At 70.5% G+C, this 55,219-nt stretch carries 52 protein-coding genes and 1 pseudogene (1 of these 53 cut by a window edge); 27 read left to right on the forward strand and 26 right to left on the reverse strand.

The features are described 5' to 3' along the window. The first annotated feature begins 171 nt into the window (after positions 1-171). Positions 172-1,425: an MFS transporter gene (locus D9599_RS18340; protein ID WP_198382738.1), complete on the forward strand. Its 1,254-nt coding sequence runs from the start codon at positions 172-174 to the stop codon at positions 1,423-1,425. Positions 1,426-1,721: 296 nt separating this feature from the next. On the opposite strand, the gene D9599_RS18345 is transcribed toward D9599_RS18340, so the two are convergent. Further along, positions 1,722-3,044 carry a family 1 glycosylhydrolase gene (locus D9599_RS18345; RefSeq protein ID WP_198382739.1) on the reverse strand — a complete coding sequence of 441 codons (1,323 nt, stop codon included), beginning with the start codon at positions 3,042-3,044 and terminating at the stop codon, positions 1,722-1,724. A 397-nt stretch (positions 3,045-3,441) separates the two neighbouring features. Between D9599_RS18345 and ctaD the strand changes: the two genes are divergently transcribed. Further along, positions 3,442-5,073: a cytochrome c oxidase subunit I gene (ctaD, locus tag D9599_RS18350; RefSeq protein WP_198382740.1), complete on the forward strand. Its 1,632-nt coding sequence runs from the start codon at positions 3,442-3,444 to the stop codon at positions 5,071-5,073. A gap of 51 nt (positions 5,074-5,124) precedes the next feature. Here ctaD and D9599_RS18355 read toward each other — a convergent pair whose 3' ends face one another. Beyond that, positions 5,125-6,291 carry an MFS transporter gene (locus D9599_RS18355; RefSeq protein WP_198382741.1) on the reverse strand — a complete coding sequence of 389 codons (1,167 nt, stop codon included), beginning with the start codon at positions 6,289-6,291 and terminating at the stop codon, positions 5,125-5,127. 213 nt (positions 6,292-6,504) lie between these two features. Between D9599_RS18355 and D9599_RS18360 the strand changes: the two genes are divergently transcribed. The 10 genes from D9599_RS18360 to D9599_RS18405 all read left to right on the forward strand — a co-directional run bounded on the left by D9599_RS18360 (position 6,505) and on the right by D9599_RS18405 (position 15,314). Then, entirely contained in the window at positions 6,505-7,233 is a 729-nt protein-coding gene (locus tag D9599_RS18360) for a sulfite exporter TauE/SafE family protein (protein WP_198382742.1), read from the forward strand. Between the two features lie 61 nt (positions 7,234-7,294). Then, the gene (gene ccoN / locus D9599_RS18365; protein ID WP_198382743.1) at positions 7,295-8,791 is read left to right on the forward strand and encodes a cytochrome-c oxidase, cbb3-type subunit I; all 1,497 of its coding nucleotides are present in this window, start codon (positions 7,295-7,297) and stop codon (positions 8,789-8,791) included. A 15-nt stretch (positions 8,792-8,806) separates the two neighbouring features. Further along, positions 8,807-9,541, forward strand: coding sequence for a cytochrome-c oxidase, cbb3-type subunit II (gene ccoO / locus D9599_RS18370; protein ID WP_198382744.1), 735 nt, complete (start codon positions 8,807-8,809; stop codon positions 9,539-9,541). Positions 9,542-9,554: 13 nt separating this feature from the next. Further along, entirely contained in the window at positions 9,555-9,707 is a 153-nt protein-coding gene (locus tag D9599_RS18375) for a cbb3-type cytochrome c oxidase subunit 3 (RefSeq protein ID WP_084698579.1), read from the forward strand. An 11-nt stretch (positions 9,708-9,718) separates the two neighbouring features. Beyond that, complete coding sequence (gene ccoP / locus D9599_RS18380; RefSeq protein ID WP_232480661.1) at positions 9,719-10,618, forward strand: cytochrome-c oxidase, cbb3-type subunit III; 900 nt, start codon at positions 9,719-9,721, stop codon at positions 10,616-10,618. Continuing rightward, positions 10,615-12,120: a cytochrome c oxidase accessory protein CcoG gene (ccoG, locus tag D9599_RS18385; RefSeq protein ID WP_198382745.1), complete on the forward strand. Its 1,506-nt coding sequence runs from the start codon at positions 10,615-10,617 to the stop codon at positions 12,118-12,120. Before ccoP ends, ccoG begins: the two co-directional genes overlap by 4 nt. Then, positions 12,117-12,596 (forward strand): FixH family protein, encoded by a 480-nt coding sequence (locus D9599_RS18390; RefSeq protein WP_198382746.1) that lies wholly within the window; start codon positions 12,117-12,119, stop codon positions 12,594-12,596. The genes ccoG and D9599_RS18390 overlap by 4 nt, the downstream gene beginning before the upstream one ends. Then, entirely contained in the window at positions 12,593-14,962 is a 2,370-nt protein-coding gene (locus D9599_RS18395; RefSeq protein ID WP_198382747.1) for a heavy metal translocating P-type ATPase, read from the forward strand. The genes D9599_RS18390 and D9599_RS18395 overlap by 4 nt, the downstream gene beginning before the upstream one ends. Continuing rightward, positions 14,959-15,111: a cbb3-type cytochrome oxidase assembly protein CcoS gene (gene ccoS, locus D9599_RS18400; protein WP_198382748.1), complete on the forward strand. Its 153-nt coding sequence runs from the start codon at positions 14,959-14,961 to the stop codon at positions 15,109-15,111. The genes D9599_RS18395 and ccoS overlap by 4 nt, the downstream gene beginning before the upstream one ends. After that, the gene (locus D9599_RS18405) at positions 15,111-15,314 is read left to right on the forward strand and encodes a hypothetical protein (protein WP_198382749.1); all 204 of its coding nucleotides are present in this window, start codon (positions 15,111-15,113) and stop codon (positions 15,312-15,314) included. Before ccoS ends, D9599_RS18405 begins: the two co-directional genes overlap by 1 nt. 97 nt (positions 15,315-15,411) lie before the next feature. Here the strand turns inward: D9599_RS18405 and D9599_RS18410 are convergent, their stop codons facing one another. Both D9599_RS18410 and D9599_RS18415 read right to left on the reverse strand, forming a co-directional pair. Next, positions 15,412-15,987 (reverse strand): PEP-CTERM sorting domain-containing protein, encoded by a 576-nt coding sequence (locus D9599_RS18410; RefSeq protein WP_198382750.1) that lies wholly within the window; start codon positions 15,985-15,987, stop codon positions 15,412-15,414. Positions 15,988-16,227: 240 nt separating this feature from the next. After that, on the reverse strand, positions 16,228-16,791 hold the full coding sequence (locus tag D9599_RS18415; protein WP_198382751.1) for a hypothetical protein: 564 nt from the start codon (positions 16,789-16,791) through the stop codon (positions 16,228-16,230). A gap of 172 nt (positions 16,792-16,963) precedes the next feature. On the opposite strand from D9599_RS18415, the gene D9599_RS18420 reads away from it, so the two are divergent. Beyond that, positions 16,964-17,332 (forward strand): hypothetical protein, encoded by a 369-nt coding sequence (locus D9599_RS18420; RefSeq protein WP_198382752.1) that lies wholly within the window; start codon positions 16,964-16,966, stop codon positions 17,330-17,332. 7 nt (positions 17,333-17,339) lie between these two features. Here D9599_RS18420 and D9599_RS18425 read toward each other — a convergent pair whose 3' ends face one another. The 5 genes from D9599_RS18425 to D9599_RS18445 all read right to left on the reverse strand — a co-directional run bounded on the left by D9599_RS18425 (position 17,340) and on the right by D9599_RS18445 (position 22,378). Then, positions 17,340-18,653 carry an O-acetylhomoserine aminocarboxypropyltransferase/cysteine synthase family protein gene (locus D9599_RS18425; RefSeq protein WP_198382753.1) on the reverse strand — a complete coding sequence of 438 codons (1,314 nt, stop codon included), beginning with the start codon at positions 18,651-18,653 and terminating at the stop codon, positions 17,340-17,342. 77 nt (positions 18,654-18,730) lie between these two features. Then, positions 18,731-19,729, reverse strand: a complete 999-nt coding sequence (locus D9599_RS18430; RefSeq protein WP_198382754.1) for a tripartite tricarboxylate transporter substrate binding protein — start codon at positions 19,727-19,729, stop codon at positions 18,731-18,733. A gap of 53 nt (positions 19,730-19,782) precedes the next feature. Further along, positions 19,783-20,688, reverse strand: a complete 906-nt coding sequence (locus D9599_RS18435) for a hypothetical protein (protein WP_198382755.1) — start codon at positions 20,686-20,688, stop codon at positions 19,783-19,785. Between the two features lie 212 nt (positions 20,689-20,900). Beyond that, positions 20,901-21,323, reverse strand: coding sequence for a hypothetical protein (locus tag D9599_RS18440; protein ID WP_198382756.1), 423 nt, complete (start codon positions 21,321-21,323; stop codon positions 20,901-20,903). An 11-nt stretch (positions 21,324-21,334) separates the two neighbouring features. Further along, positions 21,335-22,378 carry an MBL fold metallo-hydrolase gene (locus tag D9599_RS18445; protein ID WP_198382757.1) on the reverse strand — a complete coding sequence of 348 codons (1,044 nt, stop codon included), beginning with the start codon at positions 22,376-22,378 and terminating at the stop codon, positions 21,335-21,337. Positions 22,379-22,537: 159 nt separating this feature from the next. Between D9599_RS18445 and D9599_RS18450 the strand changes: the two genes are divergently transcribed. Continuing rightward, positions 22,538-23,737: an MFS transporter gene (locus tag D9599_RS18450; protein ID WP_198382758.1), complete on the forward strand. Its 1,200-nt coding sequence runs from the start codon at positions 22,538-22,540 to the stop codon at positions 23,735-23,737. A 42-nt stretch (positions 23,738-23,779) separates the two neighbouring features. On the opposite strand, the gene D9599_RS18455 is transcribed toward D9599_RS18450, so the two are convergent. Together D9599_RS18455 and D9599_RS18460 are read right to left on the reverse strand one after the other, a co-directional pair. Continuing rightward, positions 23,780-25,036 (reverse strand): ABC transporter substrate-binding protein, encoded by a 1,257-nt coding sequence (locus D9599_RS18455; RefSeq protein WP_198382759.1) that lies wholly within the window; start codon positions 25,034-25,036, stop codon positions 23,780-23,782. A gap of 58 nt (positions 25,037-25,094) precedes the next feature. Beyond that, positions 25,095-26,732, reverse strand: a complete 1,638-nt coding sequence (locus D9599_RS18460) for a long-chain fatty acid--CoA ligase (RefSeq protein WP_198382760.1) — start codon at positions 26,730-26,732, stop codon at positions 25,095-25,097. 225 nt (positions 26,733-26,957) lie between these two features. Here D9599_RS18460 and D9599_RS18465 point away from each other — a divergent pair, with 225 nt between their 5' ends. Beyond that, complete coding sequence (locus D9599_RS18465) at positions 26,958-27,461, forward strand: hypothetical protein (protein ID WP_198382761.1); 504 nt, start codon at positions 26,958-26,960, stop codon at positions 27,459-27,461. A 158-nt stretch (positions 27,462-27,619) separates the two neighbouring features. Here the strand turns inward: D9599_RS18465 and D9599_RS18470 are convergent, their stop codons facing one another. From D9599_RS18470 to D9599_RS18485, 4 genes are all read right to left on the reverse strand, one after another. After that, on the reverse strand, positions 27,620-28,159 hold the full coding sequence (locus tag D9599_RS18470; protein WP_198382762.1) for a DUF4142 domain-containing protein: 540 nt from the start codon (positions 28,157-28,159) through the stop codon (positions 27,620-27,622). A 58-nt stretch (positions 28,160-28,217) separates the two neighbouring features. After that, complete coding sequence (locus tag D9599_RS18475; RefSeq protein ID WP_198382763.1) at positions 28,218-28,727, reverse strand: ferritin-like domain-containing protein; 510 nt, start codon at positions 28,725-28,727, stop codon at positions 28,218-28,220. A gap of 52 nt (positions 28,728-28,779) precedes the next feature. Further along, entirely contained in the window at positions 28,780-29,280 is a 501-nt protein-coding gene (locus D9599_RS18480; protein WP_198382764.1) for a ferritin-like domain-containing protein, read from the reverse strand. 145 nt (positions 29,281-29,425) lie between these two features. Further along, entirely contained in the window at positions 29,426-30,535 is a 1,110-nt protein-coding gene (locus D9599_RS18485; RefSeq protein ID WP_198382765.1) for a M20 family metallopeptidase, read from the reverse strand. 59 nt (positions 30,536-30,594) lie between these two features. Here D9599_RS18485 and D9599_RS18490 point away from each other — a divergent pair, with 59 nt between their 5' ends. Further along, entirely contained in the window at positions 30,595-31,740 is a 1,146-nt protein-coding gene (locus D9599_RS18490) for a pyridoxal-phosphate dependent enzyme (RefSeq protein ID WP_198382835.1), read from the forward strand. 224 nt (positions 31,741-31,964) lie between these two features. Beyond that, positions 31,965-33,287: a C4-dicarboxylate transporter DctA gene (gene dctA, locus D9599_RS18495; protein ID WP_198382766.1), complete on the forward strand. Its 1,323-nt coding sequence runs from the start codon at positions 31,965-31,967 to the stop codon at positions 33,285-33,287. 334 nt (positions 33,288-33,621) lie between these two features. On the opposite strand, the gene D9599_RS18500 is transcribed toward dctA, so the two are convergent. The 5 genes from D9599_RS18500 to D9599_RS18520 form a co-directional block, all read right to left on the reverse strand. After that, a complete protein-coding gene (locus D9599_RS18500) occupies positions 33,622-34,266 on the reverse strand; it encodes a trimeric intracellular cation channel family protein (protein WP_232480662.1) in 645 nt (214 codons plus the stop codon). Between the two features lie 7 nt (positions 34,267-34,273). Beyond that, the gene (locus tag D9599_RS18505; protein WP_198382767.1) at positions 34,274-35,512 is read right to left on the reverse strand and encodes an MFS transporter; all 1,239 of its coding nucleotides are present in this window, start codon (positions 35,510-35,512) and stop codon (positions 34,274-34,276) included. Between the two features lie 56 nt (positions 35,513-35,568). Further along, on the reverse strand, positions 35,569-36,450 hold the full coding sequence (locus D9599_RS18510) for a LysR substrate-binding domain-containing protein (RefSeq protein WP_198382768.1): 882 nt from the start codon (positions 36,448-36,450) through the stop codon (positions 35,569-35,571). A gap of 73 nt (positions 36,451-36,523) precedes the next feature. Beyond that, positions 36,524-37,345 (reverse strand): DUF2076 family protein, encoded by an 822-nt coding sequence (locus D9599_RS18515; RefSeq protein WP_198382769.1) that lies wholly within the window; start codon positions 37,343-37,345, stop codon positions 36,524-36,526. Between the two features lie 82 nt (positions 37,346-37,427). Further along, positions 37,428-37,871 carry a CoA-binding protein gene (locus D9599_RS18520; RefSeq protein WP_198382770.1) on the reverse strand — a complete coding sequence of 148 codons (444 nt, stop codon included), beginning with the start codon at positions 37,869-37,871 and terminating at the stop codon, positions 37,428-37,430. A 132-nt stretch (positions 37,872-38,003) separates the two neighbouring features. Here D9599_RS18520 and D9599_RS18525 point away from each other — a divergent pair, with 132 nt between their 5' ends. Both D9599_RS18525 and D9599_RS18530 read left to right on the forward strand, forming a co-directional pair. Further along, positions 38,004-39,677 (forward strand): glycoside hydrolase, encoded by a 1,674-nt coding sequence (locus D9599_RS18525; protein WP_198382771.1) that lies wholly within the window; start codon positions 38,004-38,006, stop codon positions 39,675-39,677. Positions 39,678-39,799: 122 nt separating this feature from the next. Further along, positions 39,800-40,303 (forward strand): ferritin-like domain-containing protein, encoded by a 504-nt coding sequence (locus D9599_RS18530; RefSeq protein ID WP_198382772.1) that lies wholly within the window; start codon positions 39,800-39,802, stop codon positions 40,301-40,303. Between the two features lie 87 nt (positions 40,304-40,390). Here D9599_RS18530 and D9599_RS31445 read toward each other — a convergent pair whose 3' ends face one another. Together D9599_RS31445 and D9599_RS31450 are read right to left on the reverse strand one after the other, a co-directional pair. Continuing rightward, a complete protein-coding gene (locus D9599_RS31445; protein ID WP_309228654.1) occupies positions 40,391-40,708 on the reverse strand; it encodes a DUF167 family protein in 318 nt (105 codons plus the stop codon). After that, entirely contained in the window at positions 40,705-41,088 is a 384-nt protein-coding gene (locus tag D9599_RS31450) for a hypothetical protein (protein WP_232480663.1), read from the reverse strand. The genes D9599_RS31445 and D9599_RS31450 overlap by 4 nt, the downstream gene beginning before the upstream one ends. A gap of 131 nt (positions 41,089-41,219) precedes the next feature. Here D9599_RS31450 and D9599_RS18540 point away from each other — a divergent pair. The 5 genes and pseudogenes from D9599_RS18540 (at position 41,220) to D9599_RS18560 (ending at position 49,126) form a co-directional block, all read left to right on the forward strand. After that, positions 41,220-42,061, forward strand: a pseudogene (locus D9599_RS18540) (S49 family peptidase). 468 nt (positions 42,062-42,529) lie between these two features. Further along, on the forward strand, positions 42,530-43,363 hold the full coding sequence (locus D9599_RS18545) for a glycine--tRNA ligase subunit alpha (protein WP_232480669.1): 834 nt from the start codon (positions 42,530-42,532) through the stop codon (positions 43,361-43,363). Continuing rightward, a complete protein-coding gene (gene glyS / locus D9599_RS18550; RefSeq protein ID WP_198382775.1) occupies positions 43,363-45,615 on the forward strand; it encodes a glycine--tRNA ligase subunit beta in 2,253 nt (750 codons plus the stop codon). The genes D9599_RS18545 and glyS overlap by 1 nt, the downstream gene beginning before the upstream one ends. Before the next feature lie 11 nt (positions 45,616-45,626). Continuing rightward, positions 45,627-48,311, forward strand: coding sequence for a pyruvate, phosphate dikinase (gene ppdK, locus D9599_RS18555; protein WP_198382776.1), 2,685 nt, complete (start codon positions 45,627-45,629; stop codon positions 48,309-48,311). 62 nt (positions 48,312-48,373) lie between these two features. Continuing rightward, positions 48,374-49,126, forward strand: a complete 753-nt coding sequence (locus D9599_RS18560; protein WP_198382777.1) for a creatininase family protein — start codon at positions 48,374-48,376, stop codon at positions 49,124-49,126. A gap of 297 nt (positions 49,127-49,423) precedes the next feature. On the opposite strand, the gene D9599_RS18565 is transcribed toward D9599_RS18560, so the two are convergent. The 4 genes from D9599_RS18565 to D9599_RS18580 all read right to left on the reverse strand — a co-directional run bounded on the left by D9599_RS18565 (position 49,424) and on the right by D9599_RS18580 (position 52,887). Further along, positions 49,424-50,254: an exodeoxyribonuclease III gene (locus tag D9599_RS18565; RefSeq protein ID WP_198382778.1), complete on the reverse strand. Its 831-nt coding sequence runs from the start codon at positions 50,252-50,254 to the stop codon at positions 49,424-49,426. Continuing rightward, the gene (locus D9599_RS18570) at positions 50,254-50,937 is read right to left on the reverse strand and encodes a fumarylacetoacetate hydrolase family protein (RefSeq protein WP_198382779.1); all 684 of its coding nucleotides are present in this window, start codon (positions 50,935-50,937) and stop codon (positions 50,254-50,256) included. Before D9599_RS18570 ends, D9599_RS18565 begins: the two co-directional genes overlap by 1 nt. Before the next feature lie 329 nt (positions 50,938-51,266). After that, on the reverse strand, positions 51,267-52,073 hold the full coding sequence (locus D9599_RS18575; RefSeq protein WP_198382780.1) for a gamma-glutamyl-gamma-aminobutyrate hydrolase family protein: 807 nt from the start codon (positions 52,071-52,073) through the stop codon (positions 51,267-51,269). A gap of 175 nt (positions 52,074-52,248) precedes the next feature. After that, a complete protein-coding gene (locus D9599_RS18580) occupies positions 52,249-52,887 on the reverse strand; it encodes an outer membrane lipoprotein carrier protein LolA (RefSeq protein ID WP_198382781.1) in 639 nt (212 codons plus the stop codon). 141 nt (positions 52,888-53,028) lie between these two features. Between D9599_RS18580 and D9599_RS18585 the strand changes: the two genes are divergently transcribed. The 3 genes from D9599_RS18585 to coxB all read left to right on the forward strand — a co-directional run. Then, entirely contained in the window at positions 53,029-53,682 is a 654-nt protein-coding gene (locus tag D9599_RS18585; protein WP_198382782.1) for a hypothetical protein, read from the forward strand. Positions 53,683-53,770: 88 nt separating this feature from the next. Next, positions 53,771-54,109: a metalloregulator ArsR/SmtB family transcription factor gene (locus tag D9599_RS18590; RefSeq protein WP_198382783.1), complete on the forward strand. Its 339-nt coding sequence runs from the start codon at positions 53,771-53,773 to the stop codon at positions 54,107-54,109. A 250-nt stretch (positions 54,110-54,359) separates the two neighbouring features. Continuing rightward, positions 54,360-55,219 carry the 5' portion of a cytochrome c oxidase subunit II gene (gene coxB / locus D9599_RS18595; RefSeq protein WP_198382784.1) on the forward strand. It continues 46 nt past the right edge of the window, so only the first 860 of its 906 coding nucleotides appear in the window; it begins with the start codon at positions 54,360-54,362; the stop codon falls past the right edge of the window.

Below are 55,219 nucleotides of genomic sequence, written 5' to 3' on the forward strand. Positions count from 1 at the left end.
GCGGTGTTCAACGGCACACCGACGTAAACTCGTTCTACGCTGCGCGCCGGCGATCGTGCCGGGGGAGGGCGGCGTGAGCCAGTTTGCGCGAGGTTTCGATCTTACAACCACCCGAAGGCATCGTGGCCGCGCCGGTTCGGGCCGGGGCACGACCTCACCGGTGAGCCGCGGATGAGCGATGCCGCGATTTCCCCGCCCCCCAATCCCAGGGCCGAGCGGGCTCTCGACTTCCTCAGTTTCGCGCTCTCCGATGTCCGCTACGGGCTCGGCGCCTATCTTGCCGTTTACCTCCTTACCGAGCACGCCTGGGACGAGGCCAGCATCGGTCTCGCCCTCTCCTTTGGCGGCATGGTCGGGCTGGTCTCGCAGACGCCGCTTGGCATTCTCGTAGACGCCATCCGCGCCAAGCGCGCCCTGCTGGGCTGCGCCGTGGTGGTGGTCACGGCCACCTCCCTCGTCATTCCGCTCGCGCCGCATTTCTGGGCCGTGGCGGCGGCCGGCGTGATCGGGGCGCTGGCCGGCACGACCATGAGCCCCACGCTGGCGGCCATGTCGCTGGGCATCGTGGGGCCGGCACGCTTCGCGCACCGAGCCGGGCGGAACGAGGCCCTGTTCCATTTTGGTAACGCGGCGATCAACCTCGTGATCCTTCTCACCGCACCTTTCGTCGGCACCGCGATCGTCTTCGTGATGATGGTGGTGACCGCCGCCGCCAGCCTCTGGGCGGTCACGCGCGTGCCGGCGAACGCCATCGACTACGAGCTCGCGCGCGGGCTGCTACCGGACCGGCAGGGGCACGGTCACCGCCCCTCTCCCTGGAGCACCCTCTTGGCTAGCCGGCCGCTGATGATCTTCGCCCTCACCGGCGCGCTCTTTCACATGGCCAACGGGCCCATGCTGGCCCTCGTGGCGCAGCGGCTGGCGCTCAGCCATCCTGGGCAGGGAATCATGTTCACCGCCGCCTGCGCGATCGCCGCCCAGACCATCATGGTGCCCGCGGCAGCCCTGGCCGGGGCGCGGGCGGATGCCTGGGGGCGCAAGCCCCTCTTCCTCGTCGCCTTCGTCGCCCTGGCCCTACGAGGGTCCCTCTATACCCTGTCGGATCACCCGGCCTGGCTGATCGGGGTGCAACTGCTCGACGGCGTGGGCGCCGGGCTGATCGGGGCACTGTTTCCCGTGATCGTCGCCGACCTCACCACTGGTAGCGGCCACTTCAACGCGGCACAGGGCGCGGTGGGAACGGTGCACGCGATCGGCGGAATCCTCAGCGGCACCCTCGTCGGGTTCCTCGTCGTCAACGCGGGATACCACGCGGCCTTCCTCGCCCTCTCCTCGATCGCAGCGGCCGGCGGCCTGATTTTCCTCATCGCCATGCCGGAAACACGGGTGGGCAGCACCGTGCCCATGGTGCTTCAGGCGAAGTAGGAGCTCCCGTTCGGGACCGGAGGCGGCTCCCGTGGCCCTGAAGAGGGCTCCGCCCTCTCCAGACCTCACCTGCCAAGGGCCTGAGGCCCTTGGATCCCCGTCCGGCTGTCGCGGATGCGGTGATTGGGGGCCGGTTCTTTCGTCGTGCCCTTGTTAGGCGCACCGGCCGCTAAACTGTTCTAAGAAATCAAAGAGAAAGATGATGGTAAGGGGCCCGGGGAGAGGAAGAATTCCTTCTTCCTCTCCCCGGCTTCACCCGCCCAGGCCACCCGGAAGCTGAAACCCGCTACGGCGCTTCAGGCCGCGGGCCTGGCCTCCTCGCCCCAGAGTTCCGGCTTCACCACGAAGCGGTCCGGGCGCCGCCACCAGCCGGGCTTCTGGGCCAGCGGCCCGGAGAAGCGGCCGTCGGTGGCGAGGGCGCGCACGACGCCCGCGAGGGGGGTGGGGCGTGGCGGGCTGAAGCGGGCGTCGAAGACCCCGGGCTCGTAGGCGCCGTCGCTGCGGCGGAGGAGGGACACCCAGTCCATCGCTCCGAAGAGCGACCAGGGGGTGACCGCGAGGATGTCCACGCCTTCACCACGGAGGGAGACGGCCGCGTTCCAGGTCTCGAGCAGCCAGCGCGCGCTCTCGTCGGGGTCCTCGCAGCCGAGATGGGCCTCGGTCACGGCGATGGGCAAGCGGTAGCGTTCCCAGGCCTCGCGAAGCCGCGGCTCGAAGCCGAGCTCGGAGCGCGGCACGGGCACGCGCACCGCCTCGGTATCCACATAGCGACGGCCCCCGCCGCCTTCGCCAGCCAGACTGGGGTGGTAGAGGCCCACCCGGTGGTCGAGGAAGCGGTCACTCGTCACGTAGTGGTTAATGCCGAGGACATCGGGGACGCAGGGCTCGGCGACGAGCTCCTCGAGGTGCTCGGGGAGGACCCCCGCGGCGATCAGGGCGGGGTAGAGGGGGTGATCCCGGTCCACCCGCCCGCAGAGCAGGTCGAGGCTGAGCCAGCGCCGCGTGTTCTCGTGCTCAGCCTGATCCAGCAGGGGCTCGGTGGCAAAGACCTTGCCGAGATCCTCGGTTTGCACGAGCCGCGCCTCCGGCTGCACCTTACGGATCGCCCGCATGGCCAGCGCGGTGCCCCGGCACTCGTTCATGAGCGCGGTGAGGAAGCTGCGCTCGTCGCTCTCGTGCGGGTGCCAATGGGCGTAGAGGGCGGAGAAGCGGGCCGTGGTCAGTGGCTCGTTCACCGGCGTCCAGTCCATGACCCAGGGGTAACGGGCGGCGGCCAGCGCGGCATAGGCTGCCAGCTTCTCGGGGAACCTGGGATCGAGCAGATCGGTATAGGCGGGGCCGGAGCCATGGTGGATGAGCCCTGCGATGGGCGCGATCCCCAGGGATTGCAGCCGCGCCAGCCGGGCATCCGACCAGGACCAGTCGCAGTCCAGAAGGCTCTTCGGCGCCACCCGTTCCCATAGCACGGGGTAGCGCAGGCGCCGGACGCCGAGGGAGGCGACCTGGTCCAGGTCCGTCGCCCGGTGGTGATGCCCCGTTTCACGGAGCTGATCGCGCCATTGGCCGTTCACGCGCAGGACGGTGCATTCGATGCCGCCCCAGATTTCCGGCAGCGTCATCAGCCGTACCCGCCTCCGTGGGGCCGAAGATGTGTCTGCTGCGGGCGGTCTGTCCGCGTGGCACGGCGAGTGGCCGCGTGTGACATGCCGCACAAGCGGCCGAGTGTTTCGCGAATCATGCGAGGATCCTCCATGAGCCTTGCCCTGTCTTCCCGCAGCAGCGGCACATCGACGCTTAAGCGCGTTAATCCGTCGCTTCATCATCTTCACGATTTCACGAGATAAAATGCCGAATGCCCATTTCCCCGAAGCCGCGGCGTGGGAAAGCGAGAGGGATGTTCAACTAGGTTAGCGCGTGCCTGACAGCCCTCCCTCAGCTTCGCTCGAGGGGTGCACCAGGCTGTGCCCCAGACCGGGAGCGCCCGGCCAAGTGCTATCGCAGGGCGGGGCTGAACCTATGGCGATCACGACGCAGGGCGGCGGGGCGGGTGCCGGCGCCCATGGGCATGGCGCGCCCGATCACGCGCATGACCACGGGCCGCCGGGCTTCATCGCCCGATGGTTCTTCTCGACGAACCATAAGGATATCGGCACGCTCTACTTCGTCTTTGCCCTTATCTCGGCCACCGTCGCCATCGCCGTTTCCATCCTCATGCGAACGGAGTTGGCCGAGCCCGGGCTACAGGTCTTCTCGGGCGGACAGAGCTGGAACACGACGGTGTCGGTCCACGGGCTGACGATGATCTTCTTCGTGGTCATGCCGGTTCTGATCGGCGGCTTCGGGAACTGGTTCGTGCCGATCCTGATCGGGGCGCCGGACATGGCCTTCCCGCGGCTGAACAACATCTCCTTCTGGCTGGTGGTCCCGGCGGTCGCGCTGCTCTACGGCAGCATGTTCGTCGGGCAGGGCGCCGGCGCGGGGTGGACGCTCTACCCGCCGCTGGCGGACGACACCTACCAGTCGGGTCCCGCGATGGACATGCAGCTCTTTGCCCTGCACCTCTCGGGCATCAGCTCGCTGCTCAGCGCGATGAACTTCATCGCGACCATCTTCAACATGCGCGCCCCCGGCATGACGCTGCACAAGATGCCGCTCTTCGTCTGGGCGCAGCTGGTCACGGCTTTCCTGCTGCTGCTCGCCCTGCCGGTGCTAGCCGGCGCGATCACCATGCAGATCACCGACCGCAATTTCGGCACCGCCTTCTTCAAGCCCGAGGGCGGCGGCGATCCCGTGCTGTTCCAGCACCTCTTCTGGTTCTTCGGCCATCCGGAGGTCTACATCGTCATCCTGCCGGCCTTCGGCATCATCAGCCACGTCGTCGCGACCTTCAGCCGCAAGCCGCTCTTCGGTTATCTCGGTATGGTCTACGCGCTGGTGGCGATCGGGGTGGTGGGCTTCGTGGTCTGGGCGCACCACATGTTCACCTCGGGCATCTCGGTGGACACGCGCGCCTATTTCTCGGCGGCCACGATGATCATCGCGGTGCCCACGGGCATCAAGATCTTCTCCTGGATCGCGACAATGTGGGGCGGGTCGATCCAGTTCAAGACGCCGATGCTCTTCGCGATCGGCTTCATCTTCGTCTTCACCGTCGGCGGCGTCACGGGCGTGAAGATCGCCAATCCCGGCGTGGACGTGATCCTGCACAACACCTACTACATCGTCGCCCATTTCCACTACGTCATGGGCATCGCGGCGGGCTTCGCGATCTTCGCCGGTTTCTACTACTGGATCGGCAAGATGAGCGGTCACCAGTATCCCGAATTCCTGGGCCAGATTCATTTCTGGACCTTCTTCGTCGGCGTGAACCTGACCTTCTTCCCCATGCACTTCCTGGGCGCCCAAGGCATGCCGCGCCGCTACCCGGACTATCCGGATGCCTTCCAGCACTGGCACTACGTGGCGACGGCCGGCTCCTACATCACCGGCCTGTCCTTCCTGATCTTCCTCGTGCTGGTGGCGCAGACGCTGCTCCGGGGGCAGCGGGCCGGCGCCAATCCCTGGGGTGAGGGTGCGACGACGCTGGAGTGGCAGGTTCCCTCGCCGCCGCCCTTCCACACCTTCGAGAAGCTTCCGGTCATCCACTGAGACAGAGGAAGGAGCCGGGGGATACGTCCCCCGGTCGTCATGCTCCGGCCATCACGCCCCGGCCGGAACCCCGAGGGCTGGCGCCGCCGCCGGCGCCTGGCCGCGGACGAAGTAGTAGATCGCGAGCACCCCAAGCGCCCCGGGCAGCACCGCGAGTGAGGGCACGGCGGTTGCCCAGGCGACCAGCGCCGCCAGCATGCAGCCGGTCGTCGCGCCCATGTCCCAGCCCGCCTCGGCCGCGAAGTGGAAGCGGTAGGCGGCGCCCGAGTCCTTCGCCCGGTCGTAGATCACGCTCATCAGCACGGGCACGTAGAGGCCGGCCACGGCCGCGCCGGTCGCATTGGCGATGGCCGCGGCGGCCGGGGACCAGCTGGCGCAGGCGCGGAAGGCGAAGCCGAGGGTCAGCGCCGTGCAGACGAGGACGAGGTAGCGCTCGCGCTGCCCACGGTCGATCCCGCGGCCGCAGGCGATGCCGGCCACCGCGCCAACCAGCCCGGCCGCCGCATTGGCCAGCCCGAACGCCTCATAATGTGAGCCGAGCGAGGTGAAGAGCACCATCGGCCAGGCGAGCGTCAGGCCGGAGGACATCCAGCCATCCGCCGCGAAGGTCGCGATGCCCCTGACATCGATCCCGCGCATCGAGTCCCGCATCCCGGGCACCGGCCCGGCCGGGATCTGGCCCATGCGCAGCAGCGGCAGGACGGAAAGCAGGGTGAGGCCGCCCGCGATGCCAAAATCCACCGCTGCCCCGAAGTGCTCCAGCATCAGGCCGCCCGCGACCGGCCCGACGATGCCGATGAGCGAGCCGAGCGCAGTACGGAGGCCGATCTCGTGCCCGCGCTGGGCGCCGCCGGTCACGACGGCGGCCGCGGCGTGGTAGAGCGGCCAGTAAAGGGACTCGGCCATGGAGGCGAGCAGCAGCCAGGCCGCGAGCCAGGCCGGTTCTTCCGCCCGCATGAGGGGCAGGAAGCCCGAGGCGCAGAGCGCGGCGCCCGTCATCATGGCCCGGCGGTAGCCGAGGCGCCGCACCACCTCGAGCGAGATCAGGCGAAGCCCGAAGCGCGCCGTCAGCAGGGCGGCATAAGCGAGTAAGGCGACCGGCAGGCTGAAGCCTAGCTTCATGAGGTAGGCGCCGACGAAGCCTCCCGCGAGGGCGACGGAGAGCTGGAAAAGGGCATAGTGAAGGGTAAGCAGCCGAAAGGGGCTGGGGCGGGGCACGGCCGGAAATCCTTATGGAAAGCACCGCCCCCGATGCGTCCGGCGCCAATATGTCCGGTGGCTGGGCGGTGGCGAAAGCATACTCACGAAATCGTGAGGGTCAAGATCGAACGATAATCGTTTCGTTTTGCGGCACAGGTTTCGCCGCTCACGGCGCGCACGGTCCTTGCGCTGGATCAAGGCCGGGCTCTCCGCCTCATGCCATGAGCGCGCATGCTCGCCGACTGCCTGCATGGGCTGACCGCCCTCGCCCCGCACGACATGGTGGCCCTGATGGGCGCGATGCTGCTCGCCGGGCTGGCGGGCAGCGTGACCCATTGTGCGGGGATGTGCGGGCCCTTCGTCATCGCGCAGGCCGCCGAGGGTTCCGGCGGCGGCCGGCTGGCCCGGCTCGCCGGGGCGGCACTCCTGCCCTACCACGCGGGCAGGGCTGTCGGTTACGCGGGGCTGGGCGCGGTCTCCGGCGGCGCGGCCGGGTTGGTCTCCCTTCTGGCCTGGCGCGGGCTGCTGGCGATCCCCCTGCTGGCGGCGGCAATCGTCATGCTCGGCCAGGCGGCGGCGCGGCTGCCGGCCCTCGCCCGCTTCCGGCCGCACCTGCCGGCTCTGCCCTTCCGCCTGCCGGCGGGCCTCGGGGGCCTGCTCGGCGGGCCACCGGGGATGCGACGGGGCTTCCTTCTCGGGCTCATGCTGTCGGCCATTCCCTGCGGCCTGCTCTACGGGGCGCTGGCCGCCGCCATGGCGGCCGGAAGCGCTGCCGCGGGAGCACTGGCCATGCTCGCCTTCGTCCTCGGCACCGTGCCTACCCTCATCGGGGTCGGGCTGCTCGGGCGCTTCTTCGGGCGGCGCTTCGGCCCTGCCTTGCGCACCGCCTCCGCCATGGTGCTCCTCGTTAACGCCTGTGTCCTGGCGGTTCTCGCGGCCAGGGCCGCGGGCTTAGCTTGATCTGAATCAAGGTTCCGCAACCCGGCCTGTGGGACGAGGGCTCCATCAAGAGGAGCCCCCCATGCCAGAGGGTCTGACCACTCAAACCCTGCTCTATTCCGGCGCCGCGACCAGGCCGCGCGCGCAGCCCGACTATGTCGAGGCGCCGCTGCGGGCCTTTGCCATCGCCACCATCTTCTGGGGAATCGCGGGCTTCCTGGTGGGCGTGCTGATCGCCGCCCAGCTCGCCTATCCCGCGCTGAACTTCGGGCTTGAATACACGAGCTTCGGCCGCGTGCGTCCGCTGCACACCTCCGCCGTGATCTTCGCCTTCGGCGGCAACGCGCTCTTCCTCACCAGCCTCTACGTCGTGCAGCGGACCTGCCGCGCGCGGCTCTTCGGCGGCGAGGAGACGGCCTGGTTCCTCTTCTGGGGCTACCAGTTCTTCATCGTCATCGCGGCCACCGGCTACCTGCTGGGCATCACCCAGGGAAAGGAATACGCCGAGCCCGAGTGGTACGCCGACCTCTGGCTGACGGTGCTCTGGGTCTCCTACCTCGTCGTCTACGGCGGCACGATCCTGCGGCGCGAGGAGCCGCACATCTACGTCGCCAACTGGTTCTTCCTCGCCTTCATCATCACCGTCGCGGTGCTGCACCTCGGCAACAACGTGTCCATCCCTGTCAGCCTCTTCGGCGCCAAGTCCTACGGCGCGGCCTCGGGCGTGCAGGACGCGATGATCCAGTGGTGGTACGGCCACAACGCGGTGGGCTTCTTCCTGACCGCCGGCTTCCTCGGGATGATGTACTATTTCATCCCCAAGCAGGCCGAGCGGCCGGTCTATTCCTACCGCCTGTCCATCGTGCATTTCTGGGCGCTGACCTTCCTCTACATCTGGGCCGGCCCACACCACCTGCACCACACGGCCCTGCCGGACTGGGCGCAGACGCTCGGCATGGTCTTCAGCATCATGCTGTGGATGCCCTCCTGGGGCGGCATGATCAACGGGCTGATGACCCTCTCGGGCGCCTGGGACAAGCTGCGCACCGACCCGGGCCTGCGCTTCTCCGTCGCCTCCCTCGGCTTCTACGGCATCGCGACCTTCGAGGGCCCGGTGATGAGCATCCGCGCCGTGAACTCGCTCTCGCACTACACCGACTGGACCATTGGCCACGTCCACTCCGGCGCGCTGGGCTGGAACGGCTTCATCACCTTCGGCGTGCTCTACTGGCTCGTGCCGCGCCTCTGGGGCCGCACGCAGCTCTGGTCCACGCGGATGGCAAGCTGGCACTTCTGGATCGCGACGCTTGGCATCCTTCTCTACATCACCTCGATGTGGGTCTCGGGCATCATGCAGGGCCTGATGTGGCGCGCCTACGACCACCTCGGCTTCCTGCAGTACGCCTTCGTCGAGACCGTCGCGGCGCTGCACCCGTACTACGTCATCCGTGCCCTGGGCGGTGTCCTCTATCTCACCGGCGCCCTGCTCATGGCCTACAACTTGTGGCGCACGGTGCGCATGCCGGTGGCGGAGGCGAATGCCGACCGCACCGTCGACGCCCTGCCCGCCGCGGCCTGAGGGAAAGCACCCATCATGTTCGGCATCAAGTTCAACCACGGCCATATCGAGCGGAACCTCATCCTGCTCGGCGTGCTGACCCTCATCACCATCTCGATCGGCGGCCTCGTGCAGGTCATCCCGCTGTTTGCCGTCGAGAGCACCATCGAGCGCGTGGGCGGCATCCGCCCCTACACGCCGCTGGAGCAGGCGGGACGCGACATCTACGTGCGCGAGGGCTGCTACACCTGCCACAGCCAGATGGTCCGCCCCTTCCGCGACGAGCGGGAGCGCTACGGCCACTACTCGCTCGCGGCCGAGAGCATGTTCGACCACCCCTTCCAATGGGGCAGCAAGCGCACCGGGCCCGACCTCGCCCGCGTCGGCGGCCGCTACTCCGACGACTGGCACGTGCTGCACCTGCGCAACCCACGCCACGTCGTGCCCGAGAGCATCATGCCGGCCTATGCCTTCCTCGACCGACCGCTGAACTACGGCGACATCGGCCAGCGGCTCGCAACGCTGCGCACGGCCGGCGTGCCCTACACCGACGAGATGGTTGCGAATGCCCGCGCCGACCTCGAGGCGCAGGCGCGGCCGGCGGAGGACGCGAGCGCCTTCTCCGCCCGCTACGGCCGCGCGCGGCCGATGGACCCGGACGGCAACGCGAAGTCGATCACCGAGATGGATGCGCTCGTCGCCTACCTGCAGATGCTTGGCACTCTCGTGGACTTCTCCGAGGTCACGCCCGAGCGGCTGCGGCAGCAGTAAGGAGGGATCCGTCATGACCATCGAACAGATCCACAGCCTGCTGCTGACCACCTGGATCGTCTGGTTCTTCGCCCTCTTCACCGGGATCGTCTTCTGGGCCATGCGTCCGGCCCGGCGGGAGAAGTTTGAGCGCGCGCGGCTCATCCCGTTGCGCGAAGCCGAGTAGGAGCGCGCGCCATGTCCGATACCATGCACGACGCCCTGCACGCCGCGCCGCACCGCGACGAGCACACGGGCACCACCACCACCGGACACGAGTGGGACGGCATCCGCGAGCTGAACACGCCGCTGCCGCGCTGGTGGCTCTACACCTTCTATGCCTGCATCGCTTTCGCGGCGCTCTGGGTGGTGCTCTATCCTGCCCTGCCCTTCACCGGCATGGGGCTGCTCGGCTACACGGCGCGCGGGGCGGCGGACGCGGACCGCGCGGCCCAGGCCACTGCCGCCGAGCCGATGCTGGCCCGCCTGCGCGCCACCAGCCCGGAGGGGATCCTCGCCGACCCGGACCTGCGCGGCTACGCCGTCTCCGGCGGGCGCGTTGCCTTCGCCAATACCTGCGCGGGCTGCCACGGCGCGGGAGGGCAGGGGAACCCCGGCTTCCCGAACCTGGCCGATGACGAGTGGCTCTGGGGCGGCAGCCTGGTGGCGGTCGAGCAGACCATCCGGCACGGCATCCGCGCGCCGGACGACGAGGAGACCCGCACCTCCATGATGCCGCGCTTCGTGGCGGACGGGCTGCTCACCGCGCCCCAGGCGAACGACGTGGCCGAGCACGTGCTCTCGCTGACCGACCGCGCGACCGACAAGGCCGCCGCCGCCCGCGGCGCCGCCGTCTTCGCCGAGAACTGCGCGAGCTGCCACGGCGAGCGCGCCGAGGGCAACCGCGAGATGGGCGCGCCGCGCCTGAGTGACCAGGTCTGGCTCTACGGCGGCGACAAGGCGACGATCCTGCGCACCGTCTCCTACGGCCGCGGCGGCGCCATGCCCGCCTGGGAGCGCCGGCTGGACCCCGCCACCATCCGCATGCTGACCGTCTACGTGCAGAGCCTCGGCGGCACGGAGCCCGCGGCGCAATGAGCAAGATGCAGAAGCCCGCGGCCTTCTCGCCCGACGACCGGAACCAGCCGCTCTACGCCGATCGCGTGCGGGTCTACCCGCAGGCGGTCACGGGGAAGGTCCGTCGCGCGAAGTGGGCCGTGCTCGGCTTCTGCCTCGGCCTCTACTACCTCCTGCCCTGGATGCGCTGGGACCGCGGCCCTGGCCAGCCGGACCAGGCCGTGCTCGTCGATATGGACAAGGGCCGGCTCTTCTTCTTCCCGATCGAGGTCTGGCCGCAGGAGGTCTACTACCTCACGGGCCTGCTGCTGCTCGGCGCGCTCGGGATCTTCGCGGCCACCTCCCTCTTCGGCCGCGTCTGGTGCGGCTTCGCCTGCCCGCAGACGGTCTGGACCGACCTCTACATGCTCGTCGAGCGCTGGATCGAGGGCGACCGCAACGCCCGCATGCGCCGCGACGCGAAGCCGCGCTGGAGCGCGGGAGACTGGGGCCTGAAGCTCGCGAAGCACGCCGCCTGGATCCTGATCGCGGCGGCGACCGGCGGCGCCTGGGTGATGTACTTCACCGACGCGCCGACCCTCCTGCGCGACCTGCTGCACTTCGACGTCTCGCCCTCCATCCTCGGCTTCGCGGGGCTCTTCACCCTCTCCACCTATCTCCTCGCCGGCTGGGCGCGGGAGCAGGTCTGCACCTATATGTGCCCCTGGCCCCGCTTCCAGTCCGCGATGCTCGACGACGACAGCCTCGCCGTCTCCTACCGCGCCTGGCGCGGCGAGCCGCGGGGCAAGGCGCGCGACACCTCCGCCGGCGACTGCATCGACTGCCGCGCCTGCGTGAATGTCTGCCCCACCGGCGTCGATATCCGCGAGGGCCTGCAGATGGCCTGCATCAATTGCGGCCTCTGTATCGACGCCTGCGACGGCATCATGACGAAGCTCGGCCGGCCGACGGCGCTGGTCGCTTTCGAGACGGTCGGCAATCTCGCGGCCGCGACGGCGGCCACCGCGGCCATCCCGCCCGGCCCCGCCCGCTGCGCACCTGGCATGGCCGCACGCCGCCCCGCGCGCCTGCTGCGCCCGCGCACCTGGTTCTACGCTGCCGCCATGAGTGTCATCGGCGCGGTGATGATCGGCGCCTTTGCCGGGCGCACGGATGTGGGCATCGAGGCGCTGCGCGACCGTGCCCCGCTCTTCGTGCGCCTTGCCGATGGCAGCGTGCGGAACAGCTACACCCTGAAGATCTCCGACCGCCGTGCCAGCGTGGAGCGGCTTGCGATCGGCGTCGAGGGGCTGCCCGGGGGCGCCTCCTGGGGGGTGCTGAACGGCGGGGAGCCCGATGCCGCCGGCCGCCCGACGATCGAGACCCGCGCGGACGGCGTCGCCGAGGCGCGCCTCTTCATCACCACCGCGCCGCAGGGCCGGCCGGAGGAGGAGAGCACTCCCATCCGCATCCGCCTTCTCCAGCCCGGCAGCGATACCGAGCGCGCTGCGGTTGGCACCGTCTTCCTGAGGCCTCGTTCATGAACGCCATCGCTGCACACCCCCCAGCGCGGGGCCGCTGGATTCCCTGGGTCTTCGTCGCCGGCTTCCTGGTGGTGATCGGCGTCAACGCCGTGCTCATCACGGCCGCCGTCGGTACCTTCACGGGCACGACGACCACGGGTGCCTATGACCGCGGCCTCGGCTACGGCGCGGTGCTCGACGAGGCCGCGCGCCAGAAGGCGCTCGGCTGGAAGGCGGAGATCGCCCGGGCCGGCGGCGCGGTCGTCCTCACGGTGCGCCTGCCCGACGGCTCGCCGCTGCCGGCCGATGCCTCCGTCACCGGTACTCTCCAGCGGCCGCTCGACCGCACCGCTCTCCCGCTCGGCTTCCAGCCCTCCGCCCCCGGCACCTGGCGTGCCGCGGCCGAGGTGCCGGCGCCCGGTGCCTGGGAGGCGGTGCTGACCGTCACCCGCGGCGCCGACCGGCTGGAACGTCGCCAGAGGCTCGTGATCCCATGACCGCCCTTCCGGCCCGCCTCGACGCCGCCGAGCCGCGCCTGAGCGCCGGTGCCTGCGCGCATTGCGGCGTGCCGGTCACGCCGGGCGCGGGGCGCTTCTGCTGCGCCGGCTGCGAGGGGGCGGCCGCCCTCATCTCCGGCCTCGGCTTCGGCGCCTTCTATCGCAAGCGGGAGTCTGCGGCCGGAGGCATCCGCCCCACCGCGCTGCCGCCCGTGGACTTCGCCGCCCGCGCCGTCCCGTCGCGCGGCGGGGCGGAGCACAGCCTGGACCTGATGGTGGCGGGCCTGACCTGCGGCGCCTGCGTCTGGCTGGTCGAGCAGGCCCTGGCCGCTGATACGGACGTGCTGCGCGCCCGCGCCAGCCTCGCCACGCGCCGCCTGACCGTCACCTGGCGCGGCCCCGCGGAGCGGGCGGAGGCCCTGGCTTCCCTCGTGGCGCGCCTCGGCTTCCAGGTGGCCCCCTGGTCCGCCGCCTGCCTTCGCGCCACCGAGGACGAGGAAGGGAAGGCGCTGCTCCGGGCGCTCGGCATCGCTGCCTTCGGCGCCTCCAACGTGATGATGCTCTCCGTCGCCGTTTGGGTCGGCAGCGACATGGGGGAGGGCACGCGCGGGCTGATGCACTGGCTGGCCGCGCTGATCGCGCTGCCGGTCGTGCTTGTGGCCGGCATGCCCTTCTACCGCTCCGCCGTCGGTGCGATCCGGGCGGGGCGGGTGAACATGGACCTCGCGGTCTCGCTCGGCGTGCTCGCGACCACGGCGATGAGCCTCTCCGAGGCCGTCCGCAACGGTCCCTATACCTGGTTCGACGGGGCGACGGCGCTGCTGGCCCTGCTGCTCGGCGGCCGCGTGCTCGACCGCGCCGCCCGCCGCCGCGCCCGCCAGGCCTGCGCCGAACTGCTGGCGCTGCAATCCGCCGAGGTGACCCGCCTGGAGGCGGACGGCACCGCTCACCGCCTGGGCGCCGAGGCCGTGCGCCCCGGTGACCGGCTGCTCGTCGCCCCCGGCGAGCGCCTCGCCCTCGACGGCGTGCTGGAGGAAGGCGAGGCCCTGCTCGACACCGCCGCCACCTCTGGCGAGAGCCTACCCCGCCGCTTCGCCGCCGGCGCCGCCATGCCGGCCGGCGCCGTGAACCTCGGCGCCGCGCTCGTGCAGCGCGTGACCGCCGGGGCAGCGGAGGGGTCACTGGCCGCCGTCGCGCGCCTGCTGGAACGGGCCGAGCAGGCGAGGGGCCGCTACGTCTCCGTCGCCGACCGTGCGGCGCGGCTCTACGTGCCCGTCGTCCATATGGTGGCGGCCGCGACCTTCCTCGGCTGGTGGCTGGGCGTGGGCGTCTCCTGGCAGGCGGCGCTCGTGCCGGCCGTTGCCTCGCTCATCGTGACCTGCCCCTGCGGCCTCGCGATCGCCGTGCCGGCGGTGCAGGTGGTCGCCGTCGGCGCCCTGTTCCGCCGCGGGGTGCTGGTGGGATCGCCGACAGCGCTGGAGCGGCTGGCGGCCTGCGACGTGGCCGTGCTCGACAAGACCGGCACCCTCACCACTGGCAGGCCGGAGCTGCTGCCCGATCCCGCCCGGCCGGAGGGCGCGCTGGAGGCCGCCGCGGCCCTCGCCGCCAGCAGCCGCCACCCGCTCTCCCGCGCGCTCGTCGCCGCTTGCCCTGTGCCCGTCCACGCGGCCGAGGCCGTGGAGGAGATCCCCGGCGCCGGGCTGCTGCACGGCGAGGAGCGGCTGGGCAGCGCTTCCTTCTGCGGCGCCGGGGAGAGCATGGAGCAGGAGGGCCCCACCCTCTGGTACCGCGCGGGCCCGCAAGCCGCGCCCGTCGCCTTCCGCTTCGCCGATCCGCTCCGGCCCGACGCGGCGGAGGCCGTGGAGGCGCTGCGGCGTCTGGGGCTGGAGGTCGAGCTTCTCTCCGGCGATGCGCCCGCGGCCGTGGCCCGGGCGGCCGCCTCCCTCGGCATCGCCAAGTGGCGTGCAGCGGCGACACCTACCGACAAGGCAGCGCGGATCGAGGCGCTGCGCGCCGCCGGCCGGCGCCCGCTGATGCTCGGCGACGGAATCAATGACGCGGCCGCTCTGGCCTTGGCCCATGCCTCCGCCACGCCAGCGGGCGGGACGGACCTCGCTCAGGCCGCCGCCGACCTCGTGCTGCGGGCGGAGGGGCTATCGGCCCTGCCGGCCGCGGTGCGAACGGCACGGCGGGCGCAGCGGGCCGCGCGGCAGAACATCGCCTTCAGCCTCGCCTATAACATCGTCGCGGTGCCGATGGCCGTGCTCGGCTTCGTCACCCCTCTGATCGCGTCGCTGGTGATGGCCTCGTCATCGCTCGCGGTGATCCTCAACGCGCTCCGCGTGGGGCGGGAGGCTTCGGAATGAACGCGCTTGCCCTTCTCGTGCCGCTGGCCCTCGGCCTCGGCACGCTGGCCCTGCTCTTCTTCGGCTGGACGCTGGGGAACGGGCAGTACGACGACCCCGAGGGAGCGGCCAGCCGCATCCTCTTCGACGATACGAAGGAGAATTCCTGATGCCCGCCACCGGCTTCAGCACCAGCCACGCGCTCTTCATGATCCTCTCGGCCGCGCTCGCGCTGCTCGGCGTCATCGCCGCCTCCCAGGCGGCCGATACCGGCTTTGCGGTCTTCGGCGCGGCACTGATGGCCTTCGGCCTCGGCTTCGGCTTCTGGATGCTCAAGCGGGGCCTGGACGCCTGGGAGAAGGCGCGGCACTGACCCGGTCCGGAAACGGCGCGGGGGCCCGGGCCGATGCCCGAGCCCCCGCTCGTCGCTTTCCTTCCCAGGACTGCCCGGCAAGCCGGGCAGGCGAGCCTCAGCCGCGCTGGCGGCGGATCAGCCCGAGGCCCAGCAGGCCCATCCCGAAGAGCGCCAGGCTGGCCGGCTCCGGCACCGGGGCGGGCGTGGCCACGACCGGGGAGAAGGCGAAGATGAGGTCGTTGTAGTCGTAGTCGCCATCGCGCATGTCCTCGAAGCCGACATAGGTCACGTTGTTCGGCAGCTGGGCGATCGCCGCCGAGGCGGCCGCCGAGAGGGGACCGACGCCGAAGCTGGAGAAGTCGGTCGAGTAGTTGGCGTAGTAGATGCCGTTGTCGGCCACGCCCGTCGCGAAGGTGGTGCCCCGCGTCAGGTTGTTCAGCTGGAAGCTGACAATCCCGCTGGCCGCCCCGACATTCACCGACGTCCCGATGGCGGCCGTCTGGTTGTTGAAGATGATGCCCGAGGCGCCGGCGCGCGAGAGCGTGCTCGTGTCCGCCGCGTCACGGTAGACGAAGACGGCCGTGATCTGACCCATCGAGCTGAGATCGCCCGGGCTCACGGTGATCGGCGCGGCCTGGGCGGCGGTCGCGGCACCTAAGGATAAGATCGCAGCGAGAACGAGGTTCTTCATGTTGGGCCAACTCCTGTGAAGTTAGCCTTATCGAGCGATAAGCGTGCCAGTTCAGCAGCGAGTTGTTTTCCCTGCCTAACTTCATTCTTAGTCGGAAACGGGAATAAAGTCCGTCAAAAAAACTGACAGATGTTGGGAAAAAGCATCAAAGGCCAGAATTCCCAGGCTCTGCCGCTGGCGCGCGCCTCGTCGCAGCTTCCGCCTGGCGGCGCAACCCCTGGGCGAGGAGCGGCACTGCCTTCAGTGCCGGCCGCGATGCGAAAACCCGCCCCGCCCGCCGCCGAAGGGGGTTCCCCGGAACCCGCCATGCGGCGGCACGGGCCGGCCATAAAAGCCGCGATAGCGGCCGGAGAAGCGGTGATAGCCGTAGCCGGAGAACGGGTAGAGGTAGCCCCAGGGGTAATCCCAGGCATAGGCGCCATAGAAGTAGGATGGATAGACTGGCGCGTAGCTGAAGGCCGGGGGCGCGTAGGCGGGTGCCACGACGTTGCCGCGCGCGGCCATGCACTGCAGATAGGCCTCTGCGGGAAGAACCGGTGCGGCGGGCGGGCTGGTCCCGAACCCGGCCGGTGCGCCCGCCGCGTTCCCGGGCGGTGTCGCCGGGGTGGTTGCCGCGATGCCTAACAAGGTGCCGCCAGGCTGGGCTTGGCAGGCCGCATCGTCCACCTGAAGAGCCTCCGCCGTTTTTCCGGCGCCCGGATAAGCCACGAGCGGCGCCGCGGGCGGCTGCGGCGCCGGCGGCACGGCCACACAAGCGGAGAGGGCGAGCGCCGCGAGGGGAAGGAGGGGACGAAGGGGGATCATGGAGCATCGGCCGAGTCAGGTGAGACAGGAACGCACGGACCCCGCTTGATGTCTGCCAAGGCGCCGTAACGAAGCACAACAGGGGCGCCACGACCGCCGGGGACGGCCGTTAACCTCTCCGACGCCCTGCGCGTGCAGTCTGGCCGGGAGCACTTCGCACGGAAAATCCGGCATGGAAAAGCGGCTGATCAATCCTGCGCCCCGCAGCGACCGGCTGGCCCTGTTCAAGGCCCGCAACCCTCACCTATCGGACATCCAGCGCGTGCCGGCCATCGACGGCCGGGCGGCGGATCGCGAATGGCTCCGCGTGAGCGGGATCATGTCGCCCGACCTCTCCTATCCCGACGGCGCACCACGCGGCCCGAGGCGGAGTTTCGACAGGGCCTTTCTGTCCACCTCCCCGCACCTGCTTGGAAAGCCGATGGTGGGGGAGCTGGCGCGGGCGCCCTCCGCCGGCTCATCCCGAAGCACCGAGCGGAGGACGCCGCGATCCGCGCGGCTGGAGCGGATGCGAAACAGCTGGGTGCCGAACGCCGCCTGAGCGCCCGCTATTCTGCCGCGAGAGGCCGCGCCTCCGTGCCGGCGGCGTCGAGCGCCTGGGAGAGATCCGCAAGGATGTCCTCCGGGTGCTCCAGACCGATCGAGAGCCGGACGTAGCCCGGTGATACGCCGGTCGAGAGCTGGTCCTCGGCCGAGAGCTGGGAGTGGGTCGTGCTGGCGGGATGAATCGCGAGGCTGCGCGCGTCGCCGATATTCGCGACGTGGTAGATCATCCGCAGCGCGTCGATGAAGCGGCGCCCGGCTTCCAGCCCGCCCGCCAGCTCGAAGCCGACGAGGCCGCCATGGCCGCGGGTGAGATATTTGGCGGTGCGTGCGGCGGCCTCACCCGTCAGGTGCTTCGGGTGGATCACGCGGCTCACCTCCGGCCGGGCGGCGAGGAAGTCGGCCACGATCTCCGCGTTGCGGCTGTGCTCGCGCATGCGGAGCGCCAGCGTCTCGATGCCCTGCAGCGTGAGGAAGGCGTTGAAGGGCGACATGGCAGCGCCGAGGTCGCGCAGCAGCGTCACCCGCGCCTTCAGGATATAGGCGATCGGCCCCATGGGCTTCGCCGCCTCGGCCCAGACCGCGCCGTGGTAGGAGGGATCGGGGCGGTGCAGTGCGGGCTGGCGCGCAGCGTGCGCGGCCCAGTCAAAGTTGCCGCCATCGACGATGATGCCGCCGATGCTCGTGCCGTGGCCGCCGAGGAACTTCGTGGTGGAGAGTACCTCCACCGCCGCGCCGTGGTCGAAGGGCCGTACGAGCAGCGGCGCCGCCGTGTTGTCCATGATCAGCGGGATGCCGAGCGGGCGGCCGAGCGCCGCCACCTCTGCGATCGGGAAGGCCTCCAGCTTTGGGTTTGGCAGAGTTTCGGCGTACCAGGCGCGGGTGCGCTCGTCGGAGGCGCGGAGGAAGGCTTCCGGGTCCGCCGGGTCGACGAAGCGCACCTCGATCCCCTGGTCGCGCAGCGTGTTGGCGAAGAGATTCCAGGTGCCGCCATAGAGATCGGTGGAGGAGACGATGTTGTCTCCCGCCAGCGCCAGGTTCTGCACGGCCATGGCCGAGGCCGCCTGCCCCGAGGCGACGGCCAGTGCGCCGACGCCGCCCTCGAGCGCGGCCACGCGCTTCTCCAGCACGTCGGTCGTCGGGTTCATGATGCGCGTGTAGATGTTGCCCAACTCCTGCAGGCCGAACAGGCGGGAGGCGTGGGCGGCGTCGTCGAACTGGTAGGAGGTGGTCTGATAGATCGGCACGGCCACCGATTTCGTGGCGGGGTCGTTCCGCCAGCCGGCGTGGAGCGCGAGCGTCTCGGGATGCTTTGACATCGGATCCTCCTCGGTAAGAGGCTGCTTCTACATCCTTCCCGCGAAAGGCGGGGCGGGATTCACCGCCCCGCGGCCCCTCAGGGCGCCGGCCTGTACACCTCGGGCCTCGTGTTGGCGATGCGCACCAGCGCCTCCGCGGCCTTGCGGTCCTCCCGCAGGAAGCTGGCGAACTCCTCCGGCGTGCTGGTGAAGGGCTCCACCGCCTGGCGCTCCAGGAAGGTGACGAAGCGCGGGTCGCCGAACACGGCGACGAAGGCGGCGTTCAGCCCCTGCACCGCCGCGGCCGGGGTCGCGCGCGGGACCGCGATGCCCCACCAGCCGCGACCCTGGTACTCGCCGAGCCCTGCTTCCGCGAAGGTCGGCACCGTCGGCAGCAGGGGTGAGCGCCGGGTGGTGGTGACCGCCAGCGGCCGCACCAGCCCGGCCTCGATCTGCCCCATGAAGTTGCCGAGCCCCATGTTGCCAATCTGGATCTCGCCCGCCGCGACCGCCAGCGCGATCGGCCCGCCACCGCGATAGGGCACGCCGACCATGCGCGTGCCCCACTGGCTGTTCAGCCAGCGCAGCAGCAGGTCGGGGAAGGAACCCTCGCCCAGTGTGCCGAAGGCGAGGCCTTGCGCCGACTCCCGCGCGAAGCTCCGCAGCTCGGCGACGGAGCGCACAGGCATCGCGGCGTTCACCGCCATCACCTCCGTCAGGAAGAAGAGCGAGGTGACCGGCGCGAAGTCTGCCACGGGGTCGTAGGGCAGGCGCTCGAACAGCAGCGGGTTGAAGGACATGGTGCTGTGGTAGACGGCGCAGGCCGTGTAGCCATCCGCCGTCGCCCGTGCGCAGGCCTGGGCGCCGACGATGCCGCTGGCGCCCGTGCGGTTCTCGATCACGACCGGCTGGCCGAGGCGGGCGGAGAGCTCGGGCGCGGCGGCGCGCAGGATCACGTCGGTGACGCTGCCTGCCGCGATCGGCACCAGCAGGCGGATCGGGCGGTCGGGCCAGGCCTGCGCCCCCGCCGGCCCTGCGGCGGACAGCGCGAGGAGGGCGGCCAGCGCGAGGCGCCGAAGACAGCTTATGAGGCTCATGTTCTTTTTCCTCCCTGTGCGATCCGCCGCGCCAGCCGGCGGCAGGCGGCCGTTCAGCGCCAGACCACCTCGCCGATCGCTCCCGCGTCGTAGGCCGTGAAGAAGATCCGCCCGTCCGGCATCGTGGCGATGCAGCGCGCGCCGCTGCCCGCGGTCGGGATCGGGAAGGCGCCCATCATCGCGCCCTCGGGCGACATGCGCAGGATCATGTTCGCGGCGTTGGCCGTGACCCAGAGCGTGCCGTCCTCGCCGACGCAGACGCCGCGCAGCGAGGCCTCGGCCACGGAGACGGGGTGCTCCGTGATGCGCCCCTCGCGGTCCAGCCGCCCGAGCGCGTTGCCGCTCGTCTCCACGAACCAGATGCTGCCATCCGGGTGCGGCGCCATGGCGCGGGGCTGGCTGTCATGGGTGGGAATCGGGATCTCGCTGATCGCGCCGTCCATCCCGATGCGCCCGACCTTGTTGCCGGCCGCCTGGCTGAACCACAGCGCGCCGTCGCGCGGCACGATGGAGAGGGGGCGGCAGTCGGGCGAGAGGCCCTCGCTGAACTCGGTCACCTCGCCCGCCGGCGTGATGCGCCCGATCCGGCCGATGGAGGTCTCGGAGAACCAGATGTTCCCGTCCGGCCCGGCCATGATGCCGTCGGGTCCCGCGCCCGCGCTCGGCAGCGGGTACTCGGTGATCTCGCCGCCGGGCGTGATGGCGCCGACCTGGTTCGCCGCCTTCTCGCAGAACCAGAGCCGCCCGTCCGCGCCGGCGATGATGCCGATGGGCGTGGCGTTCGGCGTCGGCAGGACGAATTCGGTGAAGCGGCCCGCCGCGTCCATCCGGCCGATGCGCGAGGTGCCGCTCTCGCAGAACCAGAGGGCGCCGTCCGGGCCGGGCGCGCAGATATAGGGCCCGCTGCCGGGAGTGGGGATGCGGTGCTCGCGGATCGAGACCTGGTGGCCGCTGCTCATGGGCAAGCAGTCCCGGAATGGGTGGTCATGAGGCTCTGCCTTTGCTGGAGGGGCAGCAACGGGCAGGCAGGTGCGCGTGCGGAAATCCACATGGACGCTTCCCATTCCTCCGACGCCCCGCTCGGTGGCGGGGCGGCCGGGCTTTCCGCCCGTTATGCGGAACAGGTGTATCGAATGGCAGATCGCGGCCGCAAGCGGATTCGCCATCTCGCTCAGCGGCACCCGTAGAGGTTCAGGCAGGCGAGATAGCGGGTGAAGCACTGCTGGGTGCATCCCGCGCGATCGGTTGGCGTGAAGGCCGGGGCGCCCGGATTCGTGCTCCACATCGGCGGGCATGCCATCCGGCAGGCGCTCTGCTGCGCCTCGCAGCCGTTGCGCAGCGGCGCCGCGCAGTTGGCGGGCGAGGACGGGTCGGCGGCACGCGGGGATGGCGCGCCTGCCTGGGGAGTCGGGCGCGACGGCTGCACGCCGGTCTGAGGAGCGGGGCGCGGCGATGGCGTGGGCTGGGACTGAGGCCGCATCCACTCCTTCAGGAAGGTGCTTCCATCCGCCGGAGGAAGCGCCGCACCCTGCGCGACCTTCATCTGCACCAGGGCTGCTGCGGCCAGGATCGCCGCCATCATGATCCGCCGCATCGCCGCGCCTCCTATTCCCTTCCCGATGCCTCGCCACCCAGGACGCGGCCCTTACCGGCCGCGGCCGCAACTTCCGCCAGCAGCCGCTCCTCCTGCCCCGCGTAGCGCGGCGAGAAGTGGAAGGGCTCGATCCGTCGTGCCCCCGCCGCGGCCGCGATCTCGCCGGCGGCGCGGGTGGTGAGGTGCCGGCGGTCGAGCGCGATCTCCGCGTCCTCGGCGGCGAAGGGGGCCTCGATGAACAGCGTGTCGGCGCCGCGCGCGAGGTGGATCGCCGCCGCCCGGTTCGCCGGCAGGTCGGCGAAATCCGTCATATAGGCTAGGCGCTGCCCGGGACTGGCGACGATGAGGTCGCGCAGCTCGCCAAGGGGGCGCGCCGGCGCCAGCGGCGCCTCCGAGGGGCGGGCGAAGACGCGGATCGGGTGCTCGTCCGGCAGCCCCGCCGCCACGGCCGCCTTCAGCCCCGCGAGCCAGGGTCCGGTTGGCAGCCCGCGCTCCTGCAGCCGGGTACGCCAGACGTTGAGATGCGCTCCCTCCTCCAGCGCGAAGCCAAGGCAGGGAGTGCCGTGGTCGAGCACGGCCGCGCGCAGGCGGAGCGGCCCGAGTTCCAGCACCGTGCCGTCCGGCGTGGCCGGCAGCGGCGGCAGGTCCTCTCGCGCGAAGCGGTGGTGCAGCCGGAAGCGCGCGCGGGGCAGGGCGGGGCCGCGCACCACCTCCGTTACCTCGATCACGAGGTCGGCGGGGATGCGGTGCGCGAGGTTCCAGGTATAGGCCCCCAGCCGGTGGTGCACGCGGGCCGCAAAATCCTCCGGCCCCACGACGAGGAGCCGTTTCTCCCGCCCGATCAGCGGCCTGAGCAGCCGATCGAAGCCCGCCCAGTGATCCATATGCGCGTGCGAGACCGCCAGCAGCCCCACCCGCAGCAGGTGGCGTACCGAGAGGGATGAGAGGTCGCCGCAGTCCAGCAGCACCGTCTCCGACAGGTGCAGGGCCTCGACGAAGACGCCGGGATCGCCGGTTCGTCCGTTCAGCAGGCGTGGATGCAGGGTCGGTCGCATGGAACCGAGGTGGCACGCCCGGGCGAAGGGGTCGAGCCGCCCGCCCGCATGGCCTCGCGGCAGGGGAGCCCTGCACGAGCAGGGCTGGTGCGCGGAAGGGGATCGGCGCCAAGCTTCCCGGGGAAACGGGACGCGCCGGGAATGAAAGGGCCGAAGGCCATGCGGAATCAGAGCGTCTGGGCAGTCGTGGCCGCCGCCGCCGTCGCGGGCTCCATGGCGATGGGCATCCGCCAGACCTACGGCCTCTTTCTCCTGCCGCTGGGGGCGGAGGGCGGCATCTCCCCCGTGGCGCTCGGCTTCTCCGTCGCCCTGCACAACCTCACCTGGGGCCTCGCCCAGCCCGTGACGGGCTCGCTCGGCGACCGCTACGGCGCCGGGCGCGTGGCGGCGGTGGGCGGGCTGCTCTACGCCGCCGGGCTCGCGCTGGTGGCGATCTATCCTTCCGCGCTCACGGCGCTTCTCGGCATCGGCGTCATGACAGGCATCGGCGTGGGCTGCGCCGGCACGGGCAGCGTCATCGCCGCTGTCGGCCGCGCCGCCACGCCGGAGCAGCGGGCCAACATGATGGGCATCGCCGCCGCCGGCGGCTCGGTCGGGCAGGCGCTGCTGGTGCCCTACGCGCAAACAGGCATCGGCTGGCTCGGCGCGGCCCCGGCGCTCGGCGCCATGGCGATCGCGGCCCTGTTCATCCTGCCGGCGGCGCGCGTGATGGAGTGGTCGCCGCGCAACCCCTCGGCGCCGCACCGCGCGCTTTCGGAGCTGCCGGCTTTGGCACGGCGCGCCCTGGGGGAGCGCGACTACGCGCTGCTCACGGTCGGCTTCTTCGCCTGCGGCTTCCAACTCGCCTTCCTCACGGCCCACCTGCCGGCGCATCTCGCGCTCTGCGGCATGCCGGCCTGGGTCGGGGCCACCTCGCTGATGCTGGTGGGGCTGTTCAACATCCCCGGCTCCTGGCTCTGCGGGAAACTCGGCAGCGTCATCCGGCCGGAGGTGGCGCTGGGCGCCATCTATCTCGCCCGCAGCGTCGCCATCGCGCTCTTCGCCGCCCTGCCGGTGACCGAGTGGGGCACGCTGCTCTTCGCGGCGGTGCTCGGCTCGATCTGGCTCGGCTCCGTGCCGCTGACGGCGGCCGCCATCGCGCGCCGCTTCGGGACGGCGGATCTCGGCGCGCTCTACGGTGTGTGCTTCTTCAGCCATCAGATCGGCGGCTTCCTCGGCGTGGGCGCGGCGGCGGTGCTGGTGGCGCAGACCGGCAGCTACGCTGCCTTCTGGCCAGTCATGGTGCTCGTCGGGCTCGGCGCCGTGCTGGCGAACTGGGCCACCCGCGGGCCGATCCGCGCGGCGGCGCTGCCGGCCTGACGCCGCCTCGGGGATGCCGGCGGCGCCGGCACTCCCTTCCGGTCAGGTCCTGACGAGCGGGCAGCCGCCCTCCGACATCGGGCGGAAGGCCTCCTCGGCGGGCGTGGTGCCGACGAGCTTGTAGTAGTCTCCCGGCCCGGTGCTCTCGGCGGGGCTCTTCACCTCGAAGAGGTAGGAGGGGTGGATCTTGCGCCCGTCCATTCGGATCTGGCCGGGCCCGAAGGCGTCGTCGTCGGTCGGCATGGCCTTCATCCGCTCCACCGTCACACGGCCGGAGAGCTTCGCCTCTGCCACCCCCATGGAGGCGACGGCCTTGAGGTAGTGCAGCGCGCCCGCGTAGCAGCCGGCCTGGATCATGCCCATGGGGATGCCGCCCGGCAGCTTCGGCCGCACGCGGGCGGTGAAGGCGCGGGTGCGGTCGTTGAGGTTCCAGTAGAAGGACTCTGTCAGCAGCAGCCCCTGCGCCGTCTCGAGACCCAGTGCGTGCACGTCGGCGATGGCCATCAGCAGCGTCGCGAGCTTCGCCTGCCGCGTGAGCCCGAATTCCCGCGCCTGCTTCACGCAGTTCACCGTGTCCGTGCCGGCATTGGCGAGGCCCAGCACCTTCGCCCGGCTGGCCCGTGCCTGCACGAGGAAGGACGAGAAGTCGGTCGTCTGCGGGAAAGGGTAGCGCACGCCGCCGAGCACCTTCCCGCCCGCGCCCTCGACGAAGGCGGAGGTGTCGCGCTGGAGCGCGTGGCCGAAGGCGTAGTCGGCAGTGATGAAGAACCAGGTATCCCCGCCCGCGCGCGTCAGGGCGGCGCCGGTGGACTTGGCGAGCATCCAGGTGTCGTAGGTCCAGTGCACCGTATTGGGCGAGCACTGCGCGCCCGTCAGCTCCACCACCGCGCCGCCGGAATTGACGAAGACCTTGTCCTTCTCCCGGGTCGCCGCCGCGACGGCCAGCGCGACCGAGGAGGTCGGCACGTCGAGGATCATGTCCACGCCGTCGGTGTCGTACCACTGCCGCGCGATGCCGCTGCCGACATCCGGCCGGTTCTGGTGGTCGGCCTGCAGCACCTCGACGGTGATGCCGGGATTGGCGGCCATGAACTCCTCGGCGGCCTGGCGCGCGCAGGCGACGGAGCCTGGGCCGGTCGGGTCACGATAGGGACCGGACATGTCCGTCAGCACGCCGATGCGGATGGGCCGCGCGCTTCGGGGCTGGGCCGCCGCCCGCCGCGATGCCGGGATGGTGGAGAGGCCCGCCGCTCCCAATCCAGCGACGCCCAGCAGGCCGCGCCTCGCGATGCTCGTCATGGTCCCATTCCTCCCTTTGCGGCGCCACCTCGTGGCGGGCGGCTGCCGCTGTTGCGCCCTATGCCGTCATGACCGGCGGCAACTCGCCCGCCCGCAGCATCTCGCGGATGCGCGCCTTCTGGAGCTTGCCCGTCGCGGTGTGGGGCAGTTCCTGCACCACCACCATGGCGTCGGGGATGCACCATCTCGGGACCTTACCCTCGTAGAAGGCCGCCATCTCCCCACAGGTGACGAACATGCCGTCATGCAGCACGAGCAGCAGCAGCGGTCGCTCGCCCCAGCGCTCGTCGGGGCGGGCGACGACGGCCGCCTCGCGCACCGCCGGATGGGCAAGGGCGATGTTCTCCAGCTCGATGCTGCCGATCCACTCGCCGCCGGATTTCACGACATCCTTCGTGCGGTCCACCACCTGCACGTAGCCGTCCGCGTCGATCGTCACGACGTCGCCCGTCTCGAACCAGCCGGGATGAGCGAAGGCGGGCGCATCCGGCTGGCGGTAGTAGCCGGCCGCGATCCAGGGGCCGCGCACGAGGAGGCTGCCGCGGGCGGTGCCGTCATGCGGGACGTCACGGCCATGCCCGTCCACCATGCGCAGCTCGACGCCGAAGAGCGGCCGCCCCTGCTTCGCCGACAGCTCAATCTGGCGTTCCTCCGGCAGATCCTTGTGCTTCGCCTTGGGCGTGTTCGCGACGCCGAGCGGGCTCGTCTCGGTCATGCCCCAGCCATGCACCACCGTAGCGCCTAGCGCGCGGAAGCGCTTGATCATCACGGGCGGGCAGGCGGAGCCGCCGATGACCACGCGCTCCAGGCCGTGGAGGGACTGCCCGTTGTCCCGCATCCAGTCGAGCAGCGCCATCCAGACGGTCGGCACGCCGGCAGTGTAGGTGACGCCCTCCTCCTCGATCAGCGCGTGCAGGCTGGCGCCGTCGAGTTTCGGGCCGGGCAGGACGAGCTTGGCGCCCACCATGGGCGCGGCATAGGGCAGGCCCCAGGCATTGACGTGGAACATGGGCACCACCGGCATCACCACGCTGCGCGCCGAGAGCGCGAAGACATCCGGCACGCAGACGGCCATGGCGTGCAGCACGGAGGAGCGGTGGCTGTAGAGCACGCCCTTCGGCTCGCCCGTGGTGCCGGAGGTGTAGCAGAGGGAGCAGGCGTCCCGCTCATCCAGCTCGGGCCAATCAAAGCCCTTCGGTGCAGCCTCGATCAGATCCTCGTAGCAGAGAAGGTCCGGCAGCCGCGACGAAGCCGGCATGCCCGCCCGGTCCGTCATCACGACCACGGAGGGAAGCTGCTCGAGGCGGTCCGCGATCCCCTCCAGCAGGCCGACGAAGCACGGATCGACGAAGAGCGCGGCATCGCCCGCATGCCCGATGATGTAGGCGACCTGCTCGGGGAAGAGCCTCGGGTTGATCGTGTGGCAGACCATGCCGGCCCCGCCCACGGCATAGTAGAGTTCGAGATGCCGGTGCCCGTTCCAGGCAAGCGTCCCCACCCGGTCGCCCGGCGCGAGCCCAAACGCGCCGAGGGCACCCGCGAGCCGCGCGCAGCGTTCCCAAGTTTCGGCGTAGTTGGTGCGGTGCAGCGCGCCGTCCGGCAGGCGCGAGACGATTTCCGTGTCGCCATGATACTCGGCCGCGTGCCGGAGTATCGAGGTGGTCAGGAGCGGCACGTCCATCATCATGGCGCGCATGCGTGTTCCTTCCCGGTGCAGGGCTTCTTGCGCCCTGTCGTTTCCCTTTGACCGGCGAGTTCCCGCCGGGCCACGTTCCCTGCAGCGAGATTCCAGCAGCGCCGGATTGAAAGAGCAAGCTCTTTGCGCCCTGCCCCTCGCGGCTCCTGCCCGCGTGCGCTGATCACGTGAGAAGTGCTATGAAAGGGGCTGTGTCGAGGACGTTCCTGTCCCGAGAGGAAAAAGATGACGCTGCGCGGAAAGGCGGGCCTGTTCGTCGTGCTCGCCGGCATCCTGCAGGCCGGGCCGGTGGCGGCTGCGCCGAGGGAGCGGAGCGAGGGCACCGTCATCGAGATCGCCCCGCGTGCCGCACCGAGGGAACCCGCCGACCGTAGCGGCAAGGCACGCCAGACACAGGCGAAGGTTCTCAACGACCCGGCGCTGGCGAACCTGCCGGCGGTCGGCGTGAGCGGCGTGCTGCCGCAGGGCACGACGGCGCGGGTGCAGAACCTTGAGAACGGGCGCTCGACCTTCATCCAGGTCCAGCCTGGAGGCGCCGCCAGCGCGGGGCGGCTGCTCGATATCACCCCGCCGGTCGCGCGCGCCCTGGGCGTCACAGGGGGCAGCGCGCAGGTTCTCGTCGCGCCACTGGCCGTTCCCCAGCCGGACGGCACGATCCGCATCGGGGAGGGAAGCCGCCTCGCCGGAGCGGTGGCGGCACCCGCACTCAGCCAGCGGCCGGAGAATTAGGCGGGGCGGAAGGACCTTCCCGACTGTCGGCGCTGGGAATTTCGGAGCGATGGTCCGCGGCGCCGGGACCGGCATCCGAAGCCTGCCACGCTGCCACGGCGCGCATGAAAAAGGCGCGGCCCGCACCGGCGGGGCCGCGCCTCGTACTGGCCTGATGCTCAGGCGCGCTGCATCGCCGTCTGCAGGAAGGCGATGTGCTCGCGGATGCGGTCGGAGGCGAGGATGGCAATTGCCTTGTCGCTCGCGGTCGAGCCACTGCTCTCGATGATCGCGTTATAGACCGAGAGCGCCTCCTGGTGGCCCTGGGTCTGCGCCATCACGAAAAGGCGGTCGAACTCGGGCCCGTTCGCGGCCTGGAGCTGGCGCAGCATCGCTGCCTTCTCGGCCGGCAGCGGGGGCGGGGGCACGGCCTGACCAACGGCCGCCATCGCCTGCACGATGCCCTGCTGCTCGCTGTTCTCGAAAGTCGCGAAGCGGCGCAGGTCGGGCCGCTGCGCCTTGGTGGTGCCGAGCTGCGCCGTCTGCATGAGAAAGGCACCGCCCTGCACGGCCGTGGTGCGCAGGGAGACGGGGTCAGTGCTGGACGCCATCTGCCGCGCCGTCATCCCCGGCTCCGCCGAGGCGGCGCAACCCGCGAGCGCGGCCCCGGCGAGGGCCACGCCGAGCGTGCGGCGGTTCATTAAGTTCAGCGTATCCATGCTTTTTGCTCCGGTTCGAAGGCTTGGTTGAAGGGTCGGGGAGGCGAGGCCCGCCGGATCAGACGCCCGCCTTCTGGCCCTGCGCCGCGCGCGTCGCGAAGGTGCGCACCGTCGGCTCCAGGTTGTCCGCGACCCACTGCGCCATCCGCTCCTCCTCGCGCAGCGACTGCGTGAGCGCGGTCGGGGAGCGCGTGTCGCCGACCATGTCGGCAAAGACGAGGAGCGACTTGTAGGAGGCGATCTCGAAGTGCTCGAAGGCGTAGTTCGCCATATGATTCTTCAGCACCTCGTCCTGCATCGGCGCGTGGGCGAGGGCGGCCATGTTGCCCATCAGGCCCGTCACGAAATCCTTGATCGAGGAATTCGATTCACCCATGGAGCTGAGGATCTCGTCCAGCCGCTCGCGCTGCGCCTCGCTCTCCTTGATGTGCTGGCGCAGCGCCGCCTCCATCTCGGGATAGTTCTCCAGCCGCTCGACCTGGCGGCTCAGCAGCTCGATCGCCTGCGTCTCGAGCGCGCGGGCATTGACGAGGCCGGTCACGTAGAGGCTCTGGGTGCTTTCCTGCATCGGTGAAGTCCTTGGCTGTTGTTGGTTGTGTCTATTCGGAACAGCGCGCCGTTCAGGCGGCCTGTTCCATCTCGAGGGCCGCAGGGAGGATCGCCGAGCGCGTCACCTCAGTGAGGAGCCCGTCCTGCGCCTTCTCCTCGTCGAGCGTCTTCGCGAGCAGGTCGGCGATTTCCGTCTCGCCCATCGCCTTCGACAGCTCGACCATCGTCCCATAGGCGGCGATCTCGTAGTGCTCGATGCGCTGCTGGGCGGCGACGATCACGAGGTCCAGCACCGGCCCCTTCTCGTACTCCTCCAGCTCGTGCTGCGCTTCCTCGGCCAGGCCGCGCATCGCCTCGCAGACCTTGCGGCCAGGGCGGGCGCCGAGCTTGTCCAGCGCCTGCTCGACACGGTCCCGCTGCTCTTCGGACTGCGCGATATGCGCCTCCAGTCCCTGCTTGAGCTGGGGCTCCGACGCCTTGCGCATCGCCCGGCGAAGAGCCTGGATGGCCTGCTTTTCGGCGCTGAAGGCATCCTTCAGCTGATCCACCATCATCTCACGCAACTCGGGCATAACCGTGCTCTCCGGGAAGACAGTCCTCGGCGTTCCCGCCGTCGAAACATGCCAACGCCGGTCAGCCCGCCACGGTTGGTCGGGTGATCGTTCTATCTGTCAAAAAGTTTTGACCGGCCGGAAGTCCCGACCAGGGAGGGGTAGCCTATCGCTGCGCGAGAAGCCCGCGGAACAAGGGCACGGCGGCGGCCAGTTCCGCCACCGGCACCCTCTCACGCGGGGTATGCGCGAAGCCGATGTCCCCGGGCCCGAGCACCACGCAGGGCGCCAGCGCATTCAGCCGCGTTGCGTCCGTGCCGAAGGGCACGGTGCGAGCCGGCCGCCCGGTCGCAGCTACCGCCGCCGCGACCAGCGGGTGGTCGGCCGGCAGCTCGGGCGGGGAGCCGTCCACCACGAAGTTCAGCGCGAGGCCCGCCCGCGCCGCCGCCGCCTTCACCGCCTCGATCACCGGCTCGGGCCGGAGGCCGCGGGAGTAGCGGAACTTCATCCGCGCCGTCGCGCGCGCCGCTGTCACGTTCAGCGCCGTGCCGTGGTTGTCGATCACGATGTTGAAGTCGGGGAAGGGCGGCTCGTAGGCCTCGTCCCAGCCCGCGCGGTCCTCGCGCAGCCGGTCGTGCAGCGCGCGCATCTCGGCGAGGAAGGGGATCAGCGCGAGATTCGCGTTCACGCCCTTGCCGGTGGAGGAATGCGCCTGGCTGCCCGTCGCCACCGCCTCGAAGTTGACGGTGCCGCGGTGCCCGCGGATCGGCGCGAGGCCGGTCGGCTCCGCGACGATGATGCCGCGCAGCGCCGCGCGGCGGGCGAGATCCGACCTCTCCGCGATGAGGGCTGCGCCGGCCTTCGTGGTCTCCTCGTCCGTCGAGAGCAGCAGCGTCACCGGCACGTCGGCGGGCAGGCCGCGCGCGGCGACGATGCAGGCGGCGACCGGCCCCTTCATGTCGGCCGCGCCGAGACCGTGCATCATCCCCTCGTCGTCCACGCGGCCGGAGAAGGGGTCCTCCTCCCACCCTGTGTCGGGCACCGTGTCCATATGGCCCGAAAGCGCCAGGCCACCCGGCCCGCCGCGATGCGCGACGATGGCGCGCTTGGCCACGCCCGCCGCGTCCTTGTAGTCCAGCCGCTCGACCTCGAAATCGCCGAGTAGCGCCTCGATACGCTCCGCCACCGGCAGGTTGGTCACGAAGGAGCGGCTGTCGATCCGGATGAGCTCGGCGGCAAGGGCGGCAACGGCTTCGGCATCGGTGCGATCGGTCATGCCCGGGGGTATCCCTTGCGGGCCCCGCCGCCGCAAGACAGGTTGCCGCCCGCTTGGCGATGGAGGGACCCCTGGCCGCGTATCTCGACCCCCGTAGCGGCCGCACCTGGCCGATCGACACCCCCCGCTGGTGCGGCGAGGAGGGGCAGCCGCTCCTTCTGACGGACCTGCCGGGCATCGGCCGCGAGGCCATCGACCCCGCCGCCCCCGGCCTCTGGCGCTACGCCGCCGCCTTCCCCTTCCGCCCGCGCGAGCCGATCACGATGGGGGAGGGGCGCACTCCGCTGCTCCCGCGCCGGATCGGGGGCTTCGACGCGCTGCTGAAATGCGAGTGGCTGATGCCGACCGGCTCCTTCAAGGACCGTGGGGCCGCCGTCATGCTCTCGCTGCTGCGCGACCAGGGGATCGCGGCGGTGCTGGAGGATTCCTCCGGCAACGGCGGCGCGGCCATCTCAACCTATGCGGCGGCCGGCGGGCTGCGCGCGCGGATCCTGGTGCCGGACAGCACCTCCCCCGCCAAGACCGTCCAGTCCCGCGCGGCGGGGGCCGAGATCCAGCTCACCCCCGGCAGCCGCCAGGATTGCGCGGACGAGGCGCTGCGCCAGGGCCGCGATCCCGCCTCCGGCTTCTTCTACGCGAGCCACAACTGGCATCCCTTCTTCCTCCAGGGCACCAAGACCCTCGCCTACGAGCTGTGGGAGGATCTCGGCTTCAGGGCACCGGACGCGGTGGTGATCCCCTGCGGCGCCGGCTCCAACGTGCTCGGCTGCGACATTGGCTTCGGGGAATTGCTGCGGGCGGGCGCCATCGACCGGCTGCCCCGGCTCTACGCCGCCCAGCCCGCGAATTGCGGGCCCATCGCGCGCGAAGCGCTGGGCCTGCCGCCCGTGGCAGCCCGCCCGACGATTGCCGAGGGCACGGCCATCGCCCAGCCGATCCGCCCGCGCGAGGTGCTGTCCGCCCTCCGTCGCAGCGGCGGCGGCGGCGTGCTGCTGGAGGAGGCGGAGATCGCCGAGGCCTCGCTCGCCCTCGCCCGCACCGGCATCTACGTGGAACCAACCTGCGCCCAGGCGGCGGCGGCGCTCGGCAAGCTGGCTGCGGCGGGCACGGTGCGCCCCGGCGAGCGCGTGGCGGTGATCCTCACCGGCACCGGCCTCAAGGCGACCCCGCGCTACGCGGAACTTCTCGGGCTGGAGGTGGGTTAGTGCCGTTTCATGGTCCGCGTGGCCGTGCGGCGCTGGTCCTCCAATGAAGAGGAAGTAATGTGAAAAGAATTTCATCATAATCGTTGCACGATTGGTAGAGCCATGACTTGGCCGCGCGGCCGCTGATCCGCTCGGTCATTTGTCTTGTATCTTTCATCTGCCCTATCTCTCCTCCCGAAACTCAGGGCCGACGCGCAGGGCCCCTGCTGCCCGGGAGGAGCCCCATGATCCGACGCGCCCTATCCCTGCTCTACGTGCAGGTCCTTATCGCTATCGTGCTCGGCGTCGCCGTGGGCGTCATCTGGCCGCAGACGGGCGCGGCGATGCGCCCGCTGGGCGATGGCTTCGTCAAGCTCATCCGCATGATCATTGCCCCGGTGGTCTTCTGCACCATCGTCCACGGCATCGCCTCCGTGCGGGACGCGCGCAGTGTCGGGCGCGTGGGCTTGCGCGCGCTCCTCTACTTCGAGGTCGTCTCCACCTTCGCCCTCTTCATCGGGCTGGCCGTCGCGAAGATCTTCCGCACGGGCGAGGGCTTCAACATCGACCCCAGCCAGATGAACGCGACGGCCATCCAGGGCTTCGCCCAGCGCGCCGCCAACGACAGCGTCGCTGCCCACCTGATGGCGATCATCCCCGACACCTTCGTCAGCGCCTTCGCCAACGGCGACCTTCTCCAGGTGCTGCTGCTCGCCGTGCTCACGGGCTTCGCGATCAATGCCCTGCCCGAGCGCCTGCGCGAGCCGATCTCGCACGCGGTGGACTCCCTCAGCGCGATCTTCTTCGGTATCGTCAACATCGTCGTGAAGGCCGCCCCGGTCGGCGCCTTCGGCGCCATGGCCTTCACCATCGGCGCCTACGGCTTCGGCTCCCTCGCACGCCTGGCCGAGCTGGTGGCCACCTTCTACCTGACGGCGCTGTTCTTCGTGATCGTGGTGCTGGGCCTCATCGCCCGCTTCTGCGGCTTCTCGATTTTCCGCTTCATCGCCTACATCAAGGAGGAGCTGCTGATCGTCCTCGGCACCTCTTCCAGCGAGAGCGTGCTGGCGCAGATCATGCGCAAGATGGAGGCGCTCGGCGCCTCGCCGAAGGTCGTCGGCATCACCGTGCCGCTTGGCTACTCCTTCAATCTCGACGGCACGAACATCTACATGACGTTGGCGACGATGTTCCTCGCCTACGCTACCAACACGCATCTCACCTTCGGGCAGGAGATGACGATCCTGCTGGTGGCGATGCTGACCTCCAAGGGCGCCTCCGGCGTCACGGGTGCTGGCTTCATCACCCTCGCCGCCACGCTCTCGGTCATCCCGGACATCCCCATCGCGGCGCTTGCGGTGCTCATCGGCATCGACAAGTTCATGAGCGAGGTTCGCGCGCTGACCAACCTTGTGGGCAACGGCGTCGCCTGTCTCGCCATCTCCCGCTGGGAGGGCGAGCTGGACCCGGTGAAGCTGCGCAACGCCATGGGCAGCCAGCCGATCGCCGGCGCGGGGCCGCAGCCAGTGCCGGTGGGGCCGCTTCCGGTGGCGAAGAGCGGGGACTGACACCGCCCTTGTGGAAGGTCTTGATCCGGCAGCACGAGTAATTCCAGAGAGGGCTCCGCCCTCTCCGGACCTCGCCCGCTAAGGACCTGAGGCCCTTGGATCCCCATCTGGCTGTCGCGGATGCGACGACTGAGTGCCGACTTTCTCTCGGTACCTTTCCTGTTCAGGTGATTGCCTCGGGTCCATGACTCAAGGCGCACCAGACGCTGAGTGCCTCCAGCTTGCAGAAAAAGATGATGGTGAGGGGAGTGGGGAGAGGAAGAATGCCTTCTTCCTCTCCCCGAGGTCACCAGAGGCGTCAGGCCAGGACCGCCAACCGGCCCCGGCCAAGCTCTCAGGGTTCCTCGCCCCGTTCCGCCGCTGCCCCGCCATAGGCCGGCAGCGACCACCCGCCGCCAAGTGCCGCAGCACGGATGAGGAAGGCCAGCGTCGCGCCGGTGGCGATCGCAACCGTCCGCCCCGCGCCCATCGCCTCCAGTGCCACGAAGCCGCCCGCGCCGAGGGCGGCCGCCGTCGCGTAGATCTCGCGCCGGAGGATGAGCGGGATCTCTCCGCAAATCACGTCTCGGATCAGCCCGCCGAAGCTGGCCGTCATCACGCCCATCAGCACGGCGACCCAGGGCGCAGCCCCCGCCCGCAGCGCCACCTCCGCGCCGAGCACCGCGAAGACTGCCATCCCCGCCGCATCGGCCCAGAGGAGCAGCGCCACCCGCCGCTGGAGGGCGGGCGCCACGAAGAACACGGCAAGGGCGAAGCAGGCCGCGAGGATCGCGAGGTCCGGCCGTCCCAGCCAGGCCACGGGCAGCCCGAGCAGCAGGTCCCGCAACGCCCCGCCCCCGAAGGCCGTGACGCCCGCGACGAGGAGAAAGCCCACGGGGTCCATCCGCTTGCGCGCCGCCGTCAGCGCGCCCGCGGTCGCGAAGGCGGCCGTGCCAACCCAGCCCAGCGCCTCGAGCGCGAGGTCGAAAGGTGCGGCCAAGCCGGTCCTACTCGGCGGGAAGAGGGGAGGGCGCCCGTGCGGCGCGGAGCGCGCCGCCCCGCGCCGTGCCCGCGCAGAACAGCGAGGCAATCAGCAGGGCCGCGACCGTCGGCATCACCAGCCAGGGCACGCCATTGTCCAGCATGAGGCCGAAGGGAACCGGCGTCAGCGCACTGCCGAGCGGCAGGCCCGAGGAGATGAAGCCGAAGACCTTGCCCATCTGCCCCGGCGGCGCGGCGTGCTTCACCATCACGTCCCGCGGGGTGCGCGAGGCGCCGAGCGCCCCGCCGGCCAGGAGCGCCACCAGGGGCAGCACCACGTCCGGCAGCGGCACCAGCCCGATCGCCAGGAAAAGGATGATGGAGAGCACCGTCAGGCCGGTCACGAAGGTGAAGTGGCTCGTGTAGCGGTCCGCGTACCACCCGCCGACGAGCACCCCGCCCGTGGCGCCTACCACGTAGCCCGTGAGCGTGAGGGAGGAGACCGCCAGCGGCGTCGCCCAGAGCTTGTCCAGCAGGGCGACGAGGAAGGACTGCACGCCGACCCCCGCCATGGCGGAGAGAAGGAAGAAGGCGAAGAACATCAGCATGGTGCGCGAGAGCAGCACCTCCCGCCCGAGCGGCGCGCCCGCCTTCTTCACCCGCACTTGGTCCTGAAGGATGCGGGACTGCATGACGATGGCGCCCACCACGGGCACGCCGACCAGCCCGGCCACCAGCAGCGCCGGCCGCCAGCCGAGGCCCATGGTCTGCGTCATCAGCCCGATCGCGAGCGGGGCCGCCGCGAAGCCGAGATTGCCGGTCAGGGTGTGCATGGCGAAGGCCCGGCCGATCCGAGTCTCGCTGATGCTGCTGCCCAGGATGGCGTAGTCGGCCGGGTGGATCACCGAGTTGCCGATGCCGGACGCGATCGCCAGCGCCAGGATCACCCAGTAATTCGGTGCGAAAGCCATGGCCGCGATCGAGAGGGCCATGAGCAGTGTGCCGCCCACCAGGAAGGGCCGCGCCCCGTGCCGGTCCACAAGGAAGCCGATCGGTGTCTGCAACAGCCCCGTGATGGCGGCCATGAGCGCGACCGAGAGGCCCAGCACCGCGTAGGAGACGCCAAACTCCTCCCGCCAGATGGGGAAGAGCGGCGCGAGGCAGAGCATGTAGAAATGTGAGAGGAAGTGCCCGGTCCCGATGAGCCCGATGATCCGCCAGTCCCGGTTGGGCTGGGCGCGGGCGGGGGCAGCGGCGTCGGTCATCCCCCAAAGCTGCGCCCGCGCCCCGAGCTCCGTCAAATGCGCGATTCGCAGATCCGTCAGGCGGCGAGCGGCGCCGCCTGCGGCACGGTTTCGCGGATGGCCGCGACCAGCGGGCCGGCCAGCGGCGCGAGGCGCGCGAGGTCGCCGAAGACCGCCATTTCCGCCACCCCGAGCGGCGGCAGTCCCTCCAGCGGTGCCAGCCCCTCCGGCAGACCGGAGGCGCCGATGACCGTCGCGCCCAGCCCCGCCTGCGCCGCCGCGGCGACGCCGAGCAGGCTCGGGGAGGTATAGGTGATCTCGAAGCCCATCCCGGCGCGGGCGAGGGCGGCCAGGGCGCGGTCGCGGAACATGCAGCCCGCCGGCAGCATGGCCAGCGGCAGGGGCCTTTCCTCGGGCGGCGCCCAGCCGGGGGCGGCGGCCCAGATCACCGGCTCGGTCCAGAGGGGCGCGCCCTCGCTCTCCCCATCCCGCCGCTTGCCGAGCACGAGGTCCAGCGAGCCCGCCTCCATTGCCCGCCGCAGCTCGTGGGAGCGCCCGACCTCCACCTCCAGCCGGATGCCGGGATGGGAGCGGGACAAGCGGGCGAGCAGCGGGGCGAGATTGCGCGGCACGAAGTGGTCCGCCACCCCCAGCCGCAGGTGCCCCGTAACGGGGGGCGCGACGAGGCGCCGCACCGCCTCCTCGTTCAGGGCCAGCATCCGTCGGGCATAGGCGAGCAGCGTCTCGCCCTGGGGCGTCAGCGCCACGGCGCGGCTGGTTCGCTCCAGCACGCGCTTGCCGAGAAGCTCCTCCAGCCGCCGGATCTTGAGCGAGATGGCGGACTGGGTGAGGCCGAGGGCCGGAGCCGCCGCGGTGAAGCCGCCGCGCTCCGCCACCTGCACGAAGCAGCGGAGGAGATCGAGGTCGAGGTCGGGGACGCGGCCCCTGAGATCACTCATGGAACGCAGGCTGCCCCGCGCCCCATGAGCCGGTCAACGAAAGTCCGGCCGATCGATGAGCCGGGCTGATGGCTCAGACATCCTCGTCGAAGCCGCCGGCGTCATCGTAGCCAGCCGCATCGTCGTAGCCGCCACCGTTATCGACGCCGGAAGCATCGTTGTAGCTGGCCGCGTCGTTCCCCCAGCCGCCCTGGTCGGACACGGGGGAAGCGTCGTTCCCGGCCGAGCCCGGATCGGTCCAGGGCGAGGAAGAGGGCGTGCTCACCGCCTGCTCCCCGAAGCCACCAGCGCCACCGGCATCAGCGGTCGGCGTGGCCCCCGCAGCTGCCGTTGCCGCGTGCGCGCCGCCACCGGAGAACATGCCCATCATCATGTTGCCGAGCACCATGCCGCCCGCGACGCCGGCCGCGGTCGTCAGCGCCGTGCCGAGGAAGCCGCTGCCGCCGCCGCCCTGCTGCATCATGCCGGGGCTCATCGCGCCCATGGGCGGCTGGATCGGCTGCGGACGCGGAGTCATCGGCACCTGCTGGGGCCGGCCGCCGCCGAACATGCCGCCGAAGAGCCCGCCGCGGGACCCCTGCGCCTGGGCCTGGCGCTGCGTGTTCTCCAGCTGCCACTCCAGTTCCTGGATGCGGTTCTGCGCCTGCACCAGCGCCGCCTCCTGCACGAAAGCGGTCTGGGTGATGCGGTAACGCGCCTCCGGATAGCGGGTGAACAGGTCCGCGATCAGCCTATCAGCCTCCGGGTCCACCGGCGGCAGGTTCGGCGCCTGCTGGGTGTTCGGGACGCTGCGCGCCCCCCAGGGCCCGGCGGAGGTCGCGGCCGGCTGCGCGGCGGCAGCGCCTGAGACGCGCTCCACGTAGCCGGAGATAATGCGGCGCTCTTCCTCGGTCATGTCCCTCATGGCTCCTTGCGGCGGGCAGTTCCCGCGACGGGCGCGAGATGGCCCGGCGGGGGAAACCTTTCAAGATGTTAATCTAAGCCCCGGCGGGAATCCGGTTCGGCAGGCCGAGCGGCCCCCACTCGATGACCGGGCAGCGGTCCATGACGATCGTCACCCCCGCCGCCCGCGCCCGCTCTGCCGCCGCGTCGTCCCAGATGCCGAGCTGCAGCCAGACCGACTTCGCGCCCAGCCGGATCGCCTCGTCCACCACGGCGCCCGCATCCTCGCTGCGGCGGAAGACATCCACCATGTCGAGCGGCGCCGCGTCCTCGAGGGAGGCGACGGACTGCATCCCGTGCACGCTCCGCCCGCCGAGGGCTGGGTTCACGGGGATGGCGGTGTAGCCGCGCCCGAGCAGGAAGTTGAAAACGCCGTTCGAAGGCCGCCCAGGCTTGTCGGAAGCCCCGACCACCGCGATTCGCCGCGTCCTCAGCAAGAGGTCGCGCACTTGGTCGTTGCTCAGGCCGTCCCGTGCCATGCCGTGCCTCCTCATACCGGCAGGGGCAGTTGGGGCGGCGGGAGCACGGTTCCAATGGGCCGTTGCAATGCGGCAGCAATCCGGCGGCCTCTGCCTTCCGCGGGCCACGGGGCGCCGCTACACCGATGGCCCATGCCCAGCCCCCGTTCCCCGGCCGCCGCCTCCGTCCGCGCGCCCGTCTCGCGCTCGGTCCCCGCCCTCGCGGCCGCGCTGGCCTTGGCCGCGCTGGCGACGATCCTTCTCTGGTGGTTTCCCAACCGCCAGCAGGCCGCCGACGTGCCGATGCAGTCGGCGCGCTTCAACAGCGTCTCCTTCGCCCCCTTCCGCGACGGCCAGAGCCCCCTGCGCGACATCTTCCCCACCGCCGCCCAGGTGGAGGAGGACATCGCCCTCATCGCCCCGCGCGTGCGCGCCATCCGCAGCTACGCGAGCATCGAGGGCAGCTACGAGGTGGCCGAGATCGCGGGGCGACACGGGCTGAAGATGTGGAAGGGGGCCTGGCTCGGCCGCGACCTCCGCCAGAACGACCGGGAGATCGCGGCGCTGATCGCGACGGCCAACCGCCACCCCGATGTCGTCGAGCGCGTGGTCGTCGGCAACGAGGTGCTGCTGCGCCGCGACCTGCCGGTGGAGGAACTGGCCCGCCAGCTCGACCGCGTGAAGGCCGCCGTGCGCCAGCCCGTCACCTACGCCGATGTCTGGGAATTCTGGGCCCAGTTCCCCGAACTCGCTGAGCACGTGGACATCATCACCATCCACATCCTGCCGTACTGGGAGGACGAGCCGCTGGGCGTGGACCGCGCCATGGCCCACACGCGCGACGTCTATCGCCGGATGAAGGCGATGTTCCCGAACAAGCCCATCGCCATCGGCGAGATCGGCTGGCCGAGCGCCGGCCGCTGGCGGGAGGCCGCCGTGCCCTCCCGCGTGGAGCAGGCCGTCTTCATGCGCCGCTTCATCCAGCTCTCCCAGGAGGAGGGCTTCGACTACAACTTCATCGAGGCCTTCGACCAGGTCTGGAAATACCGCAACGAGGGCACCGTCGGCGCCGCCTGGGGCCTCTGGACCGCCGACCGGCAGCCGAAATTCGATCTCTCGGGCCCGGTGCGGGAGAACCCCTGGTGGGCCTGGTACGCCGCCGCCGCGCTGGCGCTATCGGGCGTGATGTTCGCCGCTACCGCCCGCCTCTGGCCCCGCGCCCCGGGCTGGCCGCTCGCGCTCCTGGCCGCCGCCCTCGGCAACGCCCTCGCCTACGCCTTCTGCGGCGGCTGGCCCTATGCCTTCGACGAGCACCTAAAGCTCGCGGCTATCGTGAACCTCCTCGGGCAGTCGCTCCTCGCGGTGCTGCTGCTCCGCCGCGCCGGTGCCCGCCTCTCGGGCGACCCGGTGGAGCCCGTCCGCAACGGTGCCCAGGCGAGCGCCAATATCCGCGCCCTCTTCCGCGGCCGGATGTGGTTCCGTGACTGGCGGGCCTTCGCGTTCGAGGACTTGCTCTTCCTCTTCACCTTCACCGCGGCCCTGCTGCAGTTGATGTTGCTCTTCGACCCGCGCTACCGGGACTTCCCCTTCCCGACCTTCGCGGTGCCACTCGTCGCCATCATCGCCCGCGCCCTGCTGCGCGACCTGCCGCGCCGGGGCGGCGGCTGGGCGGAATGGCTGGCGGGCGGCACGCTGCTGGCCTGCGCCATCGCAAGCGCCGTGATGGAGGGCTCGCACAACCTCCAGGCCCTGGGGTGGAGTGCCTGCGCGATCGGTCTGGCCATACCGCCCCTGCTGCGGGTCGGCCCCGTCGCGCGGGCGGACTGAAGGGGAGGGGAGCTGGGGGAGGGGCGGCGCAACGGACTCCCAGTGCGGGGCGTTCTGGTCCCAGTCGCCGGGCGGGCGGCCTCCTCGGACCACCCCCGAAACCAGCCAGAAAGGCGATCCCCATGGGCCTCTTTTCAAAGCCGATCAAAACCCTGGACGACCTCTTCGTCCACACCCTTCAGGACATCTACTACGCCGAGAATCGTATCACGAAGGCGCTGCCGAAGATGATCGACAAGGCGACAGACCCGCAGCTCCGCCAGGGCTTCGAGCTGCACCTGCAGGAGACGCGGAACCAGATCGTCCGCTTGGAGAAGGTCTTCCAGATGCACGGACAGCCCGTGAAGGGCGTCACCTGCGCCGCCATGGACGGCATCCTCGAGGAAGCCGAGGAGATCATGGGCGACGTGGCCGACAAGGAGGTGCTCGACGCCGCCATGCTCGCCGCCGCTCAGGCGGTGGAGCACTACGAGATCACCCGCTACGGCACGCTCGTCGCCTTCGCCCGCCAGCTCGGCCGCGCCGACTGCGCCGCGGTGCTCGAGGAGAACCTTGAGGAGGAGAAGGCGACGGACAAGAAATTGACCGCCATCGCCGAGAGCAAGGTCAACCGGATGGCCGCCTGAGCGTTCAGGGATTCGCCTAGGATCCACCAGGGCGGGAGGCCGGCCGGAAGTCCATCTCGGACCGAAGGCCGGCTTTTCCTCGCAAGCCTAGAGAAGTGTGGCGAGGCGCGACGCGAGCGCCGCTGCGTCGCCTTCTATGCGCAGGATCTTCTCCCGAGACGACGCGCCCTGCGCCACCGAAACGCGCGACGGCGCCACCGCAAGCGCCTCCGCGACCAGGGCGCAGACGGCGCGATTCGCCCGCCCGTCCTCCGGCGCCTCGCTTACCGCGACCTTCAGGCGCGGGCCGTCCACCCCTTGGGCGACTCCGCCCAGCCCGGCCCGCCTCGCGCGCGGCTGCGCCTTCACGCAAAGCTCGATCCCGCCCTCCAGCGCGCGCCAGGGCTGGGCGCGCGGCGTGGTCACGCCCGCCGGGCGGTGCCCTGCGCCCGCGCATTCGCCTCCACCCAGGCCCAGGCGCCGAGCGCGGCTCCGATCATCCCCCAGGTGGCATTGAAGTTCAGCACCGCGATCACGCCCAGTGCCACGGCCGCGGCGCGCACCGCCAGCGGCGCTCCGAGGAAGGCCCAGAAGCCCAGCAGCATCGCCCCCGCGCCCCAGAGCTGCCAGTGCTGCAGCCACAGCAGCGCCGCCCGCGGTCGGCAGGCGAAGGGCGCCTGGGAAAGGTCGAGGCAGATCGCCCCCCAGGCCCGCGGTTCCACGTAGACGTGGCGATAGGCGGTCATCAGCCCGATGGCGGCGGCCACGCCAAGGAGCGCCAGAAGATCGCGTCGGGCAAAGGTCATGGGACGGGAATCGCGCAGTGCGGCGTGCGGTGCAAGCGGCATCATTGGGGCGATGCCGCCACGATCCGGTACGGTTTCGGAGGCAGCCCGGCAACCTTGAACCCTGTGTCGGGCACGCGACCTGTGAGGCCATGAAGTTCCCCCTCCTCGACCGCACCCCCCGCGTGGCCGTTATCCGGCTGCAGGGCGTCATCGCCCCCCGCGCCAACGGCTTCGCCGGCCCCACCCTCTCTGCCGCCGCCCTCGATCCGGTGCTGGAGCGCGCCTTCGCACTGAAGCGCCTCGCGGGTGTCGTGCTCGCCATCAACTCCCCCGGCGGCTCCCCCGCCCAGTCCTCGCTCATCGCCGCGCGTATCCGGCAACTGGCGGGGAGAAGGGCGTGCCCGTGATCGCCTGCGTCGAGGACGCGGCGGCCTCCGGCGGCTATTGGCTTGCCTGTGCGGCGGACGAGATCGTGGCGGACCCCACCTCCATCATCGGCTCCATCGGCGTCATCTCCTCCGGCTTCGGCTTCGAGGAGGCGATCGCGCGCCTGGGCATCGAGCGCCGGCTGGTCACGGCGGGGGAGGACAAGTCCTTCCTCGACCCCTTCCGCCCCACCGACCCCGCTCAGCAGGAACGCCTCCGCGACCTCATGGCCGGCCTGCACCGCGAGTTCATCGACTGGGTCGAGTCCCGCCGCGGTCCCCGCCTGAAGCGAGACGGCGAGCCCTTGTTCAGCGGCCGCTTCTGGACCGGCCGCCGCGCCCTGGAACTCGGCCTGGTGGACCGCCTCGGCGACCTTCGCGGGGAGGTGGAGCGCCGCTTCGGCAAGGAGGCCAAAATCATCCCCCTCGGCGCCCGCCGCCCGCGCCTGCCCTGGCGTCTGCTCTCGGGCGCGGCGCCCGGCACGGGCTGGACACCGGAAGCCGTGGCCGAAGGGGCGCTCTCGGCCATTGAGGCGCGTGGGGCTTGGAATCGGCTCGGGCTCTGAGCCCCTCTGAGGGGCTGACCCGGGGGATTCCAGGGACAGGGGGAAGGAACTCTTCCCCTTCCTGGACCCCTCTCCATCATCTTTTTCTACCTGTTTGAAGCGTCTCTGCGGCCGGTGTGCCTCGGGTCATGGACCCGAGGTGACTGCACGCGCAGGAGGAGTGCCAAGAAAGAACCAGCCCCCACTCACTGCATCTGCGCAAGCCAGACGGGGATCCAAGGGCCTCAGTCCCCTGGCGGGGTCCGAGGCACTGCCTCGGACGTCCGGAGAGGGCCGAGCCCCTCTGGAGCCGCGGGCCCAGAACTGAGCGGGAAGGCGCCGTGGTCGCCCTATCGTGCGCCCGGGGCTTCCTTGCCGGGCGCGGGGAGCCGCCCCTATACCGGCCGCGCCATGACCAGCCCCATCCTCGCCGCGGGCGAGACCCGGACCAGCGCCCCAGGCGATGCCCGGCCGCTTCCTTTCCAGGACATGATCCTGGCGCTGCATGCCTTCTGGTCCCGCCAGGGCTGCGCCATCCTGCAGCCCTATGACATGGAGATGGGGGCGGGCACCTTCCATCCGGCCACCACGCTGCGCGCCCTGGGGCCGAAGCCCTGGCGCGCCGCTTATGTGCAGCCGAGCCGCCGCCCCTCGGACGGGCGCTACGGCAACAATCCCAACCGGCTCGGTGCCTATTACCAGTACCAGGTGATCATGAAGCCGAGCCCGCCCGATCCGCAGTCCCTGCTGATCGAGAGCTACCGCGCCATCGGCATCGACCCGATGCTGCACGACATCCGTTTCGTGGAGGACGACTGGGAGAGCCCGACGCTCGGCGCTTGGGGCCTGGGCTGGGAGGTCTGGTGCGACGGGATGGAGGTGACGCAGTTCACCTATTTCCAGCAGGTCGGCGGCATCTCCTGCGCCGTGCCCTCCTGCGAGCTGACCTACGGGCTGGAGCGCCTGGCGATGTACATCCAGGGCGTCGAGAACGTGTACGACCTCGCCTTCAACTCGGCCGGCCTCACCTATGGCGACGTGTTCCTGCGGAACGAGCGTGAATTCTCCGCCTATTCCTTCGAGCACGCCAACGTGCCCGTGCTGTTCCGCCACTTCGCGGAGGCGGAGGAGGAGTGCAACGCCCTCTGCGACGCCGGGCTGCCGCTGCCGGGCTATGACCAGTGCATCAAGGCGAGCCACAGCTTCAACCTGCTGGATGCCCGCGGCGCCATCAGCGTGACGGAGCGCGCCGCCTATATCGGCCGCGTGCGCGCGCTGGCGAAGCGCTGCTGCGAAGGCTGGCTGGCGGGGGAGGCCGCCTGATGGCCGAGCTCCTGCTCGAACTCCTCTCCGAGGAGATCCCGGCCCGCATGCAGGCGCGCGCGGCTGAGGACCTCGCACGGCTGCTGGCCGAGGCGCTGAAGCCCGCCGGGCTGGCACTGGAGGCCCCGCGTACCATGCACGGCCCGCGCCGCATCGCGCTCGTCGCGGGGTTGCCCGCCGCGACGCCGGCCAGCGAGCGCGAGGAGAAGGGCCCCCGCCTCGGTGCCCCAGAGGCCGCGCTTGGCGGCTTCGCCCGCAAGCACGCGCTGCCCGAAGCTGCCATTGCCGCCATGCGCGCGGCGACCGGAGCAGCGGATGCGCCAGTCTATGAGGCGGAGGGGCTGACCATCCTCGCCCGCCCCGAGAAGTCCGGCGCCTCCTTCCTTCTTCGCCTGCAAAACCCCGCGCGCGCGAGCGCCGAGGTGCTGGCCGAGGCCGTCCCCGCCCTCATCCGCCGCTTTCCCTGGCCGAAGTCGATGCGCTGGGGCACCTCGGACCTCATCTGGGTCCGCCCCCTCCAGCGCATCCTCTGCGTGCTCGACGGCGCCGTGGTGCCTCTGTCGCTCGCCGAGGGCGACGATGCCGCGCACGGCCTGCGCTCGGCGAATCTGACCGAAGGCCACCGCATCCAGTCTCCCGGCGCCTTCCCCGTCGCCTCCGCCGCGGAATACGAGGCGGGCTTGCGGGAGCGTTCCGTCATTCCCGACGCTGCCGAGCGCGAGCGGATGATCGAGTCGGGCATCGCCGCCCTGGCCGAGGCCGAGGGGCTGGAGGTGGTGCCCGACCGCGGGTTGCTGGCCGAGGTCGCCGGGCTGGTCGAGTGGCCCGTCCCCCTGCTCGGCCGCATCGACGACGCCTTCATGGACCTGCCGCCCGAGCTGATGCGGACGACCATGCGGGTGAACCAGCGCTACTTCGCCCTTCGTCATAAAGAGGGGGACCACAAGGACGGCCGCCCCGCCGCCCGCTTCGCCCTTGTCGCCAATATCGCGGCGCATGACGGTGGCGCGGCCATCGTCGGCGGCAACGAGCGGGTGCTGCGCGCCCGCCTCTCCGACGCGCGCTTCTTCTGGGACCTCGACCTCAAGCAGCCGCTCGAGTCCTTCCTGCCGAAGCTCGACGCCGCCGTCTTCCACGCGAAGCTCGGCACCCAGGGCGACCGGGTGCGGCGGCTGGAGCGGCTGGCGCGGCATATCGCACCCATGGTCGGCGCCGAGCCCGATCTCGCCGCTCGCGCCGCCCGCCTGGCCAAGGCCGACCTCGCCTCGGGCATGGTCGGCGAGTTCCCGGAGCTGCAGGGGGTAATGGGCCGCTACTACGCGCTGCACGCCGGGGAGGACCCGCGCGTGGCCGAGGCGATCGGCGCGCATTACCGGCCGCTGGGGCCGGGGGACGCCGTGCCGTCAGAGCCGGTGGCGGTGGCCGCCGCGCTGGCCGACAAGCTCGACCAGCTCGCCGGCTTCTTCGCGGCCGACGAGCGCCCAACCGGCTCTGGCGACCCCTACGCGCTGCGCCGGGCCGCGCTCGGCGTGATCCGCATCGTCCGCGAGAACCGGCTGCGCCTGCCGCTGGCCAATGCGGTGGCGGAGGCCTTCTTCGGCTACCCCATGGCCCAGGGCAGCACTGCGACGCCGGAGTTCGGCATGGCGGTGGCGGCGGAGCGTATGAACGCCGGCTGGAAGCCGCCCGCCGATTCGCCGCACCCGCCCATGGTGGCGGCCTTCGCGCAGGGCGTGGTGGAGTTCCTCGCCGAGCGCCTGCGCGTGCAGATGCGGGCCGAGGGGCTGCGTCACGACCTCGTGGCCGCCGCCTTCGGCACCTCGGGCGATGACGATCTGAACCGGCTGCTCGCCCGTGCGGACACGCTGCGCGACTTCCTCTCCACGCCCGAGGGAATGGACCTCCTGGCCGCCTATCGCCGGGCGGCGAACATCCTGCGCATCGAGGAGAAGAAGGACGGACGGAGCTACGCCGCCGCCATCATCCCCGACCTCCTCCGCGCGCCCGAGGAGATCGCCCTCGCCGCCGCGCTTGAGGCCGCGCGGCCAGCAGTGGGCGCCGCGCTCGGGCGCGAGGATTTCGAGGGCGCGATGGCAGCCCTCGCACCTTTGCGCGCCCCGGTGGATGCCTTTTTTGATCGGGTAACCGTTAACGACCCGGATAGGGCTCTGCGCGAGAACCGGCTAGGATTGCTGGCGCTGCTGCGCGGGGCCATGGACGAGCTCGCCGACATCGCGCGCATCGAGGCTTGAAGGAACAGGTCATGACAAGCTGGGTCTACGGCTTCGGAGCCGGCCGGAACGACGGCCGCGCGGACATGCGGAACCTGCTGGGCGGCAAGGGCGCCAACCTGGCCGAGATGGCCTCGATCGGCCTTCCCGTGCCCCCTGGCTTCACCATCACGACCGAGGTCTGCACCTACTTCACCACCAACGGTCAGACCTATCCCGCCGACCTCGCCGGGCAGGTGAAGGAGGCCCTGGCGCGGGTCGAGACCGCGGTCGGCGCACGATTCGGCGACGCGACCAATCCGCTGCTCGTCTCCGTCCGCTCGGGCGCCCGCGTCTCCATGCCCGGCATGATGGACACGGTGCTCAACCTCGGCCTGAACGACGAGACGGTGCGCGGCCTGGCCGCCGCCTCGGGCGATGACCGCTTCGCCTGGGACAGTTACCGCCGCTTTATCCAGATGTACGGCTCCGTGGTGCTGGGCGTGGACCACCACCGCTTCGAGGAGATCATCGAGGAGGTGAAGCTCGCCCGCGGCGTCCACGAGGACACGCAGCTCTCCCCCGAGGACTGGCAGCGCGTGGCCGGCGAGTACAAGGCCATGGTCCGCGAGGTCACCGGTGCCGACTTTCCGATGGACCCGAACGACCAGCTCTGGGGTGCGATCGGCGCGGTCTTTGGCTCCTGGATGAACCAGCGCGCCATCACCTATCGCCGCCTGCACGACATCCCCGCCACCTGGGGCACGGCCGTGAACGTCCAGGCGATGGTCTTCGGCAACATGGGCGACGACTGTGCGACCGGCGTCTGCTTCACCCGCGACCCCAGCACCGGCGAGAACGTCTTCTACGGCGAGTACCTCATCAACGCGCAGGGCGAGGACGTGGTGGCGGGCATCCGCACGCCTCAGCCAATGAGCGAGGCCCGCGCCAAGCCCGGCGAGCGCAGCATGGAGGCGGCCATGCCCGCCGCTTATGCCGAACTGGTGAGCGTGCGCGCGACGCTCGAGAAGCACTACGCGGACATGCAGGACATCGAGTTCACCGTTCAGCGCAACAAGCTCTACATGCTGCAGACCCGCAACGGGAAGCGCACCGCCGCGGCCAGCCTCAAGATCGCCGTGGACATGGCGAATGAGGGGCTGATCGACCAGGCGGAGGCCGTGCGCCGCGTGAACCCGGGCTCGCTCGACCAGCTCCTGCACCCGACGCTGGACCCGAACGCCAAACGCACGCTGCTGACCCGCGGCCTCCCGGCCTCCCCTGGTGCGGCCAGCGGCGTCGTCGTCTTCACGGCCGACGAGGCGGAGGCGCGCGCCGCCAAGGGCGAGAGCGTCATCCTCGTCCGCATCGAGACCTCGCCCGAGGACATCCACGGGATGCATGCGGCCCGCGGCATCCTCACCACCCGCGGCGGCATGACCAGCCACGCGGCGGTGGTGGCCCGCGGCATGGGCCGGCCCTGCGTGGCCGGCGCCGGCGGCGTGGTGGTGGACTACTCCTCTCAGATTCTTGCCGCCGGCGGCGTGCAGGTGCGGGCGGGCGAGACCATCACCCTCGACGGCGCGACCGGCGAGGTCTTCGCCGGCACCGTGGCCATGGTGGAGCCGAAGCTCTCGGGCGATTTCGAGACTCTGATGGGCTGGGCCGACAAGGTCCGGCGCCTGAAGGTGCGCGCCAACGCCGAGACCCCGCTCGACGCCGACACCGCCCGCAAGTTCGGTGCGGAGGGCATCGGCCTCTGCCGCACCGAGCACATGTTCTTCGACCCCGCGCGCATCTCCGCCGTGCGGCAGATGATCATGAGCGAGACCGAGGGCGGCCGCCGCGACGCCCTGGCCAAGCTGCTGCCCTTCCAGCGCGACGACTTCGTGGAGCTGTTCCGCATCATGGCCGGCCTGCCGGTCACGATCCGTCTTCTCGACCCCCCTCTGCACGAATTCCTCCCCCACAAGGAGGAGGAGCTGGCGGAGGTCGCGGCGAGCCTCGGCGCCGACCTCTCCACCATGAAGCGCCGGGCGGCTGACCTCTCGGAAGCGAACCCCATGCTGGGCCACCGCGGCTGCCGCCTGGCGATGACCTTCCCGGAGATCGCGGAGATGCAGGCCCGCGCCATCTTCGAGGCGGCGATCCTCGTCGCCAAGGAGGCTGGCGCGGCCCCGGTGCCCGAGATCATGGTCCCGCTGGTGGCCACCAAGCGCGAGCTGGAGATCAGCCACGAGCAGATCGACCGCATTGCCAAGGAGGTCTTCGCCGAGGCGGGCATGACGATCGAGTACTTCGTCGGCACCATGATCGAGCTGCCCCGCGCGGCCCTTCTGGCCGACAAGATCGCCGAAACCGCCGACTTCTTCTCCTTCGGCACCAACGACCTCACCCAGACCACCTTCGGCCTGTCGCGCGACGATGCCGGCAAGTTCCTGCCCTTCTACGTCGAGAAGGGCATCCTGCCGAAGGACCCCTTCGTCTCCATCGACGTGGACGGCGTGGGCGCCCTCGTGCAGATCGCGACGGATAAGGGGCGGGCGACTAAGCCGGGCCTCAAGCTCGGCATCTGCGGCGAGCACGGCGGCGACCCGGCTTCTATCCAGTTCTGCGAGACGGTTGGGCTCGATTACGTCTCCTGCTCGCCTTACCGCGTGCCGGTGGCGCGGCTGGCGGCGGCGCAGGCGGCGCTGGCCAATGCCTCGGCGCCGGTCATGGCTGACCGGACGGCCTGAGCGCATGATGGCCGCCCGGCCCCCATCCCGGGGCCGGGCGACATCCTGCGGGAAGGAACGCCATGCGGCAGGTCCGGCTGGAACACCTGAACACGAAGCTGTTCGAGGAGGGCGGTTTCACGGCCGCCATCATTCCCATCGGCGCCTGCGAGAGCCATGGGGACCACATGCCCTTCGGCACGGATGCGCTGACGGCCCACGCCCTGGCCATCCGCACGGCCGAGCAACTGCGCTCCACTTTCGTGCTGCCACCGCTGAATTTCGGCATGAGCGACCACTACCGGCACAAGCCGATCTGCATCTCGCTCTCCAGCGACACGCAGGTGCGGGTGCTGAAGGACATGATCCTGTCCCTCCATCACTGGGGCATTCACCGCGTCCTCATCCTCAACGGGCATGACGGCAACATCCCCTGCGCCGAGATCGCCGCGCGAGAGGTCAAAGTCGCTCATCCCGAGATGTCGCTCGCCGTTCTCGACTGGTGGGTGGTCGTCCCGCACATGCTGCCGAAGGACCTGTTCGAGGTTTGGAACGGCTGGGGCCATGCCGGGGAGGTCGAGACCTCGATCGGGCTGAGCCTGTTCCCCGACCTGATGCACATGGCCGAGGCCCGCGGCATGGTCCCGAAGGTGGACCCGCTGATGAAGGAAATCTGGACTTTTGACGAACTGACGCACCATGGCGCGACCGGCGCGCCCGCCCGCGCGACCAAGGAGAAGGGCGACCGGATCGCGGAGGCGGTGGTGACCTACCTCGTGAACTACATGACGCGTTTCGAGACCCAAGGGCTGCGCTACGATCCGACCGAGGCCTGACCAGGCTAGGGGCGGTACACTCGCTGAGCCTCCGCGCTTCTCGCTTTGACCTGGGGACAGGAAGGAGGAGTTTTTCCTCTCCGCAAACCTCTCACCATCATCCTCTTCTACTTTTTCGGGTAGTTCTACGACCGGTGCGCTCCGGGTCATGGATCTGAGGCGACGGCACGCCCGGGAGGGGCGCAGCCTAAGAAGCGGCCTCTACCACCGCGCCCGCGAAGCCAAACAGGGGGCCAGGGGCCTCAGACCCCTGGCGGGTGAGGTCTGGAGAGGGCAGGGCCCTCTCCAGGCCGGTTCCTAAACCGCAATCTCCACCAGCACCGGAACATGGTCACTCGTCTGGACCCAGTCCCGCGCATCCTTCAGCACCGCGTGGCGCTTCAGGCCCGGCGCCAGATCCTGGCTGACCCAGACATGGTCCAGCCGTCGCCCACGGTTCGCCGCGCGCCAGTCCTTCGCGCGGTAGGACCACCACGTGTAAAGCTTCTCCTCCGCCGGCACGAAGTGGCGGAGGGCGTCGTACCATTTGCCCGCCTCCTGCCAGCGGGTGATGGCTTCCACCTCGACGGGCGTGTGCGAGACGACGCCCGCCATCTGCTTGTGGCTCCAGACGTCGTGTTCCATCGGGGCGATGTTCAGGTCGCCAACGAGCACGGCGCGCCTGGCTTGCCCGCGCCCGGCGGTCCAGGCGGTCACCTCGGCCACGAAGTCCAGCTTATGGGCGAATTTCGGGTTCACGGCCGGGTCGGGCACGTCCCCGCCGGCGGGGACGTAGAAGTTGTGCACCTCGACCGGCCCGCCCGGCAGGTCCACGGAGACGCCGAGGTGGCGGCAATCGCCCTTGCCGCACCAGTCCTGCCCATCAGGAAGAACGGTCAGCGGGTGGCGCGAGAGGACGGCGACGCCGTTGTAGCCTTTCATCCCCGTGATGACGCGGTGCTCGTAGCCGAGGGCGGCCGCGGCCTCGTGGGGGAAGTGCTCGTCCGGCGTCTTCGTCTCCTGCAGGCAGAGGACGTCGGGGTCGAGCGCCTCCACAACGCCGGCAAGAAGCGGCGCGCGGAGGCGGACGGAGTTGATGTTCCAGGTGGCCACGCGAAGCGGCGCGGCCGCCGAGGAGAGTGCCGCCATCAGACGATGCGGGTCGTGACCGTTCCGACGCCTTCGATCACGCCCTCCAGCAGGTCGCCCCGCTGCACGGCGGCCACGTTCTCGGGCGTGCCGGTCATGATGAGGTCGCCGGGCTCGAGCTTCACGAGGCGGGAGAGGTTCGCGATCACCTCCGGCACGGCCCAGATCATCTTCGAGAGATCGGAGGTCTGGCGGACCTGGCCGTTCACCTTCAGCTCGATGAGTCCCTTGCCGGGATTGATGGAGCCGGCCGGCACCAGTTCGCCGAGCGGGGCGGAGTGGTCGAAGGCCTTGCCCATGTCCCAGGGGCGGCCGGTCTTCTTCGCGGCGTTCTGTAGGTCGCGGCGGGTCATGTCGAGACCGGCGCAGTAACCCCAGACATGGTTCAGCGCGTCCGCCTCGGCGATGTCGCTGCCGCTGACGCCGATGGCGACGACGAGCTCCATCTCGTGATGAAGGTCCTTCGTCTCGCTCGGGTAGGGCATGTCGGCGCCGTTGATGACGATCGAGTCAGCAGGCTTGGTGAAGTAGAAGGGCGGCTCGCGGTCGGGGTCGCTGCCCATCTCGCGCGCGTGCTCAGCATAATTGCGGCCGACGCAGAAGATGCGACGCACCGGAAAGAGGCCGCCGCCGCGCACGGGCAGGGCCGCGACGGCGGGTGGGGCGATGACGTAGTCGGCCATGGGCAGGGGGTCCGGTTCAGGGATCGCCCGAGGGTATAGGCCGGTCGAGGGGAGCCGAATAGCCGAGCCGGCCGCGTGAATGCCGGATCCCGCGCCGGAAAAAAGTGGCGCCCGGTAAGGGGGGTCACCGGGCGCCGTACGCTACTTTCCGATCGGATTACCTTATTGGTCGGGTGAGCCGGCAGGGGAGGCCAGCCACCACTGGCTCGTCACCAGCGACGCAACATTACCAATATCCACAGGTGGAATGCAAAGCGGACTCCCCCGGCTGCAATCACAGCAGCGTGAGCCCCTTAGTTTTCCCACAGAACATACAATCGAATTCGTAACTATTCCGCTGCCACAGACATCGGAAACTCGCTTTCGGCTCGACGCCGCTCCGCAAACTGGAGCGCGGCCTCGCCGAAACGATCAAAGATCCGGCGGGAGAGCTGGTCCCGTTCCCAGTCATATTCAGGATGCCACTGCACGCCCACCGCGAAGCCCGGCGCGCCCTCAATGCTCGCCGCCTCGATCGTGCCGTCGGCTGCCCAAGCCTCGGGGCGCAGCCGCGGCGCCGCCCGGGCCACGCCCTGATTGTGCAGGGAGTTCACCGGCACGGCCGCCGGATCGTAGGAGAGGCCTTCCCAGAGGTGAGCGAGGCCGCTTCCCGGTGCAACGCGCACGGGGTGGGCCTTGCCAGTCTTCACCCGCGCGAGCGTCTGGTCGCTCGGCGTGGAGTGGTCCATCCGGCCGTCGATGTCCTGGATCCGCTGGTCGAGGGAGCCGCCGAGGGCGACGTTCAGCTCCTGGAAGCCGCGGCAGATCGCGAGGAGCGGCACGCCCTCGGCCACCGCCGCGCGGATGAGGGGAAGGGTGGTTGCGTCCCGCGCTAGGTCCTCGGGCGTGCCCTCCGCATGGCAAGGGCCATCATAGTAGACCGGGCAGACGTTCGACCGGCTGCCCGTCAGCAACAGGCCGTCCAGCCGCGAGAGGAGTTCCCGCGAGACCTCCTCGCCTGCGGCGGGAAGCAGCACCGGCATCCCGCCGACTGGGCCTAGCACCACCCGGACATAGTGATCCGATGCAGCGTGGTTCGGCATCCCCGTGGGGCCGAAAGGCTTGATGCAACAGGAAATGCCAATCAGGGGCCTCATGCTGCCTATGTCGCAACGGCAGCATGTCAGTTTCAAGGCAGAAGCGACGCAAGTCCGGTCGATCTGGCCTGCGCGCCATGCCTGTGGCCCGCCGGCCGCACCGATTTAGCGGCATTGCCCCACCGGGCTTGCGCTACTCAGGGACCTCACGCGCGCCAGAAGCCCAAGGACACGACTAATTGTTGTCAACGGGGCCGGCCTGGAAACGCGGGTCATTGAAGTCGAAGACGGCCCGGTCCAGCCGCACGCCCGTTTCGATGGCGGAGAGGGTGACGCGGGTGGTGCGCCCCTGGCCATCCACCACCAGCCACTGCCGCAGTTCCATCGGGCTTTCCGCGAAGACGAGGGTGATGCGCCCCTCCGCCGGGTTCGCGGTGCGGTACACCGTCACCCGCAACAGCCCGCCCTCGCGCTGCACCCCCGCCACGGTCACATCGCCCGAAAGCACGATTCGCTCCCGCAGGAGGATGCCGAGCGGCGTGGAGCCGACGGGCACGATGGAGGGCTGCCGCAACTCCTTGTCGTAGTGCATGAACTGCCCGGCATTGGCGATCAGCAGCAGCGGCTCCGGCGGGTCGTAGTCAAAGCGCATGCGCCCGGGCCGCCAGATCAGCGCCGTTCCCTGGGCCGTCGCCCCGTTCTGGGCGATCTGGATGAAGCGGGCGCGCAGCGTGGTCAGGCCGTTGAGGTAGGCCTCCACGCGCTGGACATCCGCGCGGTCCCGCGCCGAGAGGGCCGCGCCCTGGGCAGTGGCCGGGCCCGCGGGTGGCAGCAAGGACAGAAGTGGGAGGGCGGCGAGGAGACGTCTGCGCATGCGGGTCAGATGGCGCGGGAAGGCGGTCGGGGGAAGGGCTGAGGGGAAGCGAGGGGATGAAACCCGGTTTGGAACCGAAATGCCCGGCCCGCGTTAAGCTAAATGTAAGACTGATCGGTCTTCACTCCCAGTATGGACACCATGGCCACCGCCCTCCACCGGTCCTCGATCCGCACCGACCTCCCCTGGGCCGCGGCCCAGCCCGGGAACGCGCGCCCGGCGGCACCGGGTGCGGGCCTGCCTGTCGCCGTCGTCTGCGTTTCGGTGGGGCCGCAGGATCTGCCGGGGCTGCGCTCGTTCCTCCTCTCGCTTGCCCACTCCCGCGCGGCGTGCGGCGTGCCGGTAGCCCGTGGCGCCCTGGCCGTCCTCATCCTCGCCTCGCCGGTGACGGAGGCTTTGGCGGCCGTGGGCGGGATGGTGGCCGACTATCCCTTCCCGCTGCGCGTCGAGGCGCCGGCTGATGCACCTGGCGCCGCTCGGCTGGCTGCCGAATGGGCGGCTGCCCTGGGTGCGCCGGACCTTCCCGTGCTGCTGGCCGACGCGGCCGCGCCGGTCGCCCCGCGCTGGGCCTATGAGACACTCTCTGCCCTGCGGGATGGCGCCGACATCGTCTCCGCCCGCAGCGGCTTCCTGGAGCGCCTGCTGTTTGGGCCCGGCCGGCCGGTTGCTCTATCCGGCAAGGCGCGCCGCGCGATGGAGGGTTATGCCGGGTCGCGCGCTGATGTTGGCTGGACCGGCCGCTTCTCCCCCTGGCGCCGCCCCCGGCATTCCGGGCTGCTCTCCGTCACCCACTAGGCGAACCGTTCCTGGCAGGGCGCAACGCGCCCTGGACAGAACGCCCGCGGCCCCCGAGACTCCGCGCCTGAAGGCGGCGAGGTGAGCAGTGCGGGGCAGGATCGGCGACGACCAGGTGGTGGAGCTGGCCGAGATGTTCCGGCTGATGAGCGATCCCACGCGGCTCAGTATCATCCTCGCCTGCCTGGATGCTCCTGCCGCGGTTGGGGAAATGGCGGAGCGCATCGGCATCTCCGGCAGCCTCGTCTCGCACCACCTGCGCCTGCTCCGCGCGGCGCGGCTGCTGCAGGCGGACCGGCGCGGCCGTCAGGTCTTCTATGCGGTGATGGACCAGCACGTGCGCTCCATGCTGACCGACATGGTGGACCACGTGACCGAGGACGGCGCCGAGGGGGAGTCCGAAGGCGAGGTCGCCTCGCCCGGCTGAGGCGCTTTCGCTGCGGGCTGCACCCCGTGGGATTAACATCATCCCACTCTTGGCGTGGGCCCTTCCCGAAGGGCGTTTCCGCCCAATCTTGTGCGGCGCGGCGCCGCGTGATTAGTGTCGCCGGAGAACCCTCCCGTGCGCGGGGGCGGTACAAGCCGGCGCGCTCTGCGCCGGGACGGGACAGTGAAGCGGCGCGTGGCCGCCGGGCGTGCGTGGCGCGGCCTGCGGAACACCGGATCAGGACGGCGGAATGCGGCGGATTTTCTCGAAGACCCGGGCCCTATCGACAGCCCTGGGCATGATGCTCCTGGCCGGGAGCGGCGCCTTCGCGCAGTCGCCCCCGGCGGGCCAGGCGCTCGGCGTTCCCGAACCCTGGGCTATGGGGTTGCAGCCGGCCTTCGGGCCGGTGAAGGCGGCGATTCACGACTTCAACGACCTCGTGCTCTACATCATCATCGGGATCACGATCTTCGTGGCCGCGCTGCTGGCCTGGGTGATCTTCCGCTATGCGGCGAAGCGGAACCCCCAGCCCTCCCGCACGAGCCACAACACCGTGCTCGAGATCGCCTGGACCGTCGTGCCGGTGCTGATCCTGCTCGTCATCGCCATCCCCTCCTTCCGCCTCATCTACTACGAGGACCGGGCCCGGGACGCGGACATGACCGTGAACGTGCAGGGCCGTCAGTGGTACTGGCATTACGAGTACCCGGATAACGGCAACTTCAACTTCGACAGCTACCCGATCGCCGAGGGTGACCTCCGCCCGGGCCAGCTGCGCAACTTGGCGGTGGACAACCCCCTGGTGGTGCCCGTGGGCGCGACAATCCGCGTGATCACCACCGGCCACGACGTGATCCACTCCTTCTTCGTGCCGAGCCTCGGTGTGCAGAAGTACACCATCCCCGGCCGTACGCTGGAGACCTGGTTCCGCGCCGACCGCGAGGGCACCTTCTACGGCCAGTGCAACCAGATCTGCGGCAACAACCACTGGTTCATGCCGATCGCCGTCCGTGCCGTGCCGCGGGCCGAGTTCGACGCCTGGGCGGCCGAGGCGAAGCAGAAGTTCGCCGAGGGCGCTGCCCCCGGCTGGCCTGAGCGCGACCGCGCCAC

This window comes from Roseomonas sp. KE2513 (genome assembly GCF_016107305.1).
GTDB lineage: Bacteria > Pseudomonadota > Alphaproteobacteria > Acetobacterales > Acetobacteraceae > Roseomonas.

What these genes read in the sequence shown, in the direction of transcription:
- D9599_RS18340 (WP_198382738.1), top strand. Translation starts at nt 172, where the DNA reads ATGAGCGATGCCGCGATTTCCCCGCCCCCCAATCCCAGGGCCGAGCGG.
- D9599_RS18345 (WP_198382739.1), bottom strand. Translation starts at nt 3,044, where the DNA reads ATGACGCTGCCGGAAATCTGGGGCGGCATCGAATGCACCGTCCTGCGC.
- ctaD (WP_198382740.1), top strand. Translation starts at nt 3,442, where the DNA reads ATGGCGATCACGACGCAGGGCGGCGGGGCGGGTGCCGGCGCCCATGGG.
- D9599_RS18360 (WP_198382742.1), top strand. Translation starts at nt 6,505, where the DNA reads ATGCTCGCCGACTGCCTGCATGGGCTGACCGCCCTCGCCCCGCACGAC.
- ccoN (WP_198382743.1), top strand. Translation starts at nt 7,295, where the DNA reads ATGCCAGAGGGTCTGACCACTCAAACCCTGCTCTATTCCGGCGCCGCG.
- ccoO (WP_198382744.1), top strand. Translation starts at nt 8,807, where the DNA reads ATGTTCGGCATCAAGTTCAACCACGGCCATATCGAGCGGAACCTCATC.
- D9599_RS18375 (WP_084698579.1), top strand. Translation starts at nt 9,555, where the DNA reads ATGACCATCGAACAGATCCACAGCCTGCTGCTGACCACCTGGATCGTC.
- ccoP (WP_232480661.1), top strand. Translation starts at nt 9,719, where the DNA reads ATGTCCGATACCATGCACGACGCCCTGCACGCCGCGCCGCACCGCGAC.
- ccoG (WP_198382745.1), top strand. Translation starts at nt 10,615, where the DNA reads ATGAGCAAGATGCAGAAGCCCGCGGCCTTCTCGCCCGACGACCGGAAC.
- D9599_RS18390 (WP_198382746.1), top strand. Translation starts at nt 12,117, where the DNA reads ATGAACGCCATCGCTGCACACCCCCCAGCGCGGGGCCGCTGGATTCCC.
- D9599_RS18395 (WP_198382747.1), top strand. Translation starts at nt 12,593, where the DNA reads ATGACCGCCCTTCCGGCCCGCCTCGACGCCGCCGAGCCGCGCCTGAGC.
- ccoS (WP_198382748.1), top strand. Translation starts at nt 14,959, where the DNA reads ATGAACGCGCTTGCCCTTCTCGTGCCGCTGGCCCTCGGCCTCGGCACG.
- D9599_RS18405 (WP_198382749.1), top strand. Translation starts at nt 15,111, where the DNA reads ATGCCCGCCACCGGCTTCAGCACCAGCCACGCGCTCTTCATGATCCTC.
- D9599_RS18410 (WP_198382750.1), bottom strand. Translation starts at nt 15,987, where the DNA reads ATGAAGAACCTCGTTCTCGCTGCGATCTTATCCTTAGGTGCCGCGACC.
- D9599_RS18415 (WP_198382751.1), bottom strand. Translation starts at nt 16,791, where the DNA reads ATGATCCCCCTTCGTCCCCTCCTTCCCCTCGCGGCGCTCGCCCTCTCC.
- D9599_RS18420 (WP_198382752.1), top strand. Translation starts at nt 16,964, where the DNA reads ATGGAAAAGCGGCTGATCAATCCTGCGCCCCGCAGCGACCGGCTGGCC.
- D9599_RS18425 (WP_198382753.1), bottom strand. Translation starts at nt 18,653, where the DNA reads ATGTCAAAGCATCCCGAGACGCTCGCGCTCCACGCCGGCTGGCGGAAC.
- D9599_RS18430 (WP_198382754.1), bottom strand. Translation starts at nt 19,729, where the DNA reads ATGAGCCTCATAAGCTGTCTTCGGCGCCTCGCGCTGGCCGCCCTCCTC.
- D9599_RS18435 (WP_198382755.1), bottom strand. Translation starts at nt 20,688, where the DNA reads ATGAGCAGCGGCCACCAGGTCTCGATCCGCGAGCACCGCATCCCCACT.
- D9599_RS18440 (WP_198382756.1), bottom strand. Translation starts at nt 21,323, where the DNA reads ATGCGGCGGATCATGATGGCGGCGATCCTGGCCGCAGCAGCCCTGGTG.
- D9599_RS18445 (WP_198382757.1), bottom strand. Translation starts at nt 22,378, where the DNA reads ATGCGACCGACCCTGCATCCACGCCTGCTGAACGGACGAACCGGCGAT.
- D9599_RS18450 (WP_198382758.1), top strand. Translation starts at nt 22,538, where the DNA reads ATGCGGAATCAGAGCGTCTGGGCAGTCGTGGCCGCCGCCGCCGTCGCG.
- D9599_RS18455 (WP_198382759.1), bottom strand. Translation starts at nt 25,036, where the DNA reads ATGACGAGCATCGCGAGGCGCGGCCTGCTGGGCGTCGCTGGATTGGGA.
- D9599_RS18460 (WP_198382760.1), bottom strand. Translation starts at nt 26,732, where the DNA reads ATGCGCGCCATGATGATGGACGTGCCGCTCCTGACCACCTCGATACTC.
- D9599_RS18465 (WP_198382761.1), top strand. Translation starts at nt 26,958, where the DNA reads ATGACGCTGCGCGGAAAGGCGGGCCTGTTCGTCGTGCTCGCCGGCATC.
- D9599_RS18470 (WP_198382762.1), bottom strand. Translation starts at nt 28,159, where the DNA reads ATGGATACGCTGAACTTAATGAACCGCCGCACGCTCGGCGTGGCCCTC.
- D9599_RS18475 (WP_198382763.1), bottom strand. Translation starts at nt 28,727, where the DNA reads ATGCAGGAAAGCACCCAGAGCCTCTACGTGACCGGCCTCGTCAATGCC.
- D9599_RS18480 (WP_198382764.1), bottom strand. Translation starts at nt 29,280, where the DNA reads ATGCCCGAGTTGCGTGAGATGATGGTGGATCAGCTGAAGGATGCCTTC.
- D9599_RS18485 (WP_198382765.1), bottom strand. Translation starts at nt 30,535, where the DNA reads ATGACCGATCGCACCGATGCCGAAGCCGTTGCCGCCCTTGCCGCCGAG.
- D9599_RS18490 (WP_198382835.1), top strand. Translation starts at nt 30,595, where the DNA reads ATGGAGGGACCCCTGGCCGCGTATCTCGACCCCCGTAGCGGCCGCACC.
- dctA (WP_198382766.1), top strand. Translation starts at nt 31,965, where the DNA reads ATGATCCGACGCGCCCTATCCCTGCTCTACGTGCAGGTCCTTATCGCT.
- D9599_RS18505 (WP_198382767.1), bottom strand. Translation starts at nt 35,512, where the DNA reads ATGACCGACGCCGCTGCCCCCGCCCGCGCCCAGCCCAACCGGGACTGG.
- D9599_RS18510 (WP_198382768.1), bottom strand. Translation starts at nt 36,450, where the DNA reads ATGAGTGATCTCAGGGGCCGCGTCCCCGACCTCGACCTCGATCTCCTC.
- D9599_RS18515 (WP_198382769.1), bottom strand. Translation starts at nt 37,345, where the DNA reads ATGACCGAGGAAGAGCGCCGCATTATCTCCGGCTACGTGGAGCGCGTC.
- D9599_RS18520 (WP_198382770.1), bottom strand. Translation starts at nt 37,871, where the DNA reads ATGGCACGGGACGGCCTGAGCAACGACCAAGTGCGCGACCTCTTGCTG.
- D9599_RS18525 (WP_198382771.1), top strand. Translation starts at nt 38,004, where the DNA reads ATGCCCAGCCCCCGTTCCCCGGCCGCCGCCTCCGTCCGCGCGCCCGTC.
- D9599_RS18530 (WP_198382772.1), top strand. Translation starts at nt 39,800, where the DNA reads ATGGGCCTCTTTTCAAAGCCGATCAAAACCCTGGACGACCTCTTCGTC.
- D9599_RS31450 (WP_232480663.1), bottom strand. Translation starts at nt 41,088, where the DNA reads ATGACCTTTGCCCGACGCGATCTTCTGGCGCTCCTTGGCGTGGCCGCC.
- D9599_RS18545 (WP_232480669.1), top strand. Translation starts at nt 42,530, where the DNA reads ATGATCCTGGCGCTGCATGCCTTCTGGTCCCGCCAGGGCTGCGCCATC.
- glyS (WP_198382775.1), top strand. Translation starts at nt 43,363, where the DNA reads ATGGCCGAGCTCCTGCTCGAACTCCTCTCCGAGGAGATCCCGGCCCGC.
- ppdK (WP_198382776.1), top strand. Translation starts at nt 45,627, where the DNA reads ATGACAAGCTGGGTCTACGGCTTCGGAGCCGGCCGGAACGACGGCCGC.
- D9599_RS18560 (WP_198382777.1), top strand. Translation starts at nt 48,374, where the DNA reads ATGCGGCAGGTCCGGCTGGAACACCTGAACACGAAGCTGTTCGAGGAG.
- D9599_RS18565 (WP_198382778.1), bottom strand. Translation starts at nt 50,254, where the DNA reads ATGGCGGCACTCTCCTCGGCGGCCGCGCCGCTTCGCGTGGCCACCTGG.
- D9599_RS18570 (WP_198382779.1), bottom strand. Translation starts at nt 50,937, where the DNA reads ATGGCCGACTACGTCATCGCCCCACCCGCCGTCGCGGCCCTGCCCGTG.
- D9599_RS18575 (WP_198382780.1), bottom strand. Translation starts at nt 52,073, where the DNA reads ATGAGGCCCCTGATTGGCATTTCCTGTTGCATCAAGCCTTTCGGCCCC.
- D9599_RS18580 (WP_198382781.1), bottom strand. Translation starts at nt 52,887, where the DNA reads ATGCGCAGACGTCTCCTCGCCGCCCTCCCACTTCTGTCCTTGCTGCCA.
- D9599_RS18585 (WP_198382782.1), top strand. Translation starts at nt 53,029, where the DNA reads ATGGCCACCGCCCTCCACCGGTCCTCGATCCGCACCGACCTCCCCTGG.